We start from the raw sequence: 56,819 nt of genomic DNA, 5'->3' as shown, positions 1-56,819 counted from the left end.
GGTCTCCCAAACGCCCCGGCAGGTCCGTCCGCCGGGGCGTTTCTGTTTTCCGCCCACGACTTCAGCCCCTGGAGTTCGCATGCGCAGACTGCTCTTTGCCGCCCCGTTCCTTCTGGCCCTGTGCGCGCTGACCGCCGGTCAGGCCCGCGCCGCCGGCGACTTCCGCCTGACCAGCCCGCAAATCTCCGATGGAGCCTTTCTCGGGCAGGAGCAGGTCTTCAACGGTTTCGGCTGCACGGGTAAAAACGTCTCCCCGGCCCTGAACTGGAGCAATCCGCCCAAGGGCGCCAAAAGCTTCGCGCTCACGGTCTATGATCCGGACGCGCCCACAGGCAGCGGCTGGTGGCACTGGGTCGTCTTCGACATCCCGGCCGCGTCCCGTTCCCTGCCGCTTCAGGCCGCGGCCGCGGGCAGGCTGCCCAGGGGAACCGTGGAATCGCTCACCGATTTCGGCGCGCCCGGCTACGGCGGGGCCTGCCCGCCTCCCGGCGACAAGCCCCACCGCTATATTTTCACACTCTACGCCCTGGCGACGCCGCGTCTCGACATGGACGCCACGGCCATGCCGGCCCAGGTGGGCTTCGCGCTTCACGCCCTGGAGCTTGAGGGCAAGGTGCTGGGCAAGGCCACGCTGACAGCCCGCTACGGCAGATAATTCCGACGGAGAAAGCAATGCATGCCTGGAATTTCCGGACGCCCGTCCTGATCGCCTTCGGCGAGGGCAAGGCCGCGCGCATCGGCGCATTGGTCAAAGGCCGGACTTCCGGCAAGGTTCTGCTGGTCACAGGTCCGGTTCTGCTGCGCACCGGCGTGGTGGAGCCGGTGCTGCAATCCCTGCGAAAGGCGGGCGTGCCCTTTGCGCTTTACGCCGAAACCAGCGGGGAACCCACCAGCCGACATGCGGACGAAGCCCTGGCCCTGTTCCGCCGCGAGGACTGCGCAGCCCTGGTGGCCTGCGGGGGCGGCGGCCCCATGGATCTGGCCAAGGCCGTGAGCCTGCTGCACGCCAACAACGGCAACCCGAGGGACTACGCCCGCAAGGACGCGTCCCCCAGGCCCGGACCGCCGATCTTCGCCCTGCCCACCACCGCCGGTTCGGGCAGTGAAGTTTCCGGCAACACGATCATCATTGACGCGGCTAGTCAGGAAAAACTGCTCATCGGCTCCCCGACGCTGGTGCCGGAAGCCGCGATCCTCGACCCGCTGCTGACCCTCAGCATGCCGCCGTCGCTCACGGCGGCCACCGGTATGGACGCCCTGACCCACGCCATTGAGTCCCGCGTGTCCCGCAAGGCCACGGAAATGACCATTCCACTGTCCCTGCGGGCCGCCGCGCGGCTGGTCCGCTTTCTGCCCCTGGCCTGGGAGCGGCCCGACGACGCCGAAGCCAGGCGCGAATGCCTGCTGGGCGCGCTGGAGGCGGGACTGGCCTTTGCCAACAGCTCCGTGGCTCTGGTCCACGGCATGGCCCGGCCTCTGGGCGCAAAATTCGGCGTGCCGCACGGCCTGAGCAACGCCATGCTGTTGAAAACGGTTACGGCCTTTTCCCTCTCCGGCGATCCTCACGGCTATGCCCAGCTGGCGCGAGCCATGGGTGGAGATGCGGCGGGCTGCGACGACATGGCCGCCGCGCTCCTGCCGCCCCTGCTGGATGATCTTGCGGCACGGCTGAAAATTCCGCGTCTGCGTGAACGCGTCGGCAGGGAGGAGCTGGACGCGCAGTGCGAGACCATGGTGCGTGAGGCCCTGGCCAGTGGCAGCCCGGCCAACAATCCCCGCGAAGCTGGTCCCGAAGACATCGCCCGGCTGTATCGGGAAGCCTGGTAAGCCGCCCCGCGCGGAAGCGCCGGACGCGGCTTTTCTTTGGCGGGCCGCCTTGCCGTGCGGCGCAAATTCTGCCATGATGCCCGTATTGACGCTGCCGCCCCGCCGGGGAAAGCTCTTCCCGCCGGGAAATTGCCTGAGTGTCCGGCGTCACATATCTTTTTGAGGAGGCAAGCATGCTCAACCCCAATCAATGTGTTCTCTACAGCGGCGGCGCTGCCGGAACGGAACAGTTTTTTGGCTCCCTGGCGGAAAGCTGGGGCATTGAGGAAGTGAACTACAGCTTTGAAGGCCACCCGATTGAGCGGAACCGCGGCGTGCGCGTGCTCACCTCTGAGGAACTGGCCCTCAAGGACGTCAGCCTGACCTACGTTTCCAAACTGATGAACCGCGAGTACACCCGCGCGCCCATTTTCCGCAAGGTGCTGCAATCCATCTGCTGGCAGGTCAGCAGCGGCGAGCAGATCATCGTGGTGGGCGCCATCCAGCCCGACGACACGGTCAAGGGCGGCACGGGCTGGGGAGCGGAATTCGCCAAGATCTGCAACAAGCCCCTGCTGGTCTTCGACCAGCCGCGCGGCACCTGGTTCAGCTGGCAGAAAGACAGCTGGAACGAGGTGGAAAAGCCGGTTATCGAGCACGCCCACTTCGCCGCCACGGGCACGCGCTTTCTGGAGGACAACGGCCGCATCGCCATTCAGGATCTTTTCGCCCGCTCCTTCAAACGGTAGCGGCGCATCCGCTGATCAGGCACAGTGTTTTTCCGGCCGTGTCCGCCGCCTTGTCCGGCGGGCGCGGCCGCGTCATTTCCACCCCAGCCGGAGACCGCCCATGAGTCACCAGTTCAGCGAAGCCGAACGCGCCGTCCTGCGCATCGTCCAGGCCGATCTGCCGGACACGCTCACCCCCTATGCCGACATGGCCCGCGAGGCGGGCATCAGCGAAGCCGAAGTGCTGGAACTGCTGACCCGCCTGAAAGCCTCCGGCGCCATCCGCCGCTTCGGCGCCAGCATCAAGCATCAGAAAACCGGCTGGACGCACAACGCCATGGTGGCCTGGAAGGCGGACGAGGCGGCGGTGGACGCCTGCGGGCGCATCGCCGCCGAACACGACCATATTTCCCACGTCTACTACCGCCCCAGCTCCGCGCCGGACTGGCCGTACACCCTCTACACCATGGTGCACGGCCGCAGCGAAGCGGAATGCCTCGGCGTGGTGGACGATCTGCTGCGCTCCTGGCCGCTCAAAGAGTACGCCATCCTGCGCAGCCTCAAGGAACTGAAAAAAATTTCCATGACCTATTTCGCCTGACGCCCGCCGCCAGAGCCGCAAGGAGAGACATATATGGACGACCTTTCCCGCCAGTTGTTTGAAAAAGCCTGCGCGCTGATCCCCGGCGGGGTCAACAGCCCGGTGCGGGCCTGCCATAATGTGGACAGCCTGCCCCTGTTCATCGCCGAAGCCCACGGCTGCCGCCTCACGGACGTGGACGGCCGGGAATACATCGACTTCGTGCTGTCCTGGGGGCCCATGATCCTGGGCCATGACGAGGCTTCGGTGACCGCGGCCCTGCGCGAGGCGGCCGGGCGCGGCACCAGCTACGGCGCGCCCTGCCCGGACGAGGTGGCTCTGGCCGCCGAAGTGGTGGCGGCCATGCCCGGCCTGGAAATGGTGCGCATGGTCAATTCCGGCACCGAGGCCACCATGAGCGCCCTGCGCCTGGCGCGCGGCGTGACCAAACGCCACAAGCTGCTCAAATTCATCGGCTGCTATCACGGCCATGCCGATCCCTTCCTGGCCGCCGCCGGTTCCGGCGTGGCCACCTTCTCCCTCCCCGGCACGCCCGGCGTGCCCCCGGCGGTGGTGGCCGACACCCTTCTGGCTCCCTACAATGACCTGGACGCGGTCAAGGAATGCTTCGCCAGACACGGCGCGGACATCGCTGCCGTTATTGTGGAGCCCGTGGCCGCCAACATGGGTCTGGTCCTCCCCAAGCCCGGCTTTCTGGAAGGGCTGCGCGCCCTGGCCGACCAGTACGGCAGCCTGCTGATTTTCGACGAGGTGATCACCGGCTTCCGCGCGGCCTTCGGCGGCGCTCAGGCCCGCTTCAACATTGATCCGGACCTGACCACCTTCGGCAAGATCATCGGCGGCGGCCTGCCTGTGGGCGCGTTCGGCGGCAAGCGCCGCTTCATGGAGCACGTTGCTCCGCAGGGCGAGGTCTACCAGGCGGGCACCCTGTCCGGCAATCCGCTGGCCATGGCCGCCGGTCTGGCCACCCTGCGCCGGCTGAAGACCCTGGACTACGACGCCCTGGAAGCCCGCACCCGCGCCTTTGCCGAAGCCCTGCGCGACATTCTGCGGGCCAAGGGCGTGCCGGTGCAGATGCCCACCCTGGCCTCCATGTTCTGCCCCTTCTTCAGCGAGGAGCCGGTGACCGATTTTGTCCAGGCCCAGGCCTGCGATCAGAAGCTTTTCACCAGCTTTTACAAGCAGATGCGTGCTCAGGGCATCTACCTGGCCCCCTCGGGCTTCGAGACGGGCATGGTTTCTTTCGCCCACAGCGACGAGGACTTCAACCGCGCGCTGGATGCGGCCCGCAAGGTGCTTTTTTGAGCCAAAGGTCATCGGAAGCGGGGACCGTCTGCTGTGTTGACGCAGAGGCGGTCCCCGCTCTGCTTTGCCATGCCTTGAGCCGGGACGCCCTGCCCCTGGCCCGGCGGCTGGCCGCACGGCTGCCCGCGGCCCCCTGGTGCGCGCCTGACGGCCGCAACGTGGCGACCTGCCGGATCAGCGCCCCGGCCCGCCTGGCCGAGGCGGACATCTGTCCCTTTGACGATCTGGCCGCCTTTCTGGCCCGGGAATACCGCCGCCACACGGCGCACGTTTTTGTAGGCGCTACGGGCATTGCCGTGCGCGTGCTGGCTCCCCTGCTGCGGCACAAAAGCCAGGACCCTCCCGTCGTGGTGCTGGACCCGGCCGGGCGCTTCGTCATCAGCCTGCTTTCCGGCCATTGGGGCGGGGGCAATGCTCTGGCCCGGCATCTGGCCGTTCTGTTGCAGGCCACGCCGGTGATTACCACGGCCTCGGACCAGACTGCCGAACAGGACAGGGTACAGGCGGCAATCGCGCCGGCGGCCCTGGATCTGCTGATCCGGGACGCGGGCCTGCGCATTCTGGACTGGGAGCGCCTGCCGCAGGCTCAGGCCGCCCTGCTGGAGGGCCGGCCCCTGCGGCTCTGGGATCCCTGCCGGGCTCTGCCCGCCGCCCTGCCGCCGCGCTTCGAGCGCCTGCCCGAAGACTGGAACCATGAGGACGACGCGCGTGAAACTTTGCCGCTGCTGGCCGCCCATTGGCGGCATCTGCCCCCGTCTCCCGGCCTGCTGCGCCTGGCCGTGCCCCGGCTCTACGCGGGCCTGGGCTGCCGCCGGGGCATCCCCAAAGACGCGGCCCTGGCCGCACTGACGGAACTGTGCGGCGCGCATGATCTGGAATTGCAGGCCGTGGCGTCCCTGGCCACGGTCACGGAAAAAGCGGACGAACCCGCCCTGCGCGCGACGGCGGCCCGGCTGCGCATTCCCCTGCGGACCTTTCCGGCCGGGGAGCTGGCCCGTTGCGCCACGCCCAATCCTTCCGAAGCCGCCGGACGGCGTTTCAACCAGCCGCCGTTCAGCGTCTGTGAAGCCTCGGCCCTGCTGGCCGCGCGGGCGGACGGGCACAGCGCCGGCCTGCTCCTGCCCAAAACCGCAATTCAGAGCTGCCTGACCATAGCCGTGGCCCTGGCCGTTCCCGTAACCCCAACCCCGCAAACAGCATGAACAACGCGCCTCTTTACGTGGTGGGCCTGGGACCGGGCGACGCCCGCTGTCTCACGCCCCAGGCCCGCGCGGCCCTGGACCGGGCCCAATGCATCGCCGGGTATCAGCTCTATCTGGACCTGACGCCGCCGGAACTGCTGCGCGGCAAAACCGTCATCAGCACCGGCATGCGCCATGAGGAAGAACGCTGCGCCGCCGCCGTGGACGCGGCTCTGGCCGGACGACCCACGGCCCTGGTCTGCTCCGGCGACCCCGGCGTTTACGCCCTGGCCGGGCTGGCTCTGGAAACTCTGGAGGCGCGCGACCTGCTTGACCGCGTCCCCCTGAACGTGGTGCCCGGCGTGCCCGCGGTCTGCGCGGCGGCGGCTTTGCTGGGCGCGCCCCTGACTCACGATTTCGCCTGTATCAGTCTGAGCGATCTGCTCACCCCCTGGGAAACCATTCAGCGGCGGCTCAGCGCGGCGCTGGAAGCGGATTTCGTCTGCGTCATCTACAACCCGCGCTCCAAGGGACGGCCGTACCAGTTGGGACAGGCCTTGGCCGAGGCCCGGCGCTTCCGTCGGCCCGGCTGCCCGGTGGGGCTGGTGCGCAAGGCCTTCCGGCCCGGCCAGGAAGTGTCCGTGCATGCGCTGGCCGACTTTGACGAAAGCCGGGTGGACATGCTCTCCCTGCTGATCATCGGCAACAGCGAAAGCCGCGCGCTCGGCCCCTACCTGCTGACCCCGCGCGGCTACGCCAACAAGAAGCGTTCCTGATCCGCGACGGCGTGTTGAAAACGGTTTTCAGCGCGCCCCATTGACACGGTATGCCCGGCGACGTAAGCTCCGTTCAATTCTCATGTGCCGCTTTGTCAAGGAGGAAGTCTGCCATGAAGAAATTCCTGTTTCTCGCCGCCATCCTGACCCTGGCCCTGGCTCTGCCCGCTCTGGCGGCCCAGCCGCCCGTGCCCGACAAGCCGCTGGAGTTGAAGGGCTCCAAGAAAACCGTGATGTTCCCCCACGCCCCTCACCAGAAAGTGGAATGCGTGACCTGTCACCACCCGGTGCAGGACAAGGAGAACTTCCAGAAATGCGCCACTGCAGGCTGCCATGACGATCTGACCGCCAAGAAGGGCGAAAAGAGCCTTTTCTATGTGGTCCACACCAAGACCGGTCTCAAGCACCAGACCTGTCTGGAATGCCACACCAAGGTCGTGGCCGAAAAGCCTGATCTGAAGAAGGACCTCACCGGCTGTGCCAAGTCCAAGTGCCATCCGTAGGCCGGCCTTCCAGTTTTTTACGAGGCGCTGTCCCTGTGGGCAGCGCTTTTTTTGCGCCTCATTTCCCCGCCGCCCTGCTTTTTCATTCTCGCGCCGGGAGGTTTTCTCCGCAAATTTGCGTCTTTGCCTATAAACTGATACGTTTTTTTGTCGTTTTTGGATTATGGAGCCGCCGTATCGCGGCAGCGCTCCCGCTTCAGCGCACGCGCGCTCCGTCAACCCCATGAGGTTCGCATGGTTGCCGAGAAGATTGCCGAGACTGATGAAGAGATCATCGACCTCACCGAACTGATAGAAAAAGGCGACGCCGCCGGGGCCGTTCCTCCGCCTGAAAAGGTCAAAGAGGAGATCAGCTCCCACATGCAAAGCCTCAACGACGCTCCGGCTCAGCAGGACGACGCGGAAATCGACGCTCTGCTGGCCCAGATGGAAGCCAATGACGACGGACCGGGAGCCCAATTGTCTCCGGAGCAGGCCGCCGCGCCGAGCCACAAGGTCGACCCTCATGAGAAACTCGACATGTCGGGCATGGGCGATGTGGACAAGCTGCTCAGTACTCTGGACATTCCGCCGCAGCCCCGTGAGCGCGATGCGGAAGCCGCGCAAAAGGCCGCACCCATGGACCTGGACAGCGCCGTGGACGATTTGCTCAACTCCATGAACGGTTCCGCGCCCAAACCGGAATCCGAGGCTGCGCCGGATGTGGCTGATCTGCTGGCCGCCGCGTCGCAGCCCGGGGAACAGAATTTTACCGACGACCTGGACGCCCTGCTGGCTTCCGACCCCGCCGCACCGGCGGCGACGCCCGCCCCGGAGCCGGAAGCCCCGGCCCCTGCAGCCGCGCCTTCCGCTGATCCGGCCCCGGACCTGACCGACGATCTGGACAATCTGCTGGCCGGTCTTGACCTGAAACAGGACGCGCCCACTACTCCCGCGCAGGCCGCGCCCGTGAGCGCGCCGGAAACAGAAACCGCCCCCGAAGCGGCCCCGAAAGCGGAGCCCCAGGCACAGGCGGCCCCGCAGGAAAACACGACCGATACTGATATTGAGACGGATCTGGATGCCCTGCTGGCTTCCGACCCCGCCGCACCGGCGGCGACGCCCGCCCCGGAGCCGGAAGCCCCGGCCCCTGCAGCCGCGCCTTCCGCTGATCCGGCCCCGGACCTGACCGACGATCTGGACAATCTGCTGGCCGATCTTGACCTGAAACAGGACGCGCCCGCTACTCCCGCGCAGGCCGCGCCCGTGAGCGCGCCGGAAACGGAAACCGCCCCCGAAGCGGCCCCGAAAGCGGAGCATCAGGCACAGGCGGCCCCGCAGGAAAACACGACCGATACTGATATCGAAATGGATCTGGACGCCCTGCTGGCGGCCATGTCTCCGGACGCGGACATGCCGGAGAGTCCCGCAGCCGACGCGGATGAACCCGCCGCCGCGCAAGCGCCTCTGGAAGCTGTGGTGCTGGAACCCGAACTGGAGCTGCCTGCCGAAACGGCGGCCACTACGGTTGAAGCCGCAAACGCGCCGAACGGCCCGGCCGGAGAGGAAGAAGCCGCGCTGGAGGAAAGCCCGGCTTCCGGAGCGGAGCCGGAACCGGATCTGGACGCACTGCTGCAGAGCGCCATGCAGGAAGAACCCGCCCCGGATGCGACGCCGGATGTGGCGGATGCGGCGGTTCAGGACGAGGCGGCCATCACCGACGAAGTCTCCGCCGTTGAAGAAGCCGGACTTCCCGTTCCTGAGGCGAGCCCGGAACCGGCGGAAACTGAGGCACAACCGGAGGTCGAAGCGGAACAGCCCGTTACCCCGGCGGAAGATCTTTTGCTCATGCCCGTCGAGGAGGAAACCGCGCCTGCCGGCGAACAGGCCGACGCTCCACTGGTGGAAGCCCCGGCCGCTCCCCAGCCCCTGAGCCCATCCCCGGCGGTGCCCGTTGCCGAACCCGCGCCCGCCGCCGACGGGGCGGAATTGGCGCAATTGACGGAACTGGCCGAAGAAAACGCCCGCCTGGGCGAGCGCCTCCAGCATTGCGAAAACGAGATGGCCGAGGCCAAAGCCCGCATTTCGGCCCTTGAAAAGGCTGTGGCGGCTCCCGCGGCCTCCCTGGAAGACCTGTTGCGCGAGGGCACCCCCCTGCACGACCGTTTCGCCGCGCTGATCTCCTCCTCGGTGGGCCAGGCCCTGAAGGACATGCCCGCTCCCGCCCCGGACGAGGCCTTGGGGGAACGCCTGCACAATCTCAGCCTCATGGGCAAAAGCGTCTCGGCGCGCATGGATGCCCTGGAAAGCCGCCTGGACACGCTGGAGCCCCGCTTCAACCAGCAGGTGGAAAAAGCCGCGGCCGGCGCGGCGGCGCGGATCCTGCGCGAGGAAATCGCCAAACTGGTTCAGGACTAGAGCGATTAACTTTAAAATTGCCCACGGAGTCGAGCAAAGCGAGACTCCGCCTTGATGCCGGAGTAACCGCAAGCTCCGGCGGAGGCGTGAAACTTACGGGTCGGAACATCATGTCCCGGTCATATATAAGCTTAAAGTTAATCCGCTCCAGGGCCTGTCCAGGCGTTCCATGCCGCAAGCCCCGTACTCCAGTTTTTTCTTCCGGGCGTCGCACAGCGGCGTCCGGATTTTTTCGCACTCCGGCCCGCATCCCCTCTGTCCGGCCTGTCCGGCGTGACGCTCTTGCCAAGGCCCGGCGGAACGCATATGCTGTTGCCCTGTTTTACGCGCGGGCGAACCGTGTTTTTTGACGAACAAAAGGGGCGGGGGCTTACGTTTCCGTTCTTTTACCCGTCCAGGCAAAGAACCCGTTGTGGGTCATCAGGCCATTCCCCAAGGGGCGGGTTTTTTATTTTCGCCGGGTTTTTCACCGGTTCCGGCGTTCCGGGCTTGCCCGGTCCGGAGGACCCCTGAGGCAGGTATGGATAAGGATCGCAAGGAAGCTTTGCAGGTAGCCAAGGAACTGACCGCCAAATTCATTGAGACGCGCACGGTTTCGCCGGGCAACTTCGCCGAGATTTTCCCGGCCGTCTACCGGGTGGTCTACGCCGCCATTCGCGAAAACGCGGATGAAACCGAAGGAACGAGGGCGTGAGCGCCGCTCCCGTCCCGGCTTCCGGCCAGCCCCGCGTCCATGATGCCGCGGTGGCCGGAATGTTCGGCCGCATCGCGCGTTTTTACGATCTGCTCAACCGCCTGCTCAGTCTTGGCGTGGATCAGTACTGGCGCCGGGTGCTGGCCTGCAACGTGACCCTCGGTCAGGGCGGCGTGGTGCTGGATCTGGCCGCCGGAACCTTGGACGTGGCCCTAGCCGTACGCCGTCGTCATCCCACCGCCCTGGTGCCCGCGCTGGACTTCTGCCCGCCCATGTTGTCTCTGGGTCGCCGCAAACTCAAGGGCGACAACGCCCGGCGCGTCCTGCCCGTGGCGGCGGACGCCAAACAGCTGCCCCTGCCCGACGCCTCGGTGGACTGCATCACCATGGCCTTCGGCATCCGCAATATCCTTCCGCGCGAAGCCGCGTTCGCCGAAATGCTGCGCGTGCTGCGTCCCGGAGGCCGGGCCTGTATTCTGGAATTCGGTTCCGGGCAGGAACGGATCTGGGGCGGACTGTACAATTTTTATCTGAACCGCGTTCTGCCGCGCGTGGGCCGCCTGTTTTCCAAAGATCCAGCGGCCTACGGCTATCTGGCGGACACCATCCGCGCCTTTCCCACAGCCCGGAAACTGGAGGAGGAAATGCTGCGCTCCGGCTTCGCCCGCGCCCGGCATCTCAAGCTCACCTCGGGCATTGTCTGCCTGCATCTGGGGGAAAAGGCGTAGGCTTTCCAGAGGGATGTTGCGTGCCAGGAAATGGCGACACTACAGAAATCTTGTTTCCTGGCAAGGAGAACAAGCCCTTTATGAAAGGAGTGTACTTTTATGGTATTCGGCTGGAATAAAAGACGAAGTTCGACGCCGCCAGGGAGCGAAAGAATGTAGTGCCAACATTTCCTAAAGGGCCAGCCGGATAACCAGCAGGCCCGCCGCCACGGCCGCCAGTCCGGCCAGGCGCAGCTGGCGTTCCGGGCGGGACAACAGACCGGCCATGGCCCGGCGCATGCCGCCGGGAAACAGCGCCCAGCACAGGCCTTCCAGCACAAAGGCCAGGCCCAGGGCGCGCAGGAACAGGGCAAAATCAAACTGCATGTTTTTCTGGTGACGGAAAACCGGGTTTTTGTAAAGGAAAGAAGCATGATCACTTTTGAAGCACTGCAAGAACGCCGTCAGCCCTTGGCCGTGGTGGGCCTGGGCTATGTGGGTCTTCCCCTGGCCGTGGCCTTGTCGCGGCATATGGACGTGCTGGGTTTTGACATCAACGCCGGACGCGTCGCGGAACTGACCCAGGGCCACGACCGCACCCGGGAAGTCAACGACGCTGCGCTCAAGGCCGCCGCCGTGCGCTACACCTGCGATCCGGCGGATCTGGCCCGGGCCGCCGTGATCATCGTGGCCGTGCCCACGCCCATTGACGACCACCGCTCCCCGGACCTCACGCCCGTGGTGGGGGCCAGCACAACAGTGGGCCGCCATATGGGCAAGGGCTGCGTGGTGGTCTACGAATCCACGGTTTACCCCGGCCTCACGGAAGAAATCTGCGTGCCCATTCTGGAAAAGGAATCGGGCCTGACCTTTGGGCGCGACTTTACGGTGGGCTACTCGCCGGAGCGCATCAACCCCGGCGACAAGGTCCACACCCTGGAAACCATCACCAAGATTGTTTCCGGTTCGGATCAGGCCACGGCGGACCTGCTGGCGCAAATCTACGGCTCGGTGGTCCGGGCGGGCATCCACCGCGCCTCCAGCATCAAGGTGGCCGAGGCCGCCAAGGTGATCGAGAACACCCAGCGCGACCTGAACATCGCCCTGATGAACGAACTGGCGGTCATTTTCGAACGCTTGGGCATCGACACCCTGGAAGTACTGGAAGCGGCGGGCAGCAAGTGGAATTTTCTGCCCTTCCGTCCCGGATTGGTGGGCGGCCACTGCATCGGTGTGGACCCCTACTACCTGACCTTCAAGGCCGAGGAACTGGGCTTCCATCCCGAGGTGATCCTGGCGGGCCGCCGGATCAACGACAATATGGGCAAATACGTGGCCGAATGCGCCGTCAAACGGATGATCAAGCGCGGCCGGGTCATCAGCGGCGCGCGGGTGGGCATCCTGGGCTTCACCTTCAAGGAAAATGTGCCGGACCTGCGCAATACCCGCGTGGTGGACGTTATCCGCGAACTCCGGGATTACGGCGTGGAAACCCTGGTCAGCGACGCCCAGGCCGATCCGGCGGAAGCCCTGCACGAATACGGGCAGACGCTGGCGCCTCTGGACGAGTTGCATGATCTGGACGCCCTGATTCTGACCGTATCCCATCGGGAATACGCGGCCCTGTCTCCTGCCGATCTCAAAGCCCGCTTCAAGGAGCCCGACAAGGCCGTGCTGCTGGACGTGAAGGCCTTTTTCGATCCCGCGGCCCTGCGCGCCGCCGGCATCGACTACTGGAGACTGTAGGCCCGATGGCCCTGCTGATCTGCGCGGCCACGGGCCGGGAGCTGGCCGCTCTGGCCCCGGCGCTCTTCCCCAGGGCGGACGCCCTGGAGGAAATGGAGCTCTGGTCCGCGCGCCTCAAAGGCCGGGATACGCTGTTCTGCGTCACCGGCGTGGGTCCGCTCAACGCGGCCCTGGCTCTGGGACGCTGCTTCGGCCAGGCCGGGGCGCGGGGGCAGCGCATTGACGCGGTGCTCAACGCGGGGCTGACCGGCGCTTTTGATCTGGAGGCTCTGCCCCTGCGCGCCCTCTGTCTGGTGCGCGAGGAAATCTGGCCGGAATACGGCCTGCACGACGGCCGGGCCGTGACGGCCAAAGCCTTCAGCTTTCCGCTCTGGCGGCGGGAAGCCGGGAACGGTGAGAGCGATAAGAATGGCGGGGCGGATGTGTATGACCGCCTGTCCCTGGCCGGCGCGGAAGCGCTCACCGGCGGCGCGCCCCGCTCCGGCGGCGACGGGTTCGTCCCCTGCCGTTCGCTGACCGTGGCCGGGGTCAGCGCCAGTTTCGCCAGGGCGCGGGACCTCTGGAACCGCTATCACGCGGAGCTGGAAAACATGGAAGGCTTTGCCGTGGCCTATGCCTGCGCCAGAGCCGGGGTTCCCTGTGTGGAGATCCGCAGCGTGTCCAACAAGGTGGGCCCGCGCACAAAAGAGGAAAAGGATTTTCCGGGCGCGCTGCAAGCGCTTGACGCGGTGCTGCCCTCACTCAACCTGTTGTGACCTATGGCAAATATTCTTCTCAAAGCACGCCTCGCCCTTGAACTGCCGCCCATCAACGCGGCCCTTGAGCGCGCGGCCCAAGGCCTGCCAGAACCCGTGCGGCCCGTGGCGCGGCACATTTTCGAAGCCGGGGGCAAACGCCTGCGGCCCCTGCTCACCGTGCTCACGGCCCGCCTGCTGGGCTATGAGCGCGCGGACATCTATGATCTGGCCGTGACCATGGAAATGCTGCACGCGGCCACCCTGCTGCACGACGACGTGCTGGACAACGCCGTGAGCCGCCGGGGCAAGCCCGCCGCGCATACCCTGTTCGAGGTGACGCCCACCATCCTGGCGGGCGACGCGCTGCTGGCCGAGGCCAACGCCCTGGTGGCGGGATTCGGGGATCCGCGCCTTTCCCTCTGTTTTTCCGAAGCCACCAGCCGCACCGCCGCCGGAGAAATTCTGGAAATCGTGGCCCAGCGCCGGGTGGACACCAGCGCCGCGGAATACGAGGAGATCGTGCGCGGCAAAACCGCCTGGCTGATTCGCGCCTCCTGCCAGCTGGGCGCGTTGCGCGCGGGCGCGACGGACGCGCAGGCCGCAGCGGCGGCAGCCTACGGCGAAAATCTGGGCATGGCCTTCCAGATGGTGGACGACGCCCTGGACTTCGCGCCCGAAAGCCTCACCGGCAAGCCCACGGGCGGCGACGTGCGCGAAGGCAAGCTCACCCCGCCCCTGCGACTCTACCGCCTGGGCCTGGAGCAGGAGGAACGCGTGGCCTTTGACGCGGCCTTCGGCTGCGGCCTGATGACCGAGAACGACGCCGCCGCCATTGCCGAACGCATCCGCGATGCGGGACACGACCAACGGACCCGCCTGGACGCGGACGCCTATCTGGCCACGGCGCGTGACGCCCTGGACACTCTGCCGGACAGGCCGGAACGCGAGCTTATGCGCCAGATGGCCGACTACGTGCGCGACAGGAAAAAGTAACAATACTATGGTATTGCCTTAGGTTCAGCAGCAGGCGGATTAATGAGGGCTGAGCCTACTACAGCAAGGAGACCCCCTATGCTCTACCGTGTGGAAACAGGCCCGCATGCCGGGCTGGACGATACCCAGGGCCGCAAGACGGCCCAGCATCTGCGCAAGGCCCTGGGCCTCAGTGTGGCGCGGGTGCGCCAGATCAAGGTTTTCACCGTGGACGGCCTGGACGGGGCTCAGGTCCGCCGCCTGCTGGACGAAGGCGTCTGGCACGATCCCATTCTGCAGCGCGCCTCGCTGGAGCCCCTGCCCCTGCTGACGCCCGAACCGGACTGGTTCGTGGAAGTGGGCTTCCGGCCCGGCGTCACGGACAACGAGGCCCGCACAGCCCGCGACACCGCCGCTCTGGTGCTGGACATCCCGCGCGACAGCCTGCGCGTTTACACCGCCGTGCAGTACCGCATCTGCAACGACCCGGCCGCGCCGCTCAACCGTGAGCAGGTGGAGGCCCTCAGCCGCGACCTGCTCTGCAACACCCTGATCCAGCGCTTCCGCATCAAGAGCCTGGAGGAATGGCGGTCCGAGCCGGGCTTCGCGCCGCAGGCGGCCAAGGTCACCGGCGAAGCCAACGACACGGTGGACGTTGTGGCCCTGTCCGGCATGGACGACGCGGCCCTGCAGCAGGCCAGCCGCGAAAACACCTGGGCGCTTAATCTCGACGAACTGCATTGCATCCGCGACCACTTCACGGAAGCGGGCGAAGCGGTCCGGCGCAAGGCGCTGGACCTGCCCGCCGACCCCACGGACGTGGAAATGGAAGTGCTGGCCCAGACCTGGTCAGAGCACTGCAAGCATAAAATTTTCGCCTCGCGCATCGACTATTACAACGAAGAGACAGGCCGCCGCGAGGCGGTGGACAATCTCTACAAGACCTGCATCCGCGACGCCACGGCCCTGCTGCGGGCGCGCATGGGCGAAAACGACTACTGCAAGTCCGTGTTCAAGGACAACGCCGGGGTCATCGCCTTCATCAACGGCTACGACGCCTGCATCAAAGTGGAGACCCACAACAGCCCCTCGGCCCTGGATCCCTACGGCGGCGCGCTGACCGGCATCGTGGGCGTGAACCGCGACCCCATGGGCACAGGCATGGGCGCGGAGCTGGTCTGCAATACGGACGTGTTCTGCTTTGCCTCGCCCTTTTACGACAAGGCCCTGCCGCCGCGCCTGCTGCACCCGCGCCGGGTGCTGGAAGGTGTGCGCGAAGGCGTGGAGCACGGCGGCAACAAGTCCGGCATCCCCACGGTCAACGGCTCTCTGGTCTTTGACGAGCGCTATCTGGGCAAGCCCCTGGTCTACTGCGGCACTGTGGGCATCATTCCCACGGAAATCAACGGCCGCCCCGGCTGGGAGAAAAAGGCCGAGGTCGGCGACGTCATCGTGATGACCGGCGGCCGCATCGGCAAGGACGGCATCCACGGGGCCACCTTCTCCTCCGAGGAGCTGCACGAGGGCTCGCCGGCCACAGCCGTGCAGATCGGCGACCCCATCACCCAGCGCAAAATGTACGACTTCATCCTGCGCGCGCGCGATCTGGGCCTGTACAACGCCATCACGGACAACGGCGCGGGCGGCCTGTCCTCTTCTGTGGGCGAAATGGCCGAGGATACCGGCGGCTGCGTGCTGGACATCGCCAAGGCTCCGCTGAAATACGACGGCCTGCGGCCTTGGGAGATCCTGCTCTCCGAAGCGCAGGAACGCATGACCCTGGCCGTGCCGCCGGACAAGCTGGCCGCCTTCATGGACCTGGCCGCGCGCATGGACGTGGAGGCCACGGCTCTGGGCCGCTTCACGGATTCCGGCTTTTTCGAGGCCCGCTACGGCGACAGGGTGGTGGCTTCCCTGCCCATGGAATTCATGCACGACGGCGTGCCCCAGCTGGAGCTGGAAGCCGTGTGGAAGGCCCCGGACATGCCGGACATCCACGTGGAAAGCGCGGGACTCGACGCGCGGGGCGAAGGTGAATTCCTGCGGCGCATGCTGGGCCGGCTGAACATCTGCTCCAAGGAATACATCATCCGCCAGTACGACCACGAAGTGCGCGGCGGCAGCGTGATCAAGCCTCTGGTGGGCGTGCTGCGCGACGGCCCGGCCGACGCGGGCGTGCTGCGCCCTCTGCTGGAGTCGGACGCCGGTCTGGTCATCAGCCACGGCATCTGCCCCAAATTCAGCGATTACGACACCTACTGGATGATGGCCAACGCCATGGACGAAGCCGTGCGCAACGCCGTGGCCGTGGGCGGCGATCCCGACGCCCTGGCCGGGGTGGACAACTTCTGCTGGTGCGATCCGGTCCAGAGCGAAAAGAATCCCGACGGACGCTACAAGCTGGCCCAGCTGGTGCGGGCCTGCAAGGCGCTGCGCCAGTTCTCCCTGGCTTATAATCTGCCCTGCATTTCCGGCAAGGACTCCATGAAGAACGACTACACCGGCGGCGGGGAGCGCATTTCCATTCCGCCCACGGTGCTCTTCTCGGTGCTGGGCGTGATCCGCAATGTGACCTGCACCCAGACCTCGGACTTCAAGCGCGAGGGCGAGTATATCTACCTGCTGGGCGGCACCTGGCGCGAGATGGGCGGCAGCGAGGCCGCCGACGAACTGGGCTTCAGGGGCGGCCGCGTGCCGCAGGTGGACGCGGGCACGGCCCTGCCGCGCTATCGCGGCCTGCACGCGCTCATGGGCCAGCGGGCCGTGGCGGCCTGCCATGACTGCTCGGACGGCGGCCTGGCCGTGGCTCTGGCCGAAATGTGCATCGGCGGCCGCCTGGGCGCGGAAGTTGACCTGAACGCGGTGCCCGCCCTGGAAGCCATGAGCCGCACGGAACTGCTCTACAGCGAGTCGGCCAGCCGCCTGCTGGTCAGCGTCAAGCCGGACCTGGCCATGCTGCTGGACGCCCTGGGCATGTGGCAGCTCTGCCGCCGCATCGGCACGGTCACGGGTGACGGGCATCTGACGCTGAAGAGCGGCGACAGCACGCTGCTGCGCGAAAACGTGGAAGATCTGGCCCGCGCCTTCAAGCGCACGCTGGACTGGTAAGATTCGCGTTTTCAGCTTTTATTTACCGCCATACTTATGCCGCCCCCCAAAGGGGCGGCATTTTTTTGGCCGGCACCCAGGCGGCACGTGAACGTCAGGCGGATGCGGAGCGGCCCGGCGAGAGGCGGAATTTCTTTCTAAACTTTTTCTAACCAACTGATAATAAAAAATTTTCACTGATTTGACAGAGGCGTTTTTTTTGCGGTATAGTCTATGCAATAAGAAAAGGCATTCCCCTTGCAGGCGGGCGGCACAGACGCGCGGACGCGTTTCCAGGCCACCGGGAGAGCCCTTGGGGTCAGGGTCGCGGGCGCGACCCGTCCGGTTCTTTTCAAGATATGCGGCGCATCGTTCTGTTGCGCTGCCTGTCTTGGCGGGCAGCCTCGAACACAAACCAAGGAGTTACCATGAAGTATTCACGCTGGCTTTCCATAGGGGCGGCCCTGGCCCTTTGCCTGGCCCTTGCCGCCCCCATGAACGCCGAAGCGGCTTCACAAAGCGCTCCCCAAGCCAAAAGCCGGAAATCCGGCATAGAAGCCCAATCTCCCTCCGCTAAAAAAAGCAAAAAAGACGTCTCTTCCGCGCGCAAAAGCCGCGCCGTCAGCAGCAAAGATAAAAATTCGCGTAAAAAACATTCCCGTAGCGCGAAAAGCAAAAAGCAGCGCAAAGCCGACGACATCCGCCAGAGCGTGGATAACCGCGAGATCTGGCTCAAGCGCGCTCAAGGCAGCGAACTGCTGACGGGCAAAGCTTCCTGGTACGGCCGTGACTTTCACGGCGGGGCCACGGCCAGCGGCGTCGATTACGATATGTACACCTTCACCGCGGCCCACCGCACCCTGCCCATCGGCACGGTGGTCAAGGTCACGGATCAGGACAACGGCAAAAGCGTCATGGTCTGTGTGACGGACCGCGGCCCCTATGTGCGCGGCCGGATCATCGACCTCTCCTATGCCGCCGCCAAGCAGCTTGACCTGAGCAAGCGCGGCGTGGGCAAGGTTGACGTGGAAGTGGTCAGCGACGAAAGCGGCACCCCGCTCAAGGCCGATCAGGCCTATTACGTGCGCTACAGCGCCGGCATGGGCGACGAAAAGGTGGGGCCGTTCCGCGCCTTCGCCGATGCCGCCGCCATGCACGAAGCGTTGCGTCAGGCCCATCCCGAGGCGGAAGTGGTACTGGACAGCTCACGCTAGCGCCCGCCGCTCCGTAACTATTTGATGCGAAAGGCCGCCCGGCATCTGCCGGGCGGCCTTCTTGCACGGCGACGCGATCTCCTGTATGGCTCCGGGCGGAGGCATTGATGGGCTTTTTTCTCGGCTTGCTTTCATCCGCTACGTTCGGGCTGATCCCGCTCTTCACCCTGCCGCTGCTGCACGCGGGCGTGACGGCCGAATCCGCCCTGTTCTACCGTTTCTGCATCGCCTCCATCACGCTCTGGGGTCTGCTGGCCGCGCGCGGCGAATGCTTTCGCGCACGCGGCGTGGACCTCTGCAAGCTGGCGGGCCTGAGCATCATGTACATGCTGGCCGCCCTGCTCTTTTTCTGGGCCTTCAGCTATCTGCCCAGCGGCGTGGCCGCCACGCTCCAGTTTCTCTATCCGGTCATGGTCATGCTGATTATGATCGTCTTCTTCCATGAGCGCTTTTCCTGGACCATCGCCCTGTCCATCGTCCTGGCCGTGTCCGGGGTGGCGCTGCTCAGCGGCGGCCCAAGCGACGGCGGCCGGAGCATCAGCCTGCTGGGCGTGGGCATGATGCTTTTGTCCGCGCTGTGCAACTCCCTGTATATCGTCGGCATCCAGACAGCGCGCATCCCGAACATGAGCGGCCTGGTGATGACCTTTTACGTGATGCTGTTCAGCGCCGTGCTTTCCCTGGTCAACGCTCTGTGTACCGGCAGGTTCCAGGCGCTGAGCTCCTGGCGGGAATTGGGAATCGCCGCCCTGCTGGCCGTGGTCACCGCCGTGCTCTCCAATCTCACCCTGATTCTGGCCATCCAGCGCATTGGCTCCACCATGACCTCCGTCCTGGGCGTCATGGAGCCGCTCACCGCCGTCACAGTGGGCATACTGGTGTTCGGGGAACCCTTCAGCCCGGCCCTGGCGGGCGGCGTGGCCCTCATCGCGGCCTCGGTGCTGCTGGTCATGCTGGGCGGGCAGATTCGGAGATTTTTACACCGGGCGCAGGCCTGAAGCAAAGTAACCGCGCATATGGCTTCGCCGCCTTTCGGCTGCGGGCTTTCAGCACACCGGGGAATAATAATCAACCCGCAGCAGAAATTCACGGAAGGTCATTGGGGGTATGGGCCGTGCATGCCTCTTGATCTGAAAACGCCCCGTGTCCCTGTTCCATTGCAGGATGATGTCCCGCCAGGCCTGCTTGCTGACGGCCCGGTATACGCCAAGGGCATGACGGAACTCCTCCTTGAAGCGCTCCAGGCTGTACTCGCTCGGCTTGCCGGAAATGCTCAAGGGAAATCGGGGCGGCCCATCGGGGATTCTTTCCTTTTCCAACGCAGCGGCAATGGCGATGGCCTCTTCCAAATCTTTTCCGGTAAGAGTATCGCAGCTTTCGTCGGCAAGCGCCTTGTCCATCTTTGAGCCGCCATAGAGAGCAATGGCGCCGAATGTGAGCATATCCCCCCTTTCGGTATAAGGATATTCAACGTCCATAGTATGCCGAAAACCTTTTTGCAAAGGCGGCTGCAACAAGCCCAGCGGCAGCGGGTCCAGCCGCGCCGTCACGGTCAGCCCCGTGCGCGACGGCAGAAGGCGCAGGATAAAGAGTGAAAATTCCTCCGGTCCGGCGATCTCGCTCTCTTTCAAAAAGGATTGCGGAGTTAAATCCGGAGGAAGAAAAGAGGCGGGAGGTTCGGAAGCAATAATGCCGTCCTCCTCGGCACATCCCCTCCAGGCATGGCCCAGCACGAGCGTCTTGCCCTTTTTCCGGGGGAAAGCGCGGCTGACGGTAAGCCGGTAACAGCCACAGGGAGGACCGTCGCCATGGGTAAAAAGAAAATTGTTGGCTCGATCCTCCAGATACCCATCTATGCAGTCGCACTCCGGCGACATTTCAAGCTCACTTTCAGAATAAGCGAAAACGCCTTGTTTAGAAAAAAATTTCTCCACACCGCGGTCAAGATAGCCGCCGGTCAGACATTGTCCGGGCATTTTTCCCAGAGGCTCCATGTACTCTCTGAGTTGAGCCTCACTGCCTGTAAACCGGATTGTATCAAATGCCGTTCCATGCGCCACTTCCCATAGCTGCTTGCGCGCATCTTCGCAACGGCCTTGCAACGTCCCAAAGACAATCAACAGAAACGCCAGCACCGAAGCAAGTATAGTGTTGCGGCTACGCACATCTCCCTCCCCGCGGATATGAAAGGCGGGCGCTTGCGCACCCGCCTTGCGTCGTCACAACCTCTCGATGACCTTGCGCCCCATGGCCTCGCAGCCCACCTGGATCATGCCCGGCTCCATGATGTCGCCGGTGCGGAAGCCGTCGCGCAGGGCGCGACGCACGGCGTTTTCAATGCACTCCGCCTCCTCGGTGAGGTGAAAGCCGAGACGCAGCAGCATGGCGCCGGAAAGAATGGTGGCCAGAGGATTGGCCTTGTCCCGGCCCGCGATATCCGGCGCGGAACCGTGAATGGGTTCGAACAGACCCGGCCCGGACGCGCCCACGGAGGCCGAGGGCAGCATGCCCAGAGAACCGGTGATCACCGAGGCCTCGTCGGAAAGAATGTCGCCGAAGATGTTGCCGGTGAGGATTACGTCGAACTGTGAGGGATCGCGCACCAGCTGCATGGCCGCGTTGTCCACATACATGTGGGAAAGCTCCACGTCGGCGTAATCCTTGTGAGTTTCCAGCACCACTTCCTTCCAGAGGCGCGAGGTCTCCAGCACATTGCTCTTTTCCACCGAGCAGACCTTGCGGCGACGCTGGCGGGCCGTCTCAAAGGCCACTTTGGCGATGCGGCGGATCTCTTCCTCGTCATAAATCATGGTGTTGTAGCCGGTACGGCGGCCGTTGCGCATTTCCACGCCGCGCGGCTCGCCGAAATAGATGTCGCCCGTGAGCTCCCGCACCACGATCAGGTCCAGACCCTTGGCCGCCACGTCCGGACGCAGCAGGCAGGCCCCGGCCAGTTCAGGCAGCAGCAGGGCCGGACGCAGGTTGGCAAACAGGCCCAGGGCCTTGCGGATGCCCAGCAAGCCCTTTTCGGGCCGCTGCTCCGGCTTCAGGCCGTCCCATTTGGGACCGCCCACGGCGGCCAGGAACACGGCGTCGGCCTTGCGACATTTTTCCACAGTCTCCTCCGGCAGAGGCGAGCCGGTGGCGTCCACGGCGGCCCCGCCGATGAGGGCTTCGTCAAAATCAAACATGTGGCCGAACTTCTGGGCCACAGCCGCCAGCACGCTGGCTCCCTGGGCGAGAATTTCCGGGCCGATGCCGTCGCCGGGCAACAGGCAGATGGTCTTGTTCATTGAGTAATCCTTTTTTGCACATGACATCGCGGGGGAAGGGAGATCCTTTTGAAAAAGGGTCTCCCTTCCCCCGCACCCCCATCCTCCCTAAAACTTTCAGTCGCTCCGGCGTCATTCCGGACGGAACGGCGCTCTGGCAAAAGTTTTTGGAAGCAGGGGCGCGGGGGAGAGAACCTTTTTCCAAACAGGTTTCTCCCCCGCAAAAAAACATTACGCCTTGGCCAGGCGTTCCTTCACATAGCCCACCAAGCCCCCCTTGGCCAGAATGGCGACCATGGACGGGGGCAGCGGCGGGCAGGTGATTTCCGCGCCGTTGGTCAGGTCGCGGATGCGGCCCGTGGCGGCGTCGATTTCCAGCTCATCGCCGTCGTTGAGCTTGTCCACCTCATCGCCCACTTCCATGAGCAGCAGACCCATGTTGAAGGCGTTGCGGTAGAAGATGCGCGCGAAGCTGTGGCCGATGACCACGGGCATGCCCGCGCCCAGAATGGCAATGGGCGCGTGCTCGCGCGAGGAACCGCAGCCGAAGTTGCGCCCGGCCACCAGAATGTCGCCCGGCGCCACGCGCTTGACCCAGTCCGGCTCCAGGCCGGACATGCAGTTCTCGCCCAGTTTTTTGGCGTCGCTGGTCACCAGAAAACGCGCCGGAATGATGGCGTCCGTATCAATATGTTCGCCCACTTTGTGGGCCTTGCCTTTGTAGTTCATGCTTTGACCCTCTGGAGAGATTTGAGGGAAGGAAACCCTTTGGGAAAAGGATTCCCCCTCTTCCCTCCCATCTTTCCTGAAACTTTTAGTACAGCCGCACAGTTCCATCCGATACGCTTTTACAATGCATCGGGGGAAGCGACCTTACCCGCCACCGCACTCGCCGCCGCCACCACCGGGCTGGCCAGGTAGACCTCGGAAGAAAGGCTGCCCATGCGGCCCTTGAAGTTGCGGTTGGTGGTGGCCACGGCGCGCTCGCCGTCGCCCAGAATGCCGGTATGGCCGCCCAGGCAGGGCCCGCAGGTGCAGGGCCCCACAATGCAGCCCGCGTCCATGAAGACTTCCATAAGGCCTTCTTTCAGGCACTGCTTCCAGACTGTGGGCGTGGAAGGCAGCACGATGCAGCGCACCTTTTTGTCCACCTTGCGGCCGCGCAGCACCGCCGCCGCGTCGCGCATGTCGCTGATACGGCCGTTGGTGCAGGAACCGATGACCACCTGCTGGATGGGCGTGTCCCCGACTTCGGAGACGGGCTTCACGTTGGAGGGCAGATGCGGACAGGCCACCACCGGCTCCCGGCCCGTGACGTCGATGTCCACCACGCGCTCGTAGACCGCGTCCGGGTCGGCGGCCAGTTCCATGTCCAGGCCGGGGCCGTGCTCCGCGCAATAGGCGCGGGTCTGGGCGTCCACGGCAAAAAGGCCCGCCTTGCCGCCGGCCTCAATAGCCATATTGGCCATGGTCAGACGGCCTTCCACATCCAGAGCGTCAATGACCGGGCCCCCGAATTCCAGGGCCTTGTACAAAGCCCCGTCCACGCCGATGGCCCCGATGAGCAGCAGCATGAGGTCCTTGCCGCGCAGCCAGCGGGGCATCTCGCCCCGGATGTTGACCCGGATGGTGGGCGGCACCTTGAGCCAGGTTTCGCCCAGGGCCATGGCCGCCGCGATGTCCGTGGAGCCCATGCCCGTGGCGAAGGCCCCGATGCCGCCATAGGTGCAGGTATGGCTGTCCGCGCCGATGACCAGATCACCGGGGCCCACCAGCCCCTGCTCGGGCAGCAGGGTGTGCTCCACCCCGCAGTCGCCGCCCTCGTAATAGTGAGTGATGCCCTGCTCTTCCGCGAACTTGCGACTGATCAGCACCTGATTGGCCGAATCGATGTCCTTCTGGGGCGTGAAATGGTCCATGACCAAGGCGATTTTGTCCTTGTCGAAAACCTTTTCCGCGCCCATGCCGCGAAACGACTTGATGGCCAGCGGCCCGGTGATGTCGTTGGCCAGCACCATGGATACCCGACACTGAACGATCTGGCCGTCGCTTCGCACGGCCTCGTCGGTATGGGCTTGCAAAATTTTCTGCGCAAGCGTCTGAGGCATGTTCAAACTCCTTGTATCTCCAAAACAAAAAAACTTGTTCACTTCCCTCCTGACATTTATGCGTTTTTCGTCGCCGACAAGGCAGGCCGGGCGCATAGCCGACTATGTAATCAAGCCGGGCCGCGCGGCCTGACACCGTGGGCGGCAAAAAACGCCAAATGTCAGTCGTGTTGGCAGTGAAGGCGACAACCTTCCTCTTCCCGTTTTGCCAGATGGTTCAGGGCGTCCACATAGGCCCTGGCGCTGGCCACGAAAATATCCGGATGCGTGCCCCGGCCCACGGCGGAATGCCCGTTCTCCCTGATGCGCACGGTAACCTCGCCCAGAGCGTCGGTGCCGCCGGTGATGGCGTTGATGGCATACTGCTCCAGCTCCGGCTCGCGGCCCACCATGTCGGCGATGACGTTGAACAGGGCGTCCACCGGCCCCACGCCGAAGCCCGCGCCGCTCTTTTCCATGCCGTCCACATCCATGATCACCGCGGCCGTGGGCGGCACGCCGCCGGCGTCCGAGCTCTGCACACTGACATGACGCAGGCGCAGACGGTCCGGGATGCGGTAGATTTCCTGCTGGACCAGGGCCATGAGGTCGTCGTCATGCAGGGTCTTTTTGCGGTCGGCCAACTGTTTCACGGCCTCGAAGACCAGGTTGAGCTGCTCGTCGTCCAGCTTGTAGCCCATACTCTCGAACTTGTTGCGCACGGCGTTGCGGCCCGAGTGCTTGCCGATGACCAGATTGCTCTCGGTACGGCCCACGGACTGCGGGGTCATAATTTCGTACGTTTCACGGTTTTTGAGCATGCCGTCCTGATGGATGCCGGACTCGTGCGCGAAAGCGTTGGCCCCCACAATGGATTTGTTGTTGGGGATGGGCTGGCCGATAATCATGGAAAGCAGACGGCAGGAAGGATAGAGCTGCTCGGTTTTGATGCCGTGCTCCAGGCCGTAGTAGTCCCGCCGCACGCCCAGGGCCATGGCCACTTCCTCCAGGGCCGCGTTGCCCGCGCGCTCGCCGATGCCGTTAAGGGTCACCTCGGCCTGGCGCACGCCCACCCTGAGGGCGGCCAAAGTGTTGGCCACGCCCAGACCCAGATCATCGTGACAGTGCACGCTGAAGATGGCCTTGTCGCTGTTGGGCGTGTTTTTGATCACGTAATCCACCAGAGAAGCGAATTCCTCAGGCTGGGCATAGCCCACGGTGTCCGGCAGGTTGATGGTGGTGGCCCCGGCGTTGATGGTCGCCTCCACGATGCGGCAGAGGAACTCACGTTCCGAGCGGGAGAAATCCTCGGCGGAAAATTCCACATTGTCCGTATAGGAGGCGCAACGTCTGACCCCTTCCACGGCCATCCTGAGCACGTCCTCGGGGTCTTTGCGCAACTTGTGCTTCATGTGCAGGGGGGAGGTGGACAGGAAGATATGGATGCGCGGATTCCGGGCGTCTTTCACGGCTTCCCAGCAACGGTCGATGTCGCTTTCCACGCAACGGGCCAGACCGGCCACCTGAATGTCGCCGGCCTGGGCGGCGATGGTCCGCACGGCTTCAAAGTCGCCGGGACTGGAGGCCGGAAAGCCCGCTTCCATGATATCCACGCCCAGCACTTCCAACTGATGGGCCAGACGCAGTTTTTCCTGCAGATTCATGGTGGCGCCGGGCGATTGCTCGCCGTCGCGCAAGGTGGTGTCAAAAAAGTAGACGCGATTTTTCATGGTTCATACTCCTCTGGTGTGACAAGGTATATATGCTTGCATAACGGCCGCCGTAAAGGGCGGCTGTCCAGGGAGCGCGTCATTCCGCCCGACGGGCGGCGAACCGTTACGCAGCCTTAATCGCTCTGGGGCGATAGGGCGCGTAGTAGCTGACGGTTGCGGCGGGGCAGGATCACAAAGGTGTAGATGAGTCCTCCCGCAATATAAATGGCGCAGAGCAGGAAGCCGAACAGGCGGGGAAGGGAAACCACCAGGGCGAGAAGGAAAAGAAAAGTCACCATGGTGCGGAGGGGATGGGCGCGCAGAAAGTCATACTCCTTGAAGGAGAAATAGCGCACGCGGCTGACCATCAGCACGCCCACGCCCACGGAAAGCAGCAGGGCGAAATAGGGCGTGACCGAATTCAGAAGATCCGGAAACAGCGAGGCGAAAAAGACGAAGGTCACCACAGTGCAGCCGCCCGCCGGAATGGGCAGGCCGATGAAAAAGCGCTTGCCCACGGCGGCGGTGCTGACGTTGAAGCGCGCCAGACGCAAGGCCCCGCAGGCCGCGTAAATGAAGGCCGCGGCCACGCCCAGGCGGCCGAAGGTCTGCAACTGCCACTGCCAGAGCAGCATGGCCGGCGCAAGCCCGAAGGCCACCAGATCGGCCAGGGAATCGTACTGCACCCCGAATTCGCTGGCGGTATTGGTCAGGCGGGCCACCTTGCCGTCCAGGCCGTCCATGAGGGCCGAAACCAGAATGGCCATGCAGGCTTCCTCAAAGCGGCCCTGCACCGCCCAGACCATGGACAAAAAGCCAAGAAACATGCTCAGCGTCGTGATCATGTTGGGGAGGAGGAAGACCCCCTTATGCGGCTTTTTCTTTTCCATAACGTCCATAAGTACGGGCATGGTCAGGGCGTGTCCGTCACTGCGCGCGGGCGATCACGCTTTGTCCGGCGAAAACCTGTTCGCCAATACGCACAGCCGCAACATAGCCCCGGGGCAGATAAAGGTCAACTCGCGAGCCGAAGCGGATCATGCCGTACCGCTGGCCGCGCGCCAGGGCGTCGCCCGGCTCCACACGGCAGACGATGCGCCGGGCCACCAGCCCCGCGATCTGGACCATGCTCCAGGTCCGGCCGTCCGCGCCGCGCAGGCGGTAGGCGCAACGCTCGTTGTCCGTAGAGGCCTTGTCAAAAGCCGCGTTGACGAATTTGCCCGGCCAGTAGCGGACGTCTTCCACCACGCAGTCCACGGGCGCGCGATTGACGTGCACGCTGAAGATATTCATGAAAATGCTGACGCAGCAGCAGCTTTCGTCACTAAAGGGATCGGCCCTGTCCTCGATGCGGATGATTTTGCCGTCCGCCGGGCTGACGGCCAGGCCCTCGCTGTGGGGCACGACCCGTTCCGGATCGCGGAAAAAGTGCAGACTGAACCAGAACAGGATCAGCAGCAGCAGGGCCGGCAGCCACCAGTCCAGGAGCGCGAAAACCAGGGCCGAAAGCGCTGTCAGGGCGATGCAGGGCCAGCCTTCGGGCGTAATGCCGCAGTGTGCGGGGCGCATGGCAACTCCAGAAATACGCCGCGCCCGAAGACGCGGCAAGGCGTTATAAAAAAGGAATTTAAAAGTATAGCCCGCACCGGCGCGCAAGGCAAGCCGTGAACTTACGCGCCCTCCGCCCCATACAGGCAGACCCGGTCACGGCCTCCGGCCTTGGCCTGGTACAGGGCGCTGTCCGCGCGGGCCACCAGGTCCGCCCCGGAACCTCCCTCCTCCCGCCGGGCCACGGCCACGCCGATGCTCACCGTCACATGGGGCGCGACCACGGAATCAGGATGCGGCAGACGCAGAGAGCGGATTCCGGACATGATCCGCTCGGCCACGGCCAAGGCCTGACGCTCGGTGGCATCTTCGAGAATGACGGCAAATTCCTCGCCGCCGTAGCGGAACAGGGCGTCGTTGTGGCGGTACAGCGTCGTCTGCATGGCCCGGGCCACATCGGCCAGACATTTGTCGCCGGCCGGATGCCCCAGGGAATCATTGTAGTTTTTGAAGAGGTCTACATCAATCATCAGCATGCCCACCGAGGCGCAGCGGGCGCTTTCCGCCAGCCGCGCGTCGAAGCTGCGCCGGTTGGCCACGCCGGTCAGGGCGTCCACCAGGCTGAGGCTTTCATAGCGGTTCTTTTCCTGCTCCAGCGCGCCCGAGCGCGCGGCCAGTTCCGTCAGATAGACGCGCAGGCTGGGCACGAGATCCAGCAACTGCTGCAGCTCATGGATACGCACCGGGGGCAGTTGCCGGGCCGGACTGCCGAAGCGGATCTGGCGCAGTTCATGAGCGGCCAGGGAAATGGGCGACAGGATGTGCCGGTGCAGCACCGCGACGCCCCCCAGAAGCATGGCGGTCAGCAGGCCCATGGAAACATAAAAGCCGATCCGCATGCTGCGCGCCTCGGCCCGCAGGCCTTCCATACCCGCGTAGGCGCGCTGGAATTCCTCGTTCGAGGCGGCGTTGTTCAGATCCTCAAGCGTGACGTCCAGCTCTTTCCAGAGCGCCCTGGCTTCCAGGTCGGCCTCGCCTTTTTCATTCCAGGCCTGCCCCACCACGCGCAGATCCCGCTGAAAGGCGGAGCAGGTTTCCCGCTGCGCGAAACTGAGATCCGTGCGCCGACAGAGTTCCAGCACCGGCTCGAAGCTCTTCCGGGCCCGTTCGTACCGGGCTTTGTCCGTTTCCCGGGCGGCCGACGTGACGTGGCGGGAATTGTGCGTGGGTTCAAGGGTCTGTACGTCGCCAAGAGCCAGCTTCAGGCCCCCCAGCACGGAGGACAGGCGCAGTTCATTCAGGTGCAGCCTGTCCGAGGCGTCGTCGCTGCGCTTGCGCGCGGCGGCCAGCTTCAGGATCAGATCCTGCACGGTTTTGGCCGCGTCCCTGATCTGCGGGGACTGCTCGAACACGGATTCGGCCACCAGCGCCCGTGCCTTGAGCAGGGCGGCACGGCGCTGCCGGGGATCTTCAGCCATGAAGACCACGGCGGATTCGCTGCGCAGCACATTGATGTTGTCCATGGTGCGCTGGCTGTTCAGAATTCCGGGCAGATGCTCCTCTTCCAGCGAATCCGTAATAACCCTGATAGAGTCCAGGCTGAGAAACACGACCAGACCGGCCCCGCCCAGCAGAAGCACGGCGGGCAGCATGAGCAGCGCCAGAAAACGGTAGGCGCCGATGCGCCCGATGTCCCGCCCGCCTCCGGGCCGCTCGCGTTCCGCATCCATGCCGCCGCTCCATCAATACAGGCTGTAGGGGAAATAACTGCGGTTGATCCGCCCGAACGCGCCGCTGAAACGGATATCCCGGATGGCGCGGTCCACCGCCTGACGCAACTCATCCTCGTCCTTGCGCACGCCGATGCGCACCAGACCGGGAAGCGAGTCCAGCGGCAACGGATCGCCCAACACGTCAAAATCCTGCCCCCGCTCCGAGAGCAGAAAAGAGTAGGCCGCCAGATCGTTCGCCAGAATCAGATCCAGCTCGCCCGCGCAAAGCATGTCCAGCAGACGGCCGAACTCGTCCGGCGCCACCACCGCCCGGTCGCCCCGGCGGCTCAGCGCATGGGCCAACTGCACGCTGCCGCCGCGCGCGCCGATCCTGACCATGCCTTTCGGCCCGTCACTTCCGTTGCCAGCCCTGCCGATATAGACGGAACGCGAGCGGAAATACGGTTGGGAAAAATCCATGTACGTCAGACGGTCCTGAGTGCTGCAGACCCCCATCAAAAGATCAAGACCGCCGTGGCGCATGGTTTCCAGCAAGCGGTCCAGGGGTTGGAATTCAAATTCGCACCGGCGGCCCATGGCCCGGCAAAGCTCTTCGGCCACCTCCAGATTGAAGCCCGCGCCGTGACCGCGCCTGTCCAGTCTGGAAAACGGCGGATAATTGCTGTCCAGGCCCACCCGCAACGGAGCGGTCTCCGCCGCCCACGTCCAGGAGAGCAGCAAAGACAATACAAGAAAGCCAGCAATAGATAACGGCCGCAGCGCTTGCCCAACCTTTGCCATGACACTCCCCAACCAGAACATGACGAAACCGGGATACCACGTCGACTACGGCGCGACTGCTGAAATATAGAACTTCTTGGCGGCAAGCGCAACGCGCCGGTCCGTTGCGTTCCCCTTGCCTGATGGCCGGCGCGTGGCTATATTGTCTCTATGAAGGTTCTGGCAAAAAAAATCCGTTCCGCCACCATGGCGTTTGCCGCACTGGCGCTGCTGGCTGCGCTGGCGGGGTGCGGCCCCAAGGATATCGGAGCGGGTTCCTCCTCGGATGAGGAGCGCGGCGCGTTGCCGCCTCCGGCGGAACAGATGCGCTATCCCATGACCGGGACCAGCAACACCCAGCGCATGCTCTATTATTATAACCGGCCTGACGTCATGAGCCGGATGCAGGACTGGCGGATCAGCCGCTTCAATCGCCTGACCGGCGGCCGGCCCTCGCCCGAAGACCCGGCCTACCGGGCCGTGCCCAAACAGCGCAGCCCCTTCCGGCAATAAGCGTCCATGGATCCCGTCACCCATGCCGCCAGCGGCGCCGTGGCCATGCTGGCCCTGCCGTCCCGTCCCGTTACCCGCTGGGCCGTGCCCTTGGCCGCTCTGGCCTCGGCTTCGCCCGATCTGGACATTGTTTTCGCTTCCACGCCCCTGCAATTTCTGCTGCTGCACCGGGGCATCACGCACTCCTTGGCCGCCATGCCCGTGCTCGGCCTGCTGCTGGCTCTCTGCTGTTATCCGCTCTGGCGGGCTTCCACACCGGGGCGCTGGAGTTTCGGCAAGGTCTGGCTGCTGACCTGCGCCATGGTGCTTATGCACATCTGGCTGGATGTGGTGACCACTTACGGCACCATGATTTTCCTGCCCTTCTCGCACGAGCGGGTTCGGCTCAACGGCGTCTTCATCATCGACCTGCTGCTTACCCTGCCCCTGCTCTGGGCCGTCTGGCGCTGGCGGCGCAGACGCGGGCTCATGCTTCTGGCCCTGGCCTGGGTTTTCGTCTATCCGGCCCTGGGCGTGGGGCTCAACGCCCGGCACGCGGCGCAGGCCGAAGCCCGTCTGCAAGCCGAAAACCGTCAGGTCAGCCATCTGACCGTGCTGCCCGACGCCTTTGCGCCTTTTTTCTGGCGGGTCCTGTTTGAAGAGCAAAGCCAGGACGGCATGCGGGTGCGGGAGCAAAGCCTGGACGCCCTGGGGCGGCCGCGCGCGCCCGAAACATCACATCAGGCCGCGCCCGTCGCGCAGGTCACGGCTCTTTCCCGCCAGTCCGTAACCTGCGAATCGTTTTTCCAGTTCACACTCTTGCCGGTCGTGTCTCCATTACGGGCCGGGGACGCGCCGGAAACGCCCCCAGGCGTCCAGGACGCGCAAGCTCTTCTGTTTTACGATCTGCGCTTCGGCAGCGGCCTGGCTTTTGTGCGCAGACTCATGGCCCTGCGCCCCCACGCGGATATTCCTTTCCAGCTCATGGTTGAAACCGCTCCGGCGGAAGCCGCGCCCGGCGCGGCAAACGGAGAACCGCGCCTGCTGCGCGAGCGTCTGCGTTTTTCAGACAGCAAGCGTGATTCACACTGGCAGCGGCCGCGCGCCCCCCGGCCCCCCACCCTTGCCGAATGGCTGGTGGGGCTGCGTTGAGAACGGATCGGCGATCATGACCGGCTCCCCACTGCTTGCGCCCGGCCTCTACTTGCAGTATGTGCCAGGAACCAGTCCATGAGAACGGCTTCGTCGTTGGGATTGGCAAAAATCATAGCCTCTCAGTAAGGATGCGCAATATGGAACGTACGTTTTCACATCTGGACGCCCAGGGCAACGTAACCATGGTGGATGTGGGAGACAAAATTCCCAGTAAACGCGTGGCCGTTGCCGAGGCTGTGGTGGAGCTGGCCCCGGCCACCCTAGAGCTGCTCAAAAAATCGGCCCTGCCCAAGGGCGACGTGCTGGCCTGCGCCAAAATCGGCGGCATCATGGCGGCCAAACGAGCCAGCCAACTGATCCCGCTCTGCCACAGTCTGAATCTGAGTTATGCGGACATCCGTTTTGAAGTGCGCGACATGCCGCCGCAGGTGCGCATTGAGGCCGAAGCCCGCACCGTGGGCAACACCGGCGTGGAAATGGAAGCCATCGTGGCCGCCCAGAGCGCCGCGGCCATCATCTACGACATGTGCAAGGCCGTACAGCGCGACATCGTCATCAGCCGGGTGCGGCTGCTGCACAAGAGCGGCGGCAAAAGCAGAGAATTCAACGCTTCGGAACTGCCCGCATGATTGCGCCGCACATTGATCCCGTCGCCGTTTCCATCGGCAGTCTCCAGTTGCGCTGGTACGGCCTCATGTACCTCATCGGTTTCGCCGTGGGCTGGGTTCTGGGCCGCTGGCGGGCGTCGCGTCCCGGTTCGGGCTGGCGACCGGCCGATGTGGATGATCTGCTGACCTGTGTCATGCTGGGCATCATTCTTGGCGGGCGTCTGGGCTATGTGCTCTTTTACGATCTGCCGGTCTATATTCATGATCCCATGGAAATTCTGCGCATCTGGAACGGCGGCATGTCCTTCCACGGCGGCCTGCTGGGCGTGCTCGGGGCCTTCTGGTACTTCGCGCGCAGCCGCAAGAAGTCCTTTCTGGAGGTCTCGGACTTTGTGGCTCCGCTGGTGCCGCAGGGCCTTTTCTTCGGCCGTCTGGGCAACTTCATCAACGGCGAACTCTGGGGCAAGGTCAGCGACGCGTCCTGGGCCATGGTCTTTCCCGGCGGCGGCCCGTACCCGCGCCACCCTTCCCAGCTCTATGAAGCGCTGCTGGAAGGCATGGCGTTGTTCATCGTGGTCTGGATCTATTCCGGCAAACCGCGCAAGCCCGGCGCGGTGTCCGGCCTGTTCGCCATAGGCTACGGACTGTTCCGCTTCATGGTGGAGTTCGTGCGCGTACCCGACGCCCAACTGGGATATCTGGCCTTCGGCTGGCTGACCATGGGCCAGGTTCTCTGTCTGCCGCTGATTCTGGCCGGACTGTGGCTGCTTCTGCGCAGAGACGCCACGCCGGACGGGCACGGACGGGTCTGAACGCGTCCGGCGACGCCGGTTGACAGGTGCGGGCTTTTTTGTGAAGCTGTTCGCCGTTTATACACGTTTTTTACGGAGGCCCCATGGCTAAGGAAGGTTCCATAGAAGTCGACGGTGTGGTGCAGGAAGCCCTGCCCAACGCCATGTTCCGCGTGGAACTGGAAAACGGCCACGAAGTGCTGGCCCATATTTCCGGTAAAATGCGCAAATTTTACATCCGCATCCTGCCCGGCGACCGCGTCAAGGTGGAACTCTCCCCCTACGATCTCACACGCGGCCGCATCACCTATCGCATGAAGTAAAACGCCGGGCGCGGCGCTTCTCCCTACTTCACTTTTCCCCAGCTCCTACGCCGGATTCCGTCGGTGCGCCCGTAACACGGCCACCGGCGTCTTGTTGCATTCTCAGAACAGTCCGGCCCAGTGCAGGCCCCACACACAGAGCAAAGCCCAGAGCCCGGCCAGCACGTCGTCCAGCATGACCCCGAAGCCGTCCGGCAACCAGTTTTCAGAAGCGCGCACCGGCCAGGGCTTGGCGATATCGAAAATACGGAAAAAGACAAAAGCCGCGGCCACCAGCCAGAAGCCCGGTTCCGCAAAGGGCAGCAGCACCAGCCAGACGCCCACCAGTTCGTCGATGACCACCTCGCCGGGGTCTTTGCGGCCCAGCAGTTTTTCCGCGCGTGTGGCGGCCAGCGCGCCCAGCACGAAGAGCAGCAGTAAGACCAGCGCCCGCCCGCCCATGCCGAGAGGCAGAAAAAGAAAAGGGGCCAGCAGGCAGGCCAGGGCCGTGCCCCAGGTGCCCGGAGCCTTGGGGGCCAGACCGGCCACGCCCAGACGGCAAAACGCCAATATGCACGCATCCCGGAAACGCATAGTTCCTCCAGTTCAGGACAGGACCGCCATACGCGGCCTGCTCCGTATATAACCGCTTCCCGGCGGCAAGACCAGTCACCGTGTTGCCTAATGCCGGGCTTTGACATATAAAACCGGCAGATTGAGGCCGCTATGGATAAGAATCGCAGCGAAATTTTCGGGCAGTTCAGTTACGACGAAAGCCTGACCTACGAAGAACTGCTGGACGTGGAAAACACGCTGACCGCCGACCTGGAAGCCCTGCTGCAGCGGGCCGGCGCCGCGCACCTGGACTTTACGCCGCTGGGCGATGCGCTGATGTGCCAGTGCGCCTTTGAGACGCACAAGCTCTACGTCTACCGCAAAATCGCGCAAGAGGCGGCGGCCCTGCTGCCGCGCGGCGTCACGGGGCGTCTGCTGTGTGTGGACAAAAGTCTGGCCGCCCTGCATGTCTACTGGATTCAGCCCGGCCAGTGGCAGGAAGAAGAGCGCCCCGTGCCCGTAGACCCGCCTCAGGGGCTGAAAACCTGGCGCGTGCCTGTTGCCTCCGACGCGGCGGGATCAGCGGGCACCACGGAGAATGAGAACTGAAGGTCGGCGCGCTGACGCTGGCAACGGCCCGTCTTGCTGCTGTGACAATGCCCGGATGGTGGAATTGGTAGACACAAGGGACTTAAAATCCCTCGGCCTCTGGCTGTGCCGGTTCAAGCCCGGCTCCGGGTACCAAACAAAAATCTAATAAAGCGAGCCTGATACTCGGCTTCCCCCCCTTCCCCTCACTTCCAAACTCACATGTTTCGCATCAAGGTTGCATCAGAGAACGCTCTTCCCGCAACCTGAGCGCGCTCCGCTTTTATACGCCGACGCTTCTTATCACCGCTCGCGGCGTCTTCGACGGCCAAGGCCGCACACAATCTTTCTGCGGTATTACGCCCGCGCAGGGTCAGATATCGGCCGAGGGCAGCCGGCACGGATTCCAGTGTCCCGGCAACCCGAATTGCACCACAGAAACTCCGCCGCCCGGGGACCATCAAAACGGACAATCTGGCCCAGATTACGCTGCGTTGCCCGCAAGACCGGCTGCGTTCGATCCGTTGGCTACACCTGTTCCGGTAAGATGCCTGTAAACCAAGGATAGCGTTTAAGAGAGAGGCATGATATGAGGGGTCATATTCAATAATTACTTCAGTGTAAGGTTTTGATAGGTTGCTCGCTCTCTCCCTGATCGGTAGCGAGGACAGCTATAAAAATGCCAACTGACGGCCAGAGGCCGAGAAAAATAATTCGCGGATAAGTTCTGTCTTCTACCGCCCTAGTGCCGGCAGGATTTGGGGTAAACCAGCGAACTGGCCCAAAATGGACGAACAGTCAGCGTCATGGAGACTCTGCGGATCTTGTTGATGAAAATTCCCGGCCAGACGTTGCCGGAACAAGCTGACGAAATATGAATTCGGTTTGTGCCGGCTCTGACCAAGGAGCCACTCACTGGTGATGTGATTGCCTTACGGCGGTGTCTGGGACGTAGCAGTTTGCTTCACACCTTATCAAGAAGCGTGGTTGTTCCCGGCGTTATTCTCTGAGGGAAGAAAGGAGCCGGTTTCGGCGCTGACCCATGGAAAAATCGCGGGCAAATGCTTCTTCTGGACATGAAATGTCTTGGCAAAATTGGCGGAGTCGGGCACAGGAAAGCGGTAACGCGGCAAGTCCGCGCCAGGTTGGGAATACTTGCATGCCTGCATGAATGACACTTCCAAGAGGACATCTTCAAAACTGTCTGTGAGCATGAACAACGTGTTGGCATCTACACCTAGAGTGACATTGCCCGGACGAATATCTATCAATACATCTCACTATGTATAGCTTTCGGTATTTTTTGATAGTATGCGCTGATATTATTGAGGAAGCATGAAGAAAGTATTTTCGCCCCTATTTGCAGATTTTTGGCGTATATTGTCAACCATTTCGCCCCGCAACAGAACAAAAACCTATTTGTTGTTTCTGCTGATGGCTCTTCAGTCTGCATTGGAACTTTTTTTTATACTTACCCTCACATATCTCGGTGCGGCCTTGACTTCGCCGACCATGCTTAATGAAAATTATATTTTTAAGGGATTATATTTCTTGTCGCCGCAACTCAAAGCCTGGGGGCAAAACCCACGATATTTGCTACTTATTGCTGGTTGTATTGTGGTGACTGCTTCTGCATTGAAGAATATTGTCAGCTACATTGCCGGCCGGACGACTATTCGCTTGAGTGAGCGCGTTTCAATTGATCTCGGCGAAGAAATTATGCAGCGATTTCTTTACAGTAACTATATGTGGCATTTGTCAGCGGAAAGTTCATCTGCTTTTCAATGTATGCAATGGCGTAGCCAGTTGGCTTTGATGCTCATTTCTCAGCTTTCGATGTATGCCTGCATGCTGACTGTGATAATATTGTTCTTCAGCCTTGTAGGCCATGAACCTGCCCTAACGACTATCGTTATCTGCTTTTTAAGCTTTTCCGGTTTTATGTTATACCGCTTTCTTCGCCAAAACGTTGATAAATCCGCTCTATGCATGGCTGAAAGCGTACAAGATGAAACACGTGCAATTCTATGTGCGACAAGGGGGATACGCGATGTCCTTATCTACAGGCAGCAGGAGGTTTTTCTCCAGTCTGTTGTAAGGGCTGCAGAGCGAGGAATGTCAGCTCGTGTTTTTAACACGATCGCGCCGACTATTCCTACCTGGGTGCTTGAGAGCATTGCTTTCGGCGTTGTGGTTATTGCGCTATTCTATCTTGTTTTTATTGAACAAGCTGACATCCCTCGAATAACCATGGCCCTTGGCTTGCTTTTGCTCACGGCTTGGCGTGTCATGCCTTATGCCAACAGGGTAGTGAGCTTTCAGGTGACAATCCGCTCTGTGCATCCGATGGCAATGGCCGTACTGGAATTACTGGAAAAATTGCGAAATGAGCCACGCGCGGCGCTACCGACTCCTGATGAAAATTTCAGTTTTGTCAGATGCCTTTCCTTGCGAAACGTCTGCTTCCGTTACCCCGGAGCGGAAAAGGACAGCCTGAAGAATCTGACACTTGATATCCCTGTAGGCAAGAAAGTGGGCATCATCGGGCCGTCCGGAGGAGGAAAAAGCACTCTTGTGGGAATGCTTAGCGGACTTCTTGAGCCAACCGGCGGGAAAATTATGGTTGACGGGCAGCCCTTGACCCCCTCACGGGCAGCTGCATTCGCCCAGTTTATCGGTTATGTGCCGCAAACCCCTTTTCTTTTTGCGGGAACGCTGGCGGAGAATATTGCGTTCAGCCAATGGGGCAAGCCGTGGGACAAAGAACGGGTTCGTGATGCCTGCCGAAAAGCGGCTATTGACTTTGTGGACAATCATCCGCTCGGTTTAGAGCAGTCTATTGGCGAGAATGGAGCCGGGCTTTCAGGCGGGCAAGCCCAACGTGTATCCATCGCGCGTGCAATGTATACTTATCCCAAACTACTTATATTTGATGAAGCCACCAGTGCTTTGGATCAAGCCAATGAAGACAGCATACAGCGCACCATACAGCATTTATCCGATGAAGTTACATGCATTATAGTTGCACATCGTTTAACTACTGTTGAACATTGCGATTTCATCATATGGATGGATAAAGGTGAAATTGTTTTGCAAGGAGAATCCTCCTATGTACTTGAGCAATATCGCGCATCGCAACGTCATGGCAGCAATGCAAAATAATTTTTGCATAATAATCTGCCGCTACACCCTTACAAAAAAGTAAGTCTGGAACTTTTTTGAAAAACTTTTTTATTTTGAACCCAATATTGGGAGACGCCTTGAGCATATTATTTACTTTGCTGTCGTCGCATCAAAAACGATCAGCTCCAAAGTAAAAAAGCTCTGTTTCCCTATTGAGCGCTTTAGTGAAGATACGATTAGAAAAAATTATATACTATATCATAAAATGAGGTTGCCTTGAGATGGCGTTCAGCAAAAAAATTGCGACAGTAACTATTGTTACACGCTCATATATTCCTTTCGCGCGTGTTCTACTCGACTCTATAAGAAAAAACTATCCAGACATGTCTCTTTACGTGATCTTGCTGGATACGTTGAATGGAGATTGTTCTTGTGGCGATGAGGTGGAAGTCATTCCAGCGGTGGAGCTTGGCATTCCCGAATTAGACAATATGCTGGAGCGCTATACCAACACTGAAATGTGCGTGGCGCTGAAACCCTTTGCAGTCAGAGAAATCTTTCGCCGTTCTCATGACGAAATCGAAGGTGTAATCTATATGGATAGCGACATTTATGTCGTTTCCCCTATGGAAGAACTTGAAGAGATTGTCAATGACGGAGTGGAAATTGTGCTGACGCCGCATTTAAGCAGGCCCAGTATCGATGGGAGGACATCTGATCTGACCATGCTCAAATGTGGCGCTTATAATATGGGGTTTGCTTATTTTGCCAACACAACTTCAAGTCGCGCCATATTGGATTGGTGGGCGCACTGGTTAGTCCATTTTTGCTATGAAGACTTTACCGCCGGTTTGTTTGGCGATCAGAAATGGATGGATCTGCTTCCATGTTTTTTAGATAATTTCAAAATCCTCCGCCATGATGGCTACAATGTTGCGTATTGGAACATTGATCAGCGTCCGGCAACACGCCGCGGCGCGCAATGGTTTGCGTCTGACGTTCCGTTGCGGTTTCTGCATTTCAGTTGCCCGGCAATTGAGCCGGAACCCATGTTTTCAAAAAATCTGGACAGATATCACGCTGAGGATATCGGTGAATTGTCGTTAATAGTCGCTGACTACGCCCGCCGGATTGTCAAGGCCGGGCTGCATGAGTATTCGGCATTGCCTTGCGGTTTGCGCAGAACCTGTTTGACCCGCATTGATCCGCGCGGGAATCGTGTCATCGCCCTGACGTCGCGTGATGTTCGGCCTATGTCAAAAAGTGTAAAAGTGCTGTGCCTGATGTTGCTCTTTCCACTGGCCTGCGTCATGCAGATAAAAAGCATGCAACCCAGGCGGACGCTGCAAAAGATAAAAGCTTTTGGGAAATCATTCCTGGGTTCTGCCTTGTTTTCTCCTGAAGACAGCTATCAGTGGTTACAGCGGCAGAATGCCATTATCAGGTTTCTGACGGAAAAGCCTTTTCTTTTAGCCGTGTATTTACGGCGTAAGGCGCGGTCAATTCCGGCTCTGGCCGGCGACATCAGAAAATGGGGGTTATCCAGTATTTTTGCGTTCGGTCAGGAATGCTTGGGGACCATTCCCGTATCACCACGTGGGATTCTTGTGACGGACGCCAGAGTTCCCCATCATGATATGATTGCGGCAGATCTGACAACCTTTAATCTGCTGAAGGATCTGGTTTCATTCGGCTATACCGTGACGTTCCTGCCCTGGGGGGCGCCCTGGCCGGATCGCTATGCCAATGACCTGCGGCGACTGGGAGTTATTCTGGATTATGTACCGGAACAGCATGGCAGTAGCGCGGATTATGTGAAAAAATTCGGCCATCGTTTCTCCAAATTTTATTTGCAGCCAATGGGGCTGGCATCGGAACTTGTTCCGATAATCAGATCTGTGTCACCCAAGGCAAAGATCATATTTCACGCTGCGGATATCTGCTTTGTCCGTGAACAGCGCGAAGCCGAGCTCGCGCACGACAAAAAAATGCTGAAAGCGGCCGCCGCCACAAAAAAAACCGAGCTGGATTTAATTCGCAAAGTGGATCACCTCGTCGTTATCAGCGACAGGGAAAAAGAATTTATCACAGCGGAAATAGGCAATTCCACGCCGATTTCCTCCTTCACATGTCTTTACTCCAAGTGCGTGGAACGGCCTCAGCCTTTTGAGAACAGAACCGGGGTTATTTTTATAGGTGTGTTCGGGCATCGGCCCAATGTTGACGCTGTTCTCTGGTTTGCCAAGGAAGTTTGGCCACTGGTAAGAGAACATGCGCCGGACATGCTCTTCCATGTCGTCGGCAACTACGCACCGCCTGAAATTCAGGAGTTGCATGGTAAGGACGGCATCATTATCGAAGGTTTTGTTGAAAACCTTGACCCGTTATTGAGCTCGGTTCGTATTGCAGTGGCTCCTTTACGCTACGGCGCGGGCATCAAGGGGAAAATCGGCACAACCATGGGAGCCGGCATTCCCAATGTATGCACCAGCATTGCAACTGAAGGCATGGGCATACACGCTGGCGAGCAGGCGCTTGTGGCTGACGAACCCGCGGATTTTGCCGCGGCGGTGCTGCAATTGCATGCTGATCCGGAGCTCTGGAAAAAGCTCTCACAGGCGGGACAGGATCTGGTTAAAAACCAGTTCAGCGTAGAAGCGGGAACAAGGCAGTTTGAGCAGGTTTTACGTGAAGCGGGATTGTGGATTGATAAGGAGGCGGGAGATGCTTGAGCAGAATTTTGAGAAGACGACTGATATCGGCAAGCCTGACAGATCAGCGTCCGGCTTTCAATTCCCAATGAAATATCCAAATTTATCCGAGGAAAAGCTGTTTGAACTCAGAAATATTATTACGAAAAGAGGATCAGCATCCCAGACAAAGACAGCTTACCAGGATGCGGTTTTATTTTTTATAAGGTCTAACGCCTTCCGTGGGGACAATGTGGTAGAAGTCGGCTGTTACAAAGGCGGCTTGACTGTTCAATACGCGTATTTATGCCAGCAGCTTGGTAAAAAGCTGCATGTTATTGATTATGATAAGGAACTTTTGGAAGAAACCAAAAAATTGGTCTATGAATTGGGATATGGCAATGTAGCTTCCTTTTACAACATGGATTATGAAAGTTTTGTGTCTTCAGAGTCATTTCCACAAAATACAATTGCAACAATTATTGATGCAGATCATAGCTACGCTGGCTGTCTCAAAGATTGCAATACCTTGAAAAAAGTCCTGCCTTCCATGTATGGCGTTATCTTTCATGATTTTACCTTACGCTATACTACTTGGGACGGCGTTGGAGTTGACAAGGCCATTTACGAAGTTTTTGGACAGCATGTTAGGCTTTATCCAATCGGTTTTCAGTCCGTTTGCTCAGAAACCCCCACCCCGGAGGGGGCCTATCTTGAGAGCAATGAGGGCGTTATTATGGTTGTGCCTTGGCAGCCTGCCGATGTTTTTGCGCAGAAAGAACCACCCTCCAAACTTCGGCAATGGCTTGTCAGAACGCCAATTTTGGGCCCCTTGCTCGCCAAATGCTGCAATATGACAGATAAATAATGGCATTCATCCAGGATTAAGCAATGGCCATATATGTAAACGGAATGGGCGGCGGGATTGGCCGGGCGTTGTGGCCGGCTCTTGCCGCCCTGGACGCCAAACGGATATCAGGTTCACCCGGCAAGGGACAACTGACCTGTAATTTGCAAAACCTGTCGGACTCTGACGGCGATTGGTTTTGCCCCGGTGATGTCTTCATTTTTCCGGCGGCGTGGTCAAAACCCGATCAATGTCGCAAAGATCCACAGGGAGCATGGCTGGTTAATGTTGAAAACACAGGCCGCCTGATTGAAAAAGCTCTGGAGAAAAAAACGACAGTCATTTTTTTCTCGTCAGATACGGTGTACGGACAACAAAAATGCACTCTGGACGAAAATTCGCAACTGCTTGCTACTGAAGAATATGGCAAGATGAAGGCGGCGATTGAGCGGCGCTTCTCTTCCGCAACAGGTTTTTGCGCCTTAAGGCTGTCATATGTCACCTCTTTTTGGGATGGTGTAACCCGTTATTTCATTGATTGTGCGAAAACCAGGAAAGTGGCGGAAGTTTTTGAAGGATATGAGCGTAATATGGTGTGGATTGACGACGTTATTGCGGCTACCTGCGCCTTGACCGCAATGGGATGCCGGGGTGAAGTTTTGCCTCGAGCCGTAAATGTGGGCGGGGCGGAGTGTATTTCCCGGAGGCAAATGGCCGAGGCCTTTGCCAACGCCGTTGATGACTCACTGCAGTATAGGGAAGTGGCTGCTCCGGATAATTTTTTTTCGTCGCGCCCGCGCAGAATTGCACTTGATGTCTCGCTTTTGACTTCTATATTGCAGCGTTCTCCGAGTTCGCTGGGAGAAGCTTACAGAAAGCACAAAGGAGCTTTGCATGATTAGGAAACGTGCATTTATCACCGGTATAACGGGAATGGTGGGATCGCACCTCCTTGATTTTCTTATCAAGAATACAGATTGGGATATCTATGGCCTTCTGCGTTGGCGCAGCCCGCTGGAGAATATTCATGACCACCTGGGCAGAATCAACCAGAAAGACAGAATTTTTTTGCTGTACGGTGATTTGAACGATCCCATGTCGTTGCAAAAAGCCGTCGCTGATGCACAACCGGATTATGTATTTCACCTGGCCGCGCAAAGTTTTCCTCGTACCAGTTTTGATGCGCCTCTTGAAACTCTGCACACGAATATTCTTGGTACCACAAGCCTTCTGGAAGCGATTCGGCACACTCCCGGCTGCTCCCCGGTCATACACGTGTGCGCTTCTTCGGAGGTGTTTGGTCGAGTCCCCAAGGAAAAATTGCCGATCAATGAGGAATGCACATTCCATCCCGCCTCCCCATATGCCATTTCCAAAGTTGGGACTGACCTGGTTGGGCGTTATTACGCGGAAGCTTATGGCATGATGGTTATGACTACCCGCATGTTCACCCACACCGGCCCCCGTCGGGGCGACGTGTTTGCCGAATCCACGTTTGCCAAACAGATCGCACTCATTGAAGCGGGCCTGATTCCCCCTGTAGTAAAAACAGGCAACCTGAATTCACTTCGTACATGGGCTGACGTTAGAGATGCGGTGCGCGCCTACTACATGCTGGTGACTGTCAATCCTGTTTGTGGAGCTTATTACAACATCGGTGGTACGCATGTCTGCTCTGTAAAGGATATGCTGCAAACGCTGCTGAGTTTTTCAACTGTCAAGAATATTGCGGTGGAAACGGACAATGATCGTTTGCGTCCCATTGACGCGGATCTTCAGGTTCCCGATACGTCAAAATTTACCAGCCATACAGGCTGGAAACCTGAAATTCCATTTGAACAAACGATGATGGACTTGCTTGATTATTGGCGTGAACGTGTCCGGATTTTGGGCGCAACGCTTGTGCGATAAGTATATAGTGTAGAGGCGCAATCTTTATTGCGCCCCTCAGTTTTTTGAAGCAGGAGTTTTGAGGCTGGAGGAGTTGCACCTTCAGGGCACAAAGCTTGACTGTCCCCGGTATGCATCTGCTTCTGACCGGGATAGCTCTGCATTGGTGCAACATCCCCCAGCCGCCATGGGCATGCAAACATCTGGCGGATGCAGCATGATGGTTGCATATTTCTTCATGGTTGTTTTGTTTTTATCTGGTGCAGATGAAACCGACCTGTGGCTGTTTTAATCCGAACAGTGAGCATGGTTTTTAAATACCACGACCGTTCCTATAGAAACTCATCACCTTTGACAGCTTTAAGCAGGTCTGGCGCATGCACACATTTTTCCTCTTTGTGCAAAAAATGCGTAACAATCCCACAGCGCTGATTGTTTCACTAAGCGTGCTGCTTACAGCATTGCGTTTTTTTATTGTTAATCCGGCTGATATTGCGGTCCTTCGCAATGAAGAAGTATCCATATATTTACATGCGGCAGAAAAAAGTTTTTTTGAACTTTTTATGATGCCCGACAGCAACTATATTAATCTTATAAATAAATTTTGTGCTGTTATTGCCTTAAAAGGGCTAAAGGCTTTTGACGAATTCGCACAGGTCCAAAATATACTTAACTGGTTTTTTGCAGCACTTTGTAGTTCATTTTTTCTGACAAAGCGTTTTGATATTCTTATAGCTTCATGGAAAGTGAGGCTTGCTTTATGCTTTTATCTCTACTTGCTCCCAATACAAGATTTTTATATGGTGTTTAGCCAAGGTTATTATCTTGTATTTATATTACTTTTTTATTTTCTTGCCCTATCTGACAAAAAGGCCCTGTCTTCCAGGGAAATTGTAGTTATTTGCGTGACTGCTCCGTTCGCGGTGTTCAGCAAACCCGTATTTTTTGTTTTTGGCTTTGCTTTTCTGGGCATTCTGTTCATGCGCATATCTCGGTGCATCCGCCATCGCCGCACACTGGATGCCCATTCAGGGCTGCTGGTATATCTGCTAGTGTTGTATGCTTTCCAGGCATGGTTTACAATAACTCACTACTCCTACATGGAGGAATTCGCACACCATTTAGACAAGACTAATCTTCTGGGACTATTGTTTTTTCTTGGGAAGAAAATCGTCATCTTTCTTGGGTATGGTTTGGTGTGCCCTCTGGCCCACATTTTGCCGCCCAACGCTGCAAATGCACTTTGTTTTATATCCGGATTGGCCGTAGCTGGAACTATCTTGGCGAATTGTGTTGCGTTCTGCAGAAACAGACAATGGATCAGGCTTGTCACTTTGGGGCTTTTTGCCGCATCCTCATTGCTTTCGCTGTATGGCGCAATTTCAGTCGATTTTCTTTATCAACGTTATTTTATTCAAGATATTTTCGCAGTTCAGTGGAGCCAGCGAATGATTTTCCCTGTCATCCTACTTGCGCTCTTTTCGTGCGCATTTTGGGTGCAACGCCTGCGCAACCGATATGAGAAAATTAGTATTGCCTTGATATGGGCGCTGTGTGCAACAAGCTACTGCATATCTTCATGGAATTTTTGGAATACTGGCTATCTGCCCAGTTTTATGTGGAAACAAACCCGTCCGTTACTTGAAGAACGCTATCCCTTTATTCCCCATGCATATGGCATGGAATTTTATTACATGCGTGGGTTACAGTTTGTTTCGACGGAAATGCCCTTGAAGATCACAGGCCGCGCTACATTGGCCGCGCCAGACGTAGCGATGGGTAAAAAGGTGCATTATTTTGTTTTGAAGCAAAAACCGGGTTCCGATGCCTTGGCCCTGTCGCCTTCGGATGCTCTAATGGTCAGAGTTGGTGAGGTTGAATACAAGGCTCGTCTTGTGAATCCGGGACAGAACGAGCAATATCTTTTCAAGTTTAACGGATTTGTACCGTCGGAGGCATTCAGGGAGTTCCATGTTGCGGCACGCGAAATATCGCTGCCGGGCCGGGCTCTTTCCGGCTACATCATAGGCTTTTGACGAGGCTGCTGCATGCATTGGCGGCAAGAAATTTTTCTTCCGCGCTTTTTGAGTATTGCTTACATATATGCAAGAAGCAGTTTTACTGATCCAGATGCTTGCGATGTTTTGCCGTGGGAAGAATCCCCTGATTTTAAAACATTCTTACTTCCAGCTTTTTCCGTGGATTTTTGTAGTAGTGCCGAACATATTTCTGATGCCCTCTGGTTGCAGAGAGGGAAATATTTTTAACAGGATTGCATTTACAATGTTTATATTATGCCCCACGGGATACTTCAGGCAAATGTGTCTTTCCCGTTTGCGCCTTCAATATTTTTTGAGCAAAAAATATAATAAATCAGAGTTTTAACATTGTCTTTTAGTAAGGAATTTCCATTTTTTGGATAAATCAAGTTCCCGGATAAAAACTACAAAGATTGAAAATTATCGGGGTTGGAAAACCCTTTGAAGAAAGCACCCTAGGTGGACAAGTGGTGTAATTATGAAAAACCCCGCAGTTGATTCACGTGATGCATATAACTAAGGCTCTTTCCAATGAAAGTATGCGATAATATGCTGGCGCCTTCTCTCCCTCTGCCGTCATGCGCACAGGCGAAAAACAGCGGCCAGGAGCCCCCATCAAAAAGGGATCCGGCAGGTATGTTTTTTCAGGGCATACCAGTGTGGGCACGGCTGACGGCATGCGTGGTCGGCGGGCTGGTTCTCGCATGGCTGAAGCTTTCTTTTTTTACGGAAAACGAGACAATGACGGCCTTGTGGGAGGAAACGTCTATTTATCTCAATGCATACCATCTGCCGTTTGGAACTTTTTTGGCTTTTCCAGATGCCGGTTACATCAATTTTCTGCCAAAGTTGGCAGCATTTCTCACAGTGCGCACTTTTGGAATGATCGACATATATCCGCTGGCGTTCAAATTTGTGAGCTTTTTTCTTTCAGCGCTGGCCTTGCTGGTTTTTCTTTCCAAGCGTTTTTCCGATCTGATTCCTTCTGTGACAATACGGCTGCTACTCTGCCTGCTGCTTTTCTTCTTTCCGGACCATGACCTTTATGCCTCATACAACAGCGCTTATTATATTGTTTTTTTACTCAGCTACTATGTACTCGCACTGTCAGGCACGGACAAACTTGAAGGAAAAGAATTTGTTTTTATTCTGTTGACCGCACCGGCGGCAGTGTGGTCAAAGCCGGTTTTCTTCTTTTTTGGCCCAGTTTTTCTTTTTGTTGGGGCACTGTGTTGCCGGCGGGCAATCAAAACAGCCGGAACCGACTGGTTCAAGATCGCAGGCTGCGCCTGGCTGCTGATTCTTTATGCATGTCAGCTGCTCTTTACCCTGCTTTACTATCCAGACCTCGGGCCTTCGGGATTCGCCGAACTCGCCGGGCATGGCAATGCGTGGCAGCAGGCTTTGGTGCTGGCGGGCCGGTTCATCCTCTTTTGCGGTTATGGACTGGGGATGCCTCTTAATGTCCTGCTCAGTTCACAGTTCGGCTTCTTTCTGTATGGATTTTTGGGACTGTGCCTTGTTGGTATTTTCGTGGCAAACATGCGGCATTATGCGCAATGTGGCCAAGTCGATATTGTCTTGCTGTCTGTGGCCCTTATAGGGTGCTGTGTACTGTCGATATATGGAATTTTGCAATCACAATGGTTGTATACTTGTACGTTTACTGACGCGCTTTTCAACCGGCCATGGGATCATCGCCATCTTTTTCCTTTTATTGTTTTTTCAAACATCCAGTTCATTTCTTTTGCCGTGCGGCGGGGCCGATTTCGTATTCCCAATTTTTCCGCCATCTTTCTCATTGTCTTGACAGTGGCTTCTCTGAGTATGGCTTTCCCGATGGGACAGGGGGCATTGTATGCATACTCCCTGACCTGGCCTGAAGCCAGAACGCTTTTGATGGAACCGGATACAGTGATCCCCATTCCGCAGATGATGCCGGAATGGCTGCCTTCGCACGAAGTCGCTCTTACAAAACCAGAACCCGGAAAATATGATTCCCGCCTGCAAGGGATGTTCTTTTCGCCGCGCTGCAACTGGCTTAGCGGTGTTCTGGCGGCACGCACAGTTGAAAAGAATTCGTTGGCGCCGCAGACATGCGATTTTCATGTGTCTGCTGTTCAGCCGGACAGAAAAATCAAGTATCTGTTGCTGTTCCCCCAAAATAGCGAACAGGTTTTTTTGCCGAAAGAAACCCTGCTGACGATTCAGCAAGAGGAAACGCATACCAGCGCCAAGCTGGTTAACCCAGGTGCAAGAAGCTATTATCTGTTTGTTTTTAACCGTGTTGTACGAGCCAAGGATATTTCTGGTTTCCGTATCATCGCACCTGACGGCAACCCGCCGCAGACGGAATTTTCCGTTTGTCTGATCGGGTACTGGTTCTAACTTCATATTTATTCGAGGATGTTTTGGACGCTGATTTCATTACTTTTTGTTCCACGCTGGGTGCTGATCCTGATGTGATTCAAGGTGCCGGCGGAAATATTTCAATCAAGAACGGTGATGCGTTGTGCATCAAGGCTTCAGGTTTGTGGCTGAAAGACGCAGCCAGAAAAAACACGTTCGTCACTGTATCCCGAAAAGAAATTGTGCGCCGTCACCGCCTGCGTGATGAAAATCTTCATGATCTTGCGGATGCCTCCGGCCTGCGCCCTTCCATTGAAACAGGCATGCATGCATTGTTGCCTCACCGCTTTGTGGTTCATGTGCACTGTGTGGAGAGTCTCGCTCTTAGTGCGCATCGCGATGCTGAACGGGCATTTGCAGAGAGGCTTGTTTCCTTCCGGCATGTGCTTGTTCCCCCTGTGCGTCCGGGATTGCCTTTGGCCCTTGCCGTTGAAGAAGCCATGGCCCGGCAACCGGACGCCAGTGTCTTTGTGCTCATGAATCATGGCCTGATTGTGGGCAGCGACACGCTGGAGGAAACCCGCCAAACCCTCAATGCCGTCCGCGACGCTCTTGCCCTGCCCGTGCGGTCGCCATCGCATGCCGGAACAGATCTTGAGTCGTTGAATGATATGAACTGGCACGTTCCCCAAGACGATTTCATCCATACGGTCGCAGCAGATCAGGAAACGTTGCGGCTTGTGCGGCAGGCTCCTTTGTACCCGGATCACGTGGTGTTTCTTGGACCAATAATTCCGGTCGCGGTCGACGGCGAGTGTCTGTCGGCTGCGATCGAAAGATTCGAACGGCATCACGGTTTCAGGCCGCAGTGGATGGTGTTCCCTGCTCAGGGCGTGCTGACCGCGCCCCAGAACAATGTTGGGGAAATGGCCATGCTGGATGCCTTGGGCAGGGTGGGCCAGCGTCTGCGATCTTCCTTCAGGCCTTTGCGCACGCTGCCGGCAGGCATTATCCATGATTTGACGCAGTGGGAAGCCGAAACCTACAGAAAAAAAATTTCATTGTAAAAAGAATACATTTTTTTTGCATGCAATGCTTTTAAGGGTGGTTTTGATATGAGCACAGATGCGGCGCAATGGCAGCTTGTTATTCCAATGTCCGGCTTCGGGGAACGGTTCCGGGCTGCCGGCTATACAGTTCCCAAACCTCTTATTCCGGTTGAGGGAAAGCCGATCATCGAGCATATAATCGGCATGTACCCAGGCATTAAAAATGTGCTGTTCATCTGTAATCAGGATCACCTTGACGAGCCGCGCTATCGAATGCGGGAAATTCTTGATTCCATTTGCCCCACTGCGCGCGTCGCCGGCATCGCGCCGCACAAGCTGGGGCCGGTTTATGCGGTGTCCAGAGCATATGACATGCTGGATGAAAATGCCCCGACCATCGTGAATTACTGCGACTTTTCCTGTGTATGGGACTGGGACGCCTTCCGGCGCTTTGCTGCCGAAACCAATTGTGACGGGGTTGTCATGTGCTATACGGGTTTTCACCCGCACATGCTGCACAGCACCAATTATGCCTACGTGCGAACCGAAAACAAAAACAAGGTGTTGCAGATACAGGAAAAACAGCCTTTTACCGACGCTCCCATGCATGAATTCGCCTCCAGCGGCGCCTACTACTTTTGTAACGCGCGGCTGATGCGAGAGGCTTTTGAAGAAACACGGCAACGCGAAGATTTGCGCCTCAAGGGCGAATATTATGTCAGCCTGGCTTATCGCCCGTTGCTTGAGAAGGGCAAAGACATCCGTGTGTTTGAAATTGACAAGTTCCGCCAATGGGGAACCCCAGCTGATCTTGGCGAATACCAGTGTCACATGCGGTATAAAGTTGCTGAAGCCGCGGGATTTTCCGCTCCACGGCAGAAGGGCACGCTGCTGCTGCCTCTCGCAGGCATGGGGAGCCGTTTTGCAAAAGAAAACTACACGCTGCCCAAGCCTCTTATTCCGGTCAATGGGCGCCCCATGGTGCTGCAAGCCTGGCGGGCTCTTCCACGCGCGGATGAAAATCGTTTCGTCCTGCGCAGGGACATGCCCGGCGCGGAGGCGCTTGTGGCAATGCTGCGCAGGGAAGTCCCGGGCGCGCGAATTATCCTCCTCGACGCTCCCACAGACGGCCAGGCCCGGACCTGCCTGCTGGGGCTGGATGGCGTGAACATGAATGCCCCTCTTACCATCGGCGCATGCGACAACGGACTGGCATACAACCCGGACGGATTTGCCGGCCTCATGAACAACGCCGAAGTCGATTTCATCGTCTGGACGATGCGCGGTTACCCCGGAGCAGCACGGCATCCGGAGATGTACGGATGGGTAAAGGCTGACACGAACGGCAACGTCACGGGTGTTTCAGTGAAGAAAGCGCTTTCCCGGCCAGATGCTGATCCCGCGGTCACAGGCGCTTTTACCTTCAAAAAGGCCTCGGATTTCGTTCACGCGGCGGAGCGCATGATTTCCCGAAACCACCGTGTCAATGGTGAGTTTTATGTGGATGAATGTATCAATGACGCGCTGGAGTTGGGTTTGAGGGGTGCGGTGTTTGATGTGGAAGCGTATCTGTGCTGGGGAACACCTGATGATCTGCGAACATATGAATACTGGCGCTAAATTTCTGTTGTGTAAAAATAATGAGGAAAAGCAAAAATGAACATTTCCATATGGGGAAAGGATGGAGAGGACTACCCGTTCTATGACAAAATAAAATTTGCTCTTGTCCTACGTTCATTAAAGAAAATTTTTCCGCTGCACCTCGACTCATCCAATGCTGTACTTCTTGATGTTGGTTGTGGTTATGATGCACGCATACTGCAAAATATGTTGCCCTGGATAAGCAAAGGTATCGGTCTTGACTTTGAGGTAGCTGAAAATCTGAAAAGACATGAACGCCTTTCTTTCCTGGAAGGTGATCTTACTGACACATTGAAGAATATACCTCAAGAATCAGTTGATGTTATTGTCTTTTTAAGCATTCTTGAACATCTTGAGGACCCTGTTTCTATCCTGTCTGATGCCAGACGGCTTTTGCGTATGAACGGCCGCATCTTTTTCTGCAGCCCCACATGGTTTGGAAAATGGGTGCTGGAAAGAATCATATCCAACAAACTGCTTGACCCATATGGCGAAACTCCCAAACAGTATAACTCACATAAAATGTATTATGATCCCAGAGACATGTGGCCGCTGTTAGTTAAGGCCGGGTTTGTTTCAACGGAGATCAAGATATGGCGCAGTAATTTTGGCTGCAGTATTTCTGGTTACGCGGAGAAAACAGAGGCATCTGCATGAATGAGCAAAAGCAAGTATGGGATCCGGGTGCGTCGGAAACTTTTTTGGTAAGATTACGAATCGCCCTTGCAAGGCGCAAGCTGCTTTCCTTACAAAAAAATCAAAGGCAATGCATTATTGATGCAGGCTGTGGAAGAAATGCATCGTTTTTGCGTTCCGTGCGAAACGAGTTTACGCATCTGATCGGAATTGATTTTGATGTCGACGCGCCTTCTCTTGAGCGCGTTGGAATTCAGACACGGAAAAGTGACATCCTTTCCGAGTTGAAAAAAATTGAAAGCAATACGGCGGATGTTATTAGCTTTCTGTCCATAATGGAGCATGTGACTGATCACGAGGCAATTCTTGCTGAATGCCATAGGGTTTTACGTAAGGGGGGAATTATATTCATCAATTCTCCTTCTTGGTTTGGGAAATTTATTTTGGAAAATATTGTATTGCGTTTCTTTGATAAGAAGAGGGCATATGCCGCACAGGTTGACACTCACACAACATATTTTTTCGGATGGCAAATGTGGCAAGTCATTAAAAATTCAGGTTTTATTTCTTCTGAAATAGACATATTCTATTCAAATTTTTTCTGTAGCGTAAGCGCATGTATCACTAAGAGAGAGAGAGAGAGAGAGAGAGAGAGAGAGAGAGTTAAATTGGCATGCTGCTTCTTCGCTACACGATCACAGGCATATCAGCTGTCATCCTAGACGCAATTATTTACACCCTATGTCTCAAACTGCTGTTTTTTTCTTTGACACTTGCGAAGCTGACGGGGGTAATCAGCAGTGTGGTATATGGGTATATAGTAAACAGTAAATGGACTTTCTCATGCAAAACATCTTTGCGCAACATTGTGTCTTATTGTGTCGTGTACAGCCTCAGCATTGCCTTGAATGTGATAACGAACAGGTTTTTGGTTGAAGCGCTGCCGGATCGGTTATTTCCATTGATTACGGCTTTCTGCATTGCCACGGCGCTTTCTGTCTGCATCAATTTTTTAGGGATGAAGTTCTGGGTATTCAGACAATCGGAAAAACATCTGACAGACTAGAACCACTGTATGGGATAATTATGATAGTACGTTCTCGAGCTCCATTGCGTCTTGGTCTTGCGGGAGGTGGCACTGATGTGTCGCCTTTTACGGATAGTTATGGCGGTTATGTACTAAATGCGACTATTGACCGTTACGCATACGCGTCAGTGGCGCCAACCGCTGACGGCACGGTCAAATTTGAGGGCACCGATACCCAACAAAAATTTTCGTACACGCTTGATGGTCCAATCCCCCTTACGGGCGATCTTATTTTGCACAAGGCCGTATACAACTATATTGTTCAAAACCACAACCATGGTGAAGCGCTGCCGCTTGAGTTGCGCACATTCTGTGAAGCCCCTCCCGGTTCAGGCCTGGGATCTTCATCAACGCTCGTTGTGGCCATGCTCCGCGCCTATGTGGAATATCTGAACATACCTATAGATGACTATCAACTGGCGAAAACGGCTTATATTATTGAACGCAAGGATTGCGGACTGCAGGGCGGGCGACAGGATCAATACGCGGCCGCTTTTGGCGGATTCAATTTTATGGAATTTTATGAGGAAGAGCGGGCCGTCATCAATCCTCTTCGCATCAAGAACTGGATACTTACGGAATTTGAATCTTCAATTTTATTGTATTTTACAGGAATTTCAAGAGATTCTGCCAATATTATCGAAGCTCAGAGCAAAAGCGTCAATTCCAGCGACAAAGGCTCTCTGGAAGCAATGCTTAAAATGAAGGACGAAGCCCTGAAGATGAAGGAAAGTCTTCTACGGGGGGATTTTGAAGGGCTCGCCGCATCATTCAGAAATGGGTGGGAAAGCAAGAAACGGTCAGCAAAACTTATTTCCAATCCTCGTATTGAAGAGAGCTATGAGACAGCCATTCGGGCGGGAGCCGTGGCGGGTAAAGTTTCCAGCGCGGGTGGCGGCGGGTTCATGATGTTTATCGTACCTCCGGAAAAACGCATGAATGTGGTACGCGAGCTGGGCAAACTCAGCGGTGAAATTGTGCCGGCGCATTTCAGCCAGCAGGGCGTGCAGTCCTGGTGGATTTAGAGGGCGTTAGATGACTGATTCGAAATGGGACGGAATGGAAGCCGTAATTTTGGCTGGGGGCAAAGGAACCAGACTGCGAAGTATCGTCTCTGACCGGCCAAAGGTTCTGGCTCCGGTGGGTGGCGTGCCTTTTCTGCATATTCTGCTCAAGCATCTTGCCGGAAAGGGGTTCCACAGGATTGTAGTTTCGGTCGGGTACATGGCAGATCAGGTCATTCAGACCGTGGGACAACGATTTGCCGACATGGAAATTTGCTGTGTCAGAGAGAACAAGCCGCTGGGCACAGGCGGGGGGTTGCGGCTGGCGCTTGAGTCCTGCCGTAATGATCATGTATTTGTCATGAACGGCGATACATTTCTTGATCTGGATTTTTCAGAAGCTGAGCGCCTTTGGCAGCGGTACGGCGTCCCCATTCTGATAGGCCGCCATGTGGACGATGCCGCCCGTTACGGAAGGCTGCAGATATCTGACGGCCGGGTCACGAAGTTTGAGGAAAAGGGGGAGGCCGGAGCAGGGATCATAAATGCAGGCTGCTATATTATGCCTGTACATCTGCTGGACGGCTTTCCGATTGGCGAAGCCTTTTCACTTGAACAGGATTTTCTGCAGCGATTTGTGACAGAGCATGATATGCGCATTCTGGTCACAACAGGAATGTTTATCGACATTGGCGTGCCGAAAGATTATAACAAAGCGCAAATAGTATTAAAACGCTATTATTAGTTGTAGTAACTCAGATTTGATCTGGCAGTTCTTTCCTGTCTGACGGATTCCCTTTTCCGGTTAGTTGCGTTCTTCCATCTTTTCCTTCCGGAATTTTTTCCGACAAGGAAAGTCTGCACGGGCGTCAGGGCAAACGCATCTAATTTCAGTTTTGCCGGTCTGTTATTTATCGTGATTATCCGTCAAAACCGGCCTTTTCGGCACCGGCGGCGTCATCCGGCGCTTTTTGCTGCTCACGTACCTGAGTACATCTCTGCTCTCGATGCCCGTAAGCTCGCTACGCTCGTCAACGGGCACGGCCCGTTGGACCGCCTTCCGGTCGGTTTCCACGCAAAAAGCGCCATTTTCCTTGCCAGCGCCGAAAAATCTTGCTTCAGCCGTTGCGACGCAGGAGCTTTAGCCGTAGGCGAGCTTGTGAGCCGTTCGGATAAGGGCAGCAGTGCCAGCGACGGCTGAAGACAGCACTCAGGTATGCGAAATTGTGTCCAGGGAAGTCACTGTCGCTATCCGTAGCGACGCTGTCTTGTTCCGTAACACGGCTTCGCCGTGAACGGCTCAAGCAAGCCGCCGGCGCAGCAACGGCTAGCACAGTTTTCAGGATTCTCCCGACACCAGCCATCCGCCTGCGCTTCGCTGCGGCGGAGCAAAGGCGGCTTTACCTCTTTTTGTCTGTTACTGGGCTATCAATAATAAAGATTTTAGCGGGGTAAAATCCGGCTGTCGCTCATCTGGAAACGTATTCACGAATATCTGCTGATAGGCGCTCCCGGCTCCCTTGCAGTGCCGGCGTTCTGTCCTCGCAGGCCTCAATATCCTGTTTTTTGCGTCCAATACCTGCCCTTGCGCTTCAGTGAGCGTAGTCCCTCTTCAGGGCTTCTTCTCCAGGGCGGCAAGACGCTGTCTCATTGAAGTCAGGCTGTGCCGCAGCCAAGCGGAGCCACACGGGATGGCGAAATGAACGCGCTTTCTTTGCGGAGTTCGCTGCCGGTCCGCACCTGCCTGTGAGCTGGAAGCTCCATAACAAATCCTATAACAGCCTGCTCTGTCGTTTTTTTCATCCAGCTTTTATACTGGGTTATTTCGACTGACTTCAAACAGCGCGAGACGCCGGAGGCGTTTCGCGCTGTTTGATATCGGTAACGCGCATCCCTGGAAAGGTCCGTGATGCGGCAGATCTTGGATATGTTGCCGAGTGCGGCGGCCTGATTAAGAAATCCGGCCTTGTATTTGATGATGTTTTGGTTAAAATTTTCCATGGGGAAATTCCGGGCACGGCGCCGGTTGATGGTGCGCTCATACATCAAAGCGGGATTACATTACGCTTTCAAGAGGCTACTGCCAGATCAGGTTGAAACTACTTTATATTAGTAATGTCCTGCTTCATAAGATTTTTATTCTTTTCATATCCCGCAATTTTCAGTGCTGAATATTGTGAGAAGTCTTTAAAGCTGTCAAAAAATTACGTATGAATTTCAAACCAGATATATAGATTGGTGCGCGCCATGCTTTTTACTTCGTTTATATTTTTATTTATTTTTTTCCCGATCGTTTTTTGTTGCTACTGTATTACAAAAAAACAGTGGCAAAATTTTTTCCTTTTAAGCGCCAGTCTGCTATTTTATGCATGGGGAGAATCCGCACATGTTGTCATTCTTATTTTTTCAATTATTATAAATTATGCCATAGGGATAATTGTTGAGAAATTGCATTCCAGCGACTCCCTGTCTGCGCGCTTTGCGCTTGTCCTGGGCATATTGGCAAATATTTTTTGCCTTGGATATTACAAGTATGTAACCTTTATAGTCCGATCTGCAATTGATGCACTGGGAATTTTTGGAATCACCTGCTCTCCCCCCAGCACAGCAATTCCGCTCCCTATTGGAATTTCCTTTTTTACATTTAAGGGCCTTGCCTATCTTATTGATATTTATAGAAAACAATTTTCAGCGCAAAAAAATATTATTGATTTTGGAATGTACCTTGCGTTTTTCCCGCAATTGCTGGCGGGCCCGATTGCACGGTACCAGGATTTTAAAAAGGAAATTTCGAATCGCAGTGTTACGCTGAACAATGTTGCGCTTGGCCTGCGCCTTTTCTCATTCGGCATGGCCAAAAAAGTGCTGATAGCCAACAGCGTGGGAACGATCGCCGATGCGGTATTTGCACTCCCGGCCGGTTCCGCCTCACTGCCGCTGGGCTGGCTCGGCGTGACGGCATATACGTTACAAATTTATTTTGACTTTTCCGGCTATTCCGACATGGCGATCGGAATAGGCCTGATGTTCGGCTTCCATACCTGTCAGAACTTCAATTATCCTTATATTGCCGACAGCCTGACAAATTTCTGGCGCCGCTGGCACATATCGCTTTCAACCTGGTTCAGAGACTACCTGTACATCCCCTTGGGCGGGAACCGGCACGGTTCTGCGCGAACCTATCGTAATCTTTTGATTGTTTTTCTGGCAACCGGCCTCTGGCATGGAGCAAGCTGGGCTTTTGTGGCCTGGGGGCTTTGGCACGGGATCTTTTTGATTCTTGAACGGCGCTTCTCAAACACATACCGGAAATTACCGGCGGTAACGCGCCACGGATATTCCCTGTTGGTGATCATGCTGGGATGGGTTCTTTTTCGCAGTAACACCTTTGCTGAAGCCGCAAATTTTACAGTGGCATTGTTTGATTGGTCCCACATGATGCCGGAACCTCTTTTCTACGAATTGGCAAATATGCGCAGTCTTTTTTTCGTAGGAGCCGGCTGTATTTTCAGCATGCCCGTACTTGAATGGTTTCGTGACAGGGTTACGCATTCCTGGCTTTACGAAAGTCTATTTTCCTTGGGAGGCATGGCTATGTCCATTGTTTTTCTGGCTAATTCCACGTACACGCCTTTCCTCTACTTCAGGTTTTAACAATGTGTGCCGGGCGCATTTTCAACGCTGTTTACTGCGCATTTTTTGCGATGATCATCATACTGCCGCTTCTTTTCTTTAATCTTACGGGAAAAGTATCGTCAGAGAACCGGATGCTAACGGAATTCCCCGCTCTCCCGGAAAATTTTGCAGGGATAGGACCCTTTACCAGGGGTGTGGAATCTTGGCTTGATGACAGAATAGGATTCCGCAAACAGTTTATAACGTCCTATCGTCTGCTTGAGCTGAAGGTATTTGGCGTTTCTCCCTCAAAGCTGGTTGCGCTCGGCAAAGACGGGACCGCCTTTTTGCTTGAGGCGCAACAGAGTAAAATAAGATACGAAGAACTTTATGAATCCGCTGGCGAATCAGGAAATGGAAGCCCCCTTGATACGCAGCAGCTTGCAGGCATGACGTATGCAGCGGAGCTTTTTAATAGGGCAAAAACGCCTGTCATCATGCTGGCTGTTCCGACAAGTCCCTTATTTAACTATGATAAACTCCCTCAATACTTACGACTGATCATAAAGAAAAAAACACCCGAAAATCACCCCGTGGCTTTGGCTGTCGCCCAATTTGAAGCATTGCATCCCCGTGATGCCCATTATTTTCTGTATCCGTTTAAAGAAACCCTGAAGCTGGCAAAATGTTATTCGCCATATCCTCAAAAAAATTTTCACTGGTCCTGGTCGCCATTCACAGTGATGATATCGGAAATGATCGCTGAACGTTTCAAGCAGCCCGTCCGGCGGCA

53 protein-coding genes and 1 tRNA gene (1 of these 54 cut by a window edge) are annotated in these 56,819 nt (G+C 58.0%); 41 read left to right on the top strand and 13 right to left on the bottom strand.

Annotated elements, in window-relative coordinates; genetic code table 11:
* Positions 1-79: 79 nt before the first annotated feature.
* From FYJ44_RS03705 to FYJ44_RS03660, 11 genes are all read left to right on the top strand, one after another.
* Complete coding sequence (locus FYJ44_RS03705; RefSeq protein ID WP_154509259.1) at positions 80-655, top strand: YbhB/YbcL family Raf kinase inhibitor-like protein; 576 nt, start codon at positions 80-82, stop codon at positions 653-655.
* 17 nt (positions 656-672) lie between these two features.
* Positions 673-1,827: an iron-containing alcohol dehydrogenase gene (locus tag FYJ44_RS03700; RefSeq protein ID WP_154509257.1), complete on the top strand. Its 1,155-nt coding sequence runs from the start codon at positions 673-675 to the stop codon at positions 1,825-1,827.
* A gap of 173 nt (positions 1,828-2,000) precedes the next feature.
* Positions 2,001-2,555 (top strand): hypothetical protein, encoded by a 555-nt coding sequence (locus tag FYJ44_RS03695; protein WP_154509255.1) that lies wholly within the window; start codon positions 2,001-2,003, stop codon positions 2,553-2,555.
* A 100-nt stretch (positions 2,556-2,655) separates the two neighbouring features.
* Complete coding sequence (gene ahbB, locus FYJ44_RS03690; RefSeq protein WP_154509253.1) at positions 2,656-3,135, top strand: siroheme decarboxylase subunit beta; 480 nt, start codon at positions 2,656-2,658, stop codon at positions 3,133-3,135.
* Positions 3,136-3,168: 33 nt separating this feature from the next.
* A complete protein-coding gene (gene hemL, locus FYJ44_RS03685) occupies positions 3,169-4,440 on the top strand; it encodes a glutamate-1-semialdehyde 2,1-aminomutase (RefSeq protein WP_154509251.1) in 1,272 nt (423 codons plus the stop codon).
* The gene (locus FYJ44_RS03680) at positions 4,437-5,642 is read left to right on the top strand and encodes a cobalt-precorrin 5A hydrolase (RefSeq protein ID WP_229772475.1); all 1,206 of its coding nucleotides are present in this window, start codon (positions 4,437-4,439) and stop codon (positions 5,640-5,642) included. The genes hemL and FYJ44_RS03680 overlap by 4 nt, the downstream gene beginning before the upstream one ends.
* Entirely contained in the window at positions 5,639-6,397 is a 759-nt protein-coding gene (gene cobJ / locus FYJ44_RS03675; RefSeq protein ID WP_154509249.1) for a precorrin-3B C(17)-methyltransferase, read from the top strand. Before FYJ44_RS03680 ends, cobJ begins: the two co-directional genes overlap by 4 nt.
* A gap of 113 nt (positions 6,398-6,510) precedes the next feature.
* Positions 6,511-6,900, top strand: a complete 390-nt coding sequence (locus tag FYJ44_RS03670; RefSeq protein WP_154509247.1) for a cytochrome c3 family protein — start codon at positions 6,511-6,513, stop codon at positions 6,898-6,900.
* A 234-nt stretch (positions 6,901-7,134) separates the two neighbouring features.
* Positions 7,135-9,297 (top strand): hypothetical protein, encoded by a 2,163-nt coding sequence (locus tag FYJ44_RS03665; protein WP_154509245.1) that lies wholly within the window; start codon positions 7,135-7,137, stop codon positions 9,295-9,297.
* 520 nt (positions 9,298-9,817) lie between these two features.
* Entirely contained in the window at positions 9,818-9,991 is a 174-nt protein-coding gene (locus FYJ44_RS14415; RefSeq protein WP_195840940.1) for a hypothetical protein, read from the top strand.
* The gene (locus FYJ44_RS03660; protein WP_288230204.1) at positions 9,988-10,719 is read left to right on the top strand and encodes a ubiquinone/menaquinone biosynthesis methyltransferase; all 732 of its coding nucleotides are present in this window, start codon (positions 9,988-9,990) and stop codon (positions 10,717-10,719) included. Before FYJ44_RS14415 ends, FYJ44_RS03660 begins: the two co-directional genes overlap by 4 nt.
* 171 nt (positions 10,720-10,890) lie before the next feature.
* On the opposite strand, the gene FYJ44_RS03655 is transcribed toward FYJ44_RS03660, so the two are convergent.
* A complete protein-coding gene (locus FYJ44_RS03655) occupies positions 10,891-11,085 on the bottom strand; it encodes a DUF2065 family protein (protein ID WP_154509243.1) in 195 nt (64 codons plus the stop codon).
* Positions 11,086-11,130: 45 nt separating this feature from the next.
* Between FYJ44_RS03655 and FYJ44_RS03650 the strand changes: the two genes are divergently transcribed.
* The 6 genes from FYJ44_RS03650 to FYJ44_RS03625 all read left to right on the top strand — a co-directional run bounded on the left by FYJ44_RS03650 (position 11,131) and on the right by FYJ44_RS03625 (position 19,452).
* Entirely contained in the window at positions 11,131-12,444 is a 1,314-nt protein-coding gene (locus FYJ44_RS03650) for a nucleotide sugar dehydrogenase (protein WP_154509241.1), read from the top strand.
* Between the two features lie 5 nt (positions 12,445-12,449).
* Entirely contained in the window at positions 12,450-13,199 is a 750-nt protein-coding gene (gene mqnB / locus FYJ44_RS03645; protein WP_154509239.1) for a futalosine hydrolase, read from the top strand.
* A 3-nt stretch (positions 13,200-13,202) separates the two neighbouring features.
* On the top strand, positions 13,203-14,174 hold the full coding sequence (locus FYJ44_RS03640) for a polyprenyl synthetase family protein (protein ID WP_154509237.1): 972 nt from the start codon (positions 13,203-13,205) through the stop codon (positions 14,172-14,174).
* A 78-nt stretch (positions 14,175-14,252) separates the two neighbouring features.
* Positions 14,253-17,261, top strand: a complete 3,009-nt coding sequence (locus tag FYJ44_RS03635) for an AIR synthase-related protein (protein ID WP_154509235.1) — start codon at positions 14,253-14,255, stop codon at positions 17,259-17,261.
* A 407-nt stretch (positions 17,262-17,668) separates the two neighbouring features.
* Positions 17,669-18,454 (top strand): septal ring lytic transglycosylase RlpA family protein, encoded by a 786-nt coding sequence (locus tag FYJ44_RS03630; protein ID WP_154509233.1) that lies wholly within the window; start codon positions 17,669-17,671, stop codon positions 18,452-18,454.
* Positions 18,455-18,561: 107 nt separating this feature from the next.
* A complete protein-coding gene (locus FYJ44_RS03625; RefSeq protein ID WP_154509232.1) occupies positions 18,562-19,452 on the top strand; it encodes a DMT family transporter in 891 nt (296 codons plus the stop codon).
* 48 nt (positions 19,453-19,500) lie between these two features.
* Here FYJ44_RS03625 and FYJ44_RS03620 read toward each other — a convergent pair whose 3' ends face one another.
* The 9 genes from FYJ44_RS03620 to FYJ44_RS03580 all read right to left on the bottom strand — a co-directional run bounded on the left by FYJ44_RS03620 (position 19,501) and on the right by FYJ44_RS03580 (position 29,532).
* Positions 19,501-20,619 carry a hypothetical protein gene (locus tag FYJ44_RS03620; protein WP_154509231.1) on the bottom strand — a complete coding sequence of 373 codons (1,119 nt, stop codon included), beginning with the start codon at positions 20,617-20,619 and terminating at the stop codon, positions 19,501-19,503.
* A gap of 54 nt (positions 20,620-20,673) precedes the next feature.
* A complete protein-coding gene (gene leuB, locus FYJ44_RS03615; RefSeq protein ID WP_154509229.1) occupies positions 20,674-21,747 on the bottom strand; it encodes a 3-isopropylmalate dehydrogenase in 1,074 nt (357 codons plus the stop codon).
* A 210-nt stretch (positions 21,748-21,957) separates the two neighbouring features.
* Positions 21,958-22,455 (bottom strand): 3-isopropylmalate dehydratase small subunit, encoded by a 498-nt coding sequence (locus tag FYJ44_RS03610; RefSeq protein WP_154509227.1) that lies wholly within the window; start codon positions 22,453-22,455, stop codon positions 21,958-21,960.
* 119 nt (positions 22,456-22,574) lie between these two features.
* Complete coding sequence (locus FYJ44_RS03605; RefSeq protein ID WP_154509225.1) at positions 22,575-23,834, bottom strand: 3-isopropylmalate dehydratase large subunit; 1,260 nt, start codon at positions 23,832-23,834, stop codon at positions 22,575-22,577.
* Positions 23,835-23,995: 161 nt separating this feature from the next.
* On the bottom strand, positions 23,996-25,543 hold the full coding sequence (locus FYJ44_RS03600) for a 2-isopropylmalate synthase (protein WP_154509223.1): 1,548 nt from the start codon (positions 25,541-25,543) through the stop codon (positions 23,996-23,998).
* A gap of 116 nt (positions 25,544-25,659) precedes the next feature.
* Positions 25,660-26,424: a CDP-diacylglycerol--serine O-phosphatidyltransferase gene (gene pssA / locus FYJ44_RS03595; RefSeq protein ID WP_154509331.1), complete on the bottom strand. Its 765-nt coding sequence runs from the start codon at positions 26,422-26,424 to the stop codon at positions 25,660-25,662.
* Positions 26,425-26,452: 28 nt separating this feature from the next.
* Positions 26,453-27,094, bottom strand: coding sequence for a phosphatidylserine decarboxylase family protein (locus FYJ44_RS03590; protein ID WP_154509221.1), 642 nt, complete (start codon positions 27,092-27,094; stop codon positions 26,453-26,455).
* A gap of 101 nt (positions 27,095-27,195) precedes the next feature.
* The gene (locus FYJ44_RS03585) at positions 27,196-28,803 is read right to left on the bottom strand and encodes a GGDEF domain-containing protein (protein WP_154509219.1); all 1,608 of its coding nucleotides are present in this window, start codon (positions 28,801-28,803) and stop codon (positions 27,196-27,198) included.
* Positions 28,804-28,815: 12 nt separating this feature from the next.
* Entirely contained in the window at positions 28,816-29,532 is a 717-nt protein-coding gene (locus FYJ44_RS03580) for a substrate-binding periplasmic protein (RefSeq protein ID WP_229772474.1), read from the bottom strand.
* Between the two features lie 204 nt (positions 29,533-29,736).
* On the opposite strand from FYJ44_RS03580, the gene FYJ44_RS03575 reads away from it, so the two are divergent.
* The 5 genes from FYJ44_RS03575 (at position 29,737) to infA (ending at position 32,934) form a co-directional block, all read left to right on the top strand.
* Positions 29,737-30,078 (top strand): chemotaxis protein, encoded by a 342-nt coding sequence (locus FYJ44_RS03575; RefSeq protein ID WP_154509215.1) that lies wholly within the window; start codon positions 29,737-29,739, stop codon positions 30,076-30,078.
* A 6-nt stretch (positions 30,079-30,084) separates the two neighbouring features.
* Positions 30,085-31,209, top strand: coding sequence for a metal-dependent hydrolase (locus FYJ44_RS03570; RefSeq protein ID WP_154509214.1), 1,125 nt, complete (start codon positions 30,085-30,087; stop codon positions 31,207-31,209).
* A gap of 140 nt (positions 31,210-31,349) precedes the next feature.
* Positions 31,350-31,841, top strand: a complete 492-nt coding sequence (moaC, locus tag FYJ44_RS03565; protein ID WP_154509213.1) for a cyclic pyranopterin monophosphate synthase MoaC — start codon at positions 31,350-31,352, stop codon at positions 31,839-31,841.
* On the top strand, positions 31,838-32,632 hold the full coding sequence (gene lgt / locus FYJ44_RS03560; protein WP_154509212.1) for a prolipoprotein diacylglyceryl transferase: 795 nt from the start codon (positions 31,838-31,840) through the stop codon (positions 32,630-32,632). The genes moaC and lgt overlap by 4 nt, the downstream gene beginning before the upstream one ends.
* Positions 32,633-32,715: 83 nt before the next feature.
* The gene (gene infA / locus FYJ44_RS03555; RefSeq protein WP_006008898.1) at positions 32,716-32,934 is read left to right on the top strand and encodes a translation initiation factor IF-1; all 219 of its coding nucleotides are present in this window, start codon (positions 32,716-32,718) and stop codon (positions 32,932-32,934) included.
* Positions 32,935-33,036: 102 nt separating this feature from the next.
* Here infA and FYJ44_RS03550 read toward each other — a convergent pair whose 3' ends face one another.
* Positions 33,037-33,507, bottom strand: a complete 471-nt coding sequence (locus tag FYJ44_RS03550) for a phosphatidylglycerophosphatase A family protein (RefSeq protein WP_154509210.1) — start codon at positions 33,505-33,507, stop codon at positions 33,037-33,039.
* A 132-nt stretch (positions 33,508-33,639) separates the two neighbouring features.
* Here FYJ44_RS03550 and FYJ44_RS03545 point away from each other — a divergent pair, with 132 nt between their 5' ends.
* Together FYJ44_RS03545 and FYJ44_RS03540 are read left to right on the top strand one after the other, a co-directional pair.
* Entirely contained in the window at positions 33,640-34,077 is a 438-nt protein-coding gene (locus FYJ44_RS03545; protein WP_154509208.1) for a hypothetical protein, read from the top strand.
* Between the two features lie 49 nt (positions 34,078-34,126).
* Positions 34,127-34,212 (top strand) — tRNA-Leu (locus FYJ44_RS03540).
* 818 nt (positions 34,213-35,030) lie between these two features.
* Here FYJ44_RS03540 and FYJ44_RS03535 read toward each other — a convergent pair.
* Positions 35,031-35,327 carry a hypothetical protein gene (locus FYJ44_RS03535; RefSeq protein WP_154509206.1) on the bottom strand — a complete coding sequence of 99 codons (297 nt, stop codon included), beginning with the start codon at positions 35,325-35,327 and terminating at the stop codon, positions 35,031-35,033.
* A gap of 64 nt (positions 35,328-35,391) precedes the next feature.
* Between FYJ44_RS03535 and FYJ44_RS03530 the strand changes: the two genes are divergently transcribed.
* The 15 genes from FYJ44_RS03530 to FYJ44_RS03460 all read left to right on the top strand — a co-directional run bounded on the left by FYJ44_RS03530 (position 35,392) and on the right by FYJ44_RS03460 (position 53,156).
* A complete protein-coding gene (locus FYJ44_RS03530; RefSeq protein WP_154509204.1) occupies positions 35,392-37,218 on the top strand; it encodes an ABC transporter ATP-binding protein in 1,827 nt (608 codons plus the stop codon).
* 242 nt (positions 37,219-37,460) lie between these two features.
* Complete coding sequence (locus FYJ44_RS03525; RefSeq protein WP_154509202.1) at positions 37,461-39,911, top strand: glycosyltransferase family 4 protein; 2,451 nt, start codon at positions 37,461-37,463, stop codon at positions 39,909-39,911.
* The gene (locus tag FYJ44_RS03520; protein WP_154509200.1) at positions 39,904-40,737 is read left to right on the top strand and encodes a class I SAM-dependent methyltransferase; all 834 of its coding nucleotides are present in this window, start codon (positions 39,904-39,906) and stop codon (positions 40,735-40,737) included. The genes FYJ44_RS03525 and FYJ44_RS03520 overlap by 8 nt, the downstream gene beginning before the upstream one ends.
* 23 nt (positions 40,738-40,760) lie before the next feature.
* Entirely contained in the window at positions 40,761-41,618 is an 858-nt protein-coding gene (locus tag FYJ44_RS03515) for an NAD-dependent epimerase/dehydratase family protein (RefSeq protein ID WP_154509198.1), read from the top strand.
* Positions 41,611-42,627, top strand: coding sequence for a GDP-mannose 4,6-dehydratase (locus tag FYJ44_RS03510; protein ID WP_154509196.1), 1,017 nt, complete (start codon positions 41,611-41,613; stop codon positions 42,625-42,627). Before FYJ44_RS03515 ends, FYJ44_RS03510 begins: the two co-directional genes overlap by 8 nt.
* 356 nt (positions 42,628-42,983) lie before the next feature.
* Positions 42,984-44,642 (top strand): hypothetical protein, encoded by a 1,659-nt coding sequence (locus FYJ44_RS03505; RefSeq protein WP_154509194.1) that lies wholly within the window; start codon positions 42,984-42,986, stop codon positions 44,640-44,642.
* A 12-nt stretch (positions 44,643-44,654) separates the two neighbouring features.
* Complete coding sequence (locus FYJ44_RS03500; RefSeq protein ID WP_154509192.1) at positions 44,655-44,873, top strand: hypothetical protein; 219 nt, start codon at positions 44,655-44,657, stop codon at positions 44,871-44,873.
* A gap of 303 nt (positions 44,874-45,176) precedes the next feature.
* Positions 45,177-47,033: a hypothetical protein gene (locus tag FYJ44_RS03495; RefSeq protein WP_154509190.1), complete on the top strand. Its 1,857-nt coding sequence runs from the start codon at positions 45,177-45,179 to the stop codon at positions 47,031-47,033.
* Positions 47,009-48,061 (top strand): class II aldolase/adducin family protein, encoded by a 1,053-nt coding sequence (locus tag FYJ44_RS03490; protein WP_154509188.1) that lies wholly within the window; start codon positions 47,009-47,011, stop codon positions 48,059-48,061. The genes FYJ44_RS03495 and FYJ44_RS03490 overlap by 25 nt, the downstream gene beginning before the upstream one ends.
* 48 nt (positions 48,062-48,109) lie before the next feature.
* Positions 48,110-49,663, top strand: coding sequence for an NTP transferase domain-containing protein (locus FYJ44_RS03485; protein WP_154509186.1), 1,554 nt, complete (start codon positions 48,110-48,112; stop codon positions 49,661-49,663).
* A 36-nt stretch (positions 49,664-49,699) separates the two neighbouring features.
* Complete coding sequence (locus tag FYJ44_RS03480) at positions 49,700-50,341, top strand: class I SAM-dependent methyltransferase (protein ID WP_154509184.1); 642 nt, start codon at positions 49,700-49,702, stop codon at positions 50,339-50,341.
* Positions 50,338-51,042, top strand: coding sequence for a class I SAM-dependent methyltransferase (locus tag FYJ44_RS03475; RefSeq protein ID WP_154509182.1), 705 nt, complete (start codon positions 50,338-50,340; stop codon positions 51,040-51,042). Before FYJ44_RS03480 ends, FYJ44_RS03475 begins: the two co-directional genes overlap by 4 nt.
* Positions 50,994-51,386, top strand: coding sequence for a GtrA family protein (locus FYJ44_RS14990; RefSeq protein ID WP_154509180.1), 393 nt, complete (start codon positions 50,994-50,996; stop codon positions 51,384-51,386). Before FYJ44_RS03475 ends, FYJ44_RS14990 begins: the two co-directional genes overlap by 49 nt.
* A gap of 20 nt (positions 51,387-51,406) precedes the next feature.
* The gene (locus FYJ44_RS03465) at positions 51,407-52,432 is read left to right on the top strand and encodes a GHMP family kinase ATP-binding protein (RefSeq protein WP_154509178.1); all 1,026 of its coding nucleotides are present in this window, start codon (positions 51,407-51,409) and stop codon (positions 52,430-52,432) included.
* Between the two features lie 10 nt (positions 52,433-52,442).
* Positions 52,443-53,156, top strand: coding sequence for a nucleotidyltransferase family protein (locus FYJ44_RS03460; RefSeq protein ID WP_229772473.1), 714 nt, complete (start codon positions 52,443-52,445; stop codon positions 53,154-53,156).
* Positions 53,157-54,067: 911 nt separating this feature from the next.
* Here FYJ44_RS03460 and FYJ44_RS03455 read toward each other — a convergent pair.
* Positions 54,068-54,412 carry a hypothetical protein gene (locus FYJ44_RS03455; protein WP_154509176.1) on the bottom strand — a complete coding sequence of 115 codons (345 nt, stop codon included), beginning with the start codon at positions 54,410-54,412 and terminating at the stop codon, positions 54,068-54,070.
* Between the two features lie 246 nt (positions 54,413-54,658).
* Here FYJ44_RS03455 and FYJ44_RS03450 point away from each other — a divergent pair, with 246 nt between their 5' ends.
* Both FYJ44_RS03450 and FYJ44_RS03445 read left to right on the top strand, forming a co-directional pair.
* Positions 54,659-56,065, top strand: a complete 1,407-nt coding sequence (locus FYJ44_RS03450) for an MBOAT family O-acyltransferase (protein ID WP_195840939.1) — start codon at positions 54,659-54,661, stop codon at positions 56,063-56,065.
* A gap of 2 nt (positions 56,066-56,067) precedes the next feature.
* Positions 56,068-56,819: the 5' portion of an alginate O-acetyltransferase AlgX-related protein gene (locus FYJ44_RS03445; RefSeq protein WP_195840938.1), read on the top strand. It continues 460 nt past the right edge of the window; only the first 752 of its 1,212 coding nucleotides appear in the window; it begins with the start codon at positions 56,068-56,070; the stop codon falls past the right edge of the window.

Origin of the sequence: Desulfovibrio porci (assembly GCF_009696265.1) — a bacterium.
GTDB lineage: Bacteria > Desulfobacterota > Desulfovibrionia > Desulfovibrionales > Desulfovibrionaceae > Desulfovibrio > Desulfovibrio porci.
The sequence above is the reverse complement of the archived record's forward strand: the minus strand, read 5'-3'. Positions and strand labels throughout refer to the sequence as shown.

Bases quoted from the DNA above. Each gene is read 5' to 3' on its own strand.
- FYJ44_RS03705 (WP_154509259.1), top strand. From the start codon at position 80: ATGCGCAGACTGCTCTTTGCCGCCCCGTTCCTTCTGGCCCTGTGCGCG.
- FYJ44_RS03700 (WP_154509257.1), top strand. From the start codon at position 673: ATGCATGCCTGGAATTTCCGGACGCCCGTCCTGATCGCCTTCGGCGAG.
- FYJ44_RS03695 (WP_154509255.1), top strand. From the start codon at position 2,001: ATGCTCAACCCCAATCAATGTGTTCTCTACAGCGGCGGCGCTGCCGGA.
- ahbB (WP_154509253.1), top strand. From the start codon at position 2,656: ATGAGTCACCAGTTCAGCGAAGCCGAACGCGCCGTCCTGCGCATCGTC.
- hemL (WP_154509251.1), top strand. From the start codon at position 3,169: ATGGACGACCTTTCCCGCCAGTTGTTTGAAAAAGCCTGCGCGCTGATC.
- cobJ (WP_154509249.1), top strand. From the start codon at position 5,639: ATGAACAACGCGCCTCTTTACGTGGTGGGCCTGGGACCGGGCGACGCC.
- FYJ44_RS03670 (WP_154509247.1), top strand. From the start codon at position 6,511: ATGAAGAAATTCCTGTTTCTCGCCGCCATCCTGACCCTGGCCCTGGCT.
- FYJ44_RS03665 (WP_154509245.1), top strand. From the start codon at position 7,135: ATGGTTGCCGAGAAGATTGCCGAGACTGATGAAGAGATCATCGACCTC.
- FYJ44_RS14415 (WP_195840940.1), top strand. From the start codon at position 9,818: ATGGATAAGGATCGCAAGGAAGCTTTGCAGGTAGCCAAGGAACTGACC.
- FYJ44_RS03655 (WP_154509243.1), bottom strand. From the start codon at position 11,085: ATGCAGTTTGATTTTGCCCTGTTCCTGCGCGCCCTGGGCCTGGCCTTT.
- FYJ44_RS03650 (WP_154509241.1), top strand. From the start codon at position 11,131: ATGATCACTTTTGAAGCACTGCAAGAACGCCGTCAGCCCTTGGCCGTG.
- mqnB (WP_154509239.1), top strand. From the start codon at position 12,450: ATGGCCCTGCTGATCTGCGCGGCCACGGGCCGGGAGCTGGCCGCTCTG.
- FYJ44_RS03640 (WP_154509237.1), top strand. From the start codon at position 13,203: ATGGCAAATATTCTTCTCAAAGCACGCCTCGCCCTTGAACTGCCGCCC.
- FYJ44_RS03635 (WP_154509235.1), top strand. From the start codon at position 14,253: ATGCTCTACCGTGTGGAAACAGGCCCGCATGCCGGGCTGGACGATACC.
- FYJ44_RS03630 (WP_154509233.1), top strand. From the start codon at position 17,669: ATGAAGTATTCACGCTGGCTTTCCATAGGGGCGGCCCTGGCCCTTTGC.
- FYJ44_RS03625 (WP_154509232.1), top strand. From the start codon at position 18,562: ATGGGCTTTTTTCTCGGCTTGCTTTCATCCGCTACGTTCGGGCTGATC.
- leuB (WP_154509229.1), bottom strand. From the start codon at position 21,747: ATGAACAAGACCATCTGCCTGTTGCCCGGCGACGGCATCGGCCCGGAA.
- FYJ44_RS03610 (WP_154509227.1), bottom strand. From the start codon at position 22,455: ATGAACTACAAAGGCAAGGCCCACAAAGTGGGCGAACATATTGATACG.
- FYJ44_RS03605 (WP_154509225.1), bottom strand. From the start codon at position 23,834: ATGCCTCAGACGCTTGCGCAGAAAATTTTGCAAGCCCATACCGACGAG.
- FYJ44_RS03600 (WP_154509223.1), bottom strand. From the start codon at position 25,543: ATGAAAAATCGCGTCTACTTTTTTGACACCACCTTGCGCGACGGCGAG.
- pssA (WP_154509331.1), bottom strand. From the start codon at position 26,424: ATGGACGTTATGGAAAAGAAAAAGCCGCATAAGGGGGTCTTCCTCCTC.
- FYJ44_RS03590 (WP_154509221.1), bottom strand. From the start codon at position 27,094: ATGCGCCCCGCACACTGCGGCATTACGCCCGAAGGCTGGCCCTGCATC.
- FYJ44_RS03585 (WP_154509219.1), bottom strand. From the start codon at position 28,803: ATGGATGCGGAACGCGAGCGGCCCGGAGGCGGGCGGGACATCGGGCGC.
- FYJ44_RS03575 (WP_154509215.1), top strand. From the start codon at position 29,737: ATGAAGGTTCTGGCAAAAAAAATCCGTTCCGCCACCATGGCGTTTGCC.
- FYJ44_RS03570 (WP_154509214.1), top strand. From the start codon at position 30,085: ATGGATCCCGTCACCCATGCCGCCAGCGGCGCCGTGGCCATGCTGGCC.
- moaC (WP_154509213.1), top strand. From the start codon at position 31,350: ATGGAACGTACGTTTTCACATCTGGACGCCCAGGGCAACGTAACCATG.
- lgt (WP_154509212.1), top strand. From the start codon at position 31,838: ATGATTGCGCCGCACATTGATCCCGTCGCCGTTTCCATCGGCAGTCTC.
- infA (WP_006008898.1), top strand. From the start codon at position 32,716: ATGGCTAAGGAAGGTTCCATAGAAGTCGACGGTGTGGTGCAGGAAGCC.
- FYJ44_RS03550 (WP_154509210.1), bottom strand. From the start codon at position 33,507: ATGCGTTTCCGGGATGCGTGCATATTGGCGTTTTGCCGTCTGGGCGTG.
- FYJ44_RS03545 (WP_154509208.1), top strand. From the start codon at position 33,640: ATGGATAAGAATCGCAGCGAAATTTTCGGGCAGTTCAGTTACGACGAA.
- FYJ44_RS03530 (WP_154509204.1), top strand. From the start codon at position 35,392: ATGAAGAAAGTATTTTCGCCCCTATTTGCAGATTTTTGGCGTATATTG.
- FYJ44_RS03525 (WP_154509202.1), top strand. From the start codon at position 37,461: ATGGCGTTCAGCAAAAAAATTGCGACAGTAACTATTGTTACACGCTCA.
- FYJ44_RS03520 (WP_154509200.1), top strand. From the start codon at position 39,904: ATGCTTGAGCAGAATTTTGAGAAGACGACTGATATCGGCAAGCCTGAC.
- FYJ44_RS03515 (WP_154509198.1), top strand. From the start codon at position 40,761: ATGGCCATATATGTAAACGGAATGGGCGGCGGGATTGGCCGGGCGTTG.
- FYJ44_RS03510 (WP_154509196.1), top strand. From the start codon at position 41,611: ATGATTAGGAAACGTGCATTTATCACCGGTATAACGGGAATGGTGGGA.
- FYJ44_RS03505 (WP_154509194.1), top strand. From the start codon at position 42,984: ATGCACACATTTTTCCTCTTTGTGCAAAAAATGCGTAACAATCCCACA.
- FYJ44_RS03500 (WP_154509192.1), top strand. From the start codon at position 44,655: ATGCATTGGCGGCAAGAAATTTTTCTTCCGCGCTTTTTGAGTATTGCT.
- FYJ44_RS03495 (WP_154509190.1), top strand. From the start codon at position 45,177: ATGAAAGTATGCGATAATATGCTGGCGCCTTCTCTCCCTCTGCCGTCA.
- FYJ44_RS03485 (WP_154509186.1), top strand. From the start codon at position 48,110: ATGAGCACAGATGCGGCGCAATGGCAGCTTGTTATTCCAATGTCCGGC.
- FYJ44_RS03480 (WP_154509184.1), top strand. From the start codon at position 49,700: ATGAACATTTCCATATGGGGAAAGGATGGAGAGGACTACCCGTTCTAT.
- FYJ44_RS03475 (WP_154509182.1), top strand. From the start codon at position 50,338: ATGAATGAGCAAAAGCAAGTATGGGATCCGGGTGCGTCGGAAACTTTT.
- FYJ44_RS14990 (WP_154509180.1), top strand. From the start codon at position 50,994: ATGCTGCTTCTTCGCTACACGATCACAGGCATATCAGCTGTCATCCTA.
- FYJ44_RS03465 (WP_154509178.1), top strand. From the start codon at position 51,407: ATGATAGTACGTTCTCGAGCTCCATTGCGTCTTGGTCTTGCGGGAGGT.
- FYJ44_RS03460 (WP_229772473.1), top strand. From the start codon at position 52,443: ATGACTGATTCGAAATGGGACGGAATGGAAGCCGTAATTTTGGCTGGG.
- FYJ44_RS03455 (WP_154509176.1), bottom strand. From the start codon at position 54,412: ATGGAAAATTTTAACCAAAACATCATCAAATACAAGGCCGGATTTCTT.
- FYJ44_RS03450 (WP_195840939.1), top strand. From the start codon at position 54,659: ATGCTTTTTACTTCGTTTATATTTTTATTTATTTTTTTCCCGATCGTT.